This is a genomic window from Saonia flava (genome assembly GCF_011927795.1).
Lineage (GTDB): Bacteria > Bacteroidota > Bacteroidia > Flavobacteriales > Flavobacteriaceae > Saonia > Saonia flava.
On sequence record NZ_JAATJJ010000001.1, the window covers coordinates 2,704,488 to 2,762,158 of the forward strand.

A 57,671-nucleotide genomic window follows, 5' to 3' on the forward strand; every position below is an offset into this window, starting at 1 on the left:
TAGGTATTGTGCATAAGCGCAATACCTCTAAAAAGTAAATAATTAAAAAGTTAGAAATGAATTGGAAGAATGTTTTATTTATTGGAGCTGTAGCTCTGTTACCAATGTCCATGATGGCACAGGCAAATATTTTAAATGCCAAAAAGCCAACTGAGATTGGAGTAAAAACAGAAGCACAAATTGCTCAAGATAATGATGCTCCTCTAGAATATGCCTATGTGGATGAAAGGGATATTCTTTGGTCCAAGACTTTATGGGAAACTATTGATTTGGACGAGCGTGTTAATTTTCCTTTGTACTATCCTACGGATACTATTGATATAGGATCGGATAGAAGGTCGTTATATGATGTTTTTATGAAAAACATTAGAAACGGTAAGCTAACTGATATCTATGCAGATTCTTATTTTACAGAAAAGCGTACTCTTGATGATATTAGAGGTGCTTTGCAAAAAGTGGATACCACGGATTATGGATACGAACAGTATAATGCAGGTGAGCAAATTTCTCCCGAATATATTAACAAAAGAGACCTAACTGCCGCTGATATTGAAGAATATCATATAAAAGGTATTTGGTATTTTGACAAACGTTTAGGGGAATTAAAGTATAGATTGTTGGGTATTGCACCTGTGGCACCGGATGTTAATTTTATAGATGACGAGTCTATGGATTTAGAAGATGCCAAGGTAGAATTGTTCTGGGTTTGGTATCCAAGCGCAAGAGAGATTTTACATGAGGCCAAGGTATTTAACCAAAGAAATTCTGCACAACCCATATCCTATGATATGTTGTTGAACGCAAGAAGGTTCAATGCAATTATCTATAGAGAGGATAACGTTCATGGAGACCGTAAGGTGAATGACTATGTTACAGATAATGCTCTATTCCAGTTGTTGGAGGCCAAACGTATTAAGGAAACTATCAGAGATAGAGAACAAGATATGTGGGCTTATTAGTGAAAATAAATGAAATTATATTGATTCCAATTCAATTATAAAATAAAAACGCCGCACTTTAAGTGCGGCGTTTTTTATTTTTGTCCCATGTTAGATTATCTGGTAGTGGGATTGGGCTTAGCTGGAATCTCTTTTTGTGAGACGCTTGAAAAAAATGATAAGACCTTTGTGGTGGTCTCGGATGATTCCCAAAAATCATCAACTGTGGCCGGTGGCCTTTATAATCCTGTTATACTTAAAAGGTTTACTTCAGCATGGAATGCAGGCGAGCAATTGGATTTTGCTATTCCATTCTACAATGGTTTGGAAAATAGGTTGGGGGTTCAATTGGATTATAAAGTTCCCGTCCTTAGGAGGTTTGCTTCAATTGAAGAGCAAAACATGTGGTTTGAGGCATCGGACAGAATTGTTTTAAAGCCTTTTTTGTCAGCTAAGATTGTTTCAAACATAAATTCCAATATAGATGCACCTTTTGGATATGGTGAAGTGTTGGGGACGGGTAGGATAGATACCCAATTGTTGCAAGAAAAATATTGGTCTTACTTGGTTGAAAAAAAGAGTTTGGTACACGAATCTTTTCGGTTTTCTGAATTAGAACAACATGGGGATTATGTTTCTTATCAATCCCTTAAAGCTAGAAGAATTGTATTTGCCACTGGGTATGGCTTAAAAGGAAACTCTTTTTTTAATTATTTGCCACTCAATGGTACAAAAGGTGAGTTGTTAACCATTAAGGCTCCAAGTTTAAAAGAAGAAAGTGTTGTTAAATCTTCAATATTTATAATCCCTTTGGGAAATGACTTATACAGAGTGGGTGCCACATACAAATGGAAGGACAAGACCCATACTCCCACCCAAGAGGCCAAAAATGAACTTTTAGAAAAATTGAGTGTTTTTCTAAGATGTGATTATGAGGTAATAGACCACGTTGCAGGAATTAGACCAACAGTAGTGGACAGGAGACCTTTGGTAGGAAGGCATCCGCAGTACAGAAATATCTATGTGCTCAATGGTTTTGGTTCAAGGGGAGTTATGATAGGCCCTTGGGCATCGAACAATTTGTATAAGTATGTGGAAACTGGGGAATCATTACCAAAAGAAATGGACATTGACAGATTCACAAAGAAATATTTTAAAGATCAGGCTTTTTTCCCTTCTGGGTCATAACCAATAAATAGGTTGATCCAGATATTTCTAGATATTCTTATTATGAACGGCATAAAAATAATCATGGTAACAACAATTGCTATGAAAGTAGTTTTTAGTGAAGCTCCTATAAACAATTTGGAAATAATAAAGGCGGCCACGGCAAAAGCAATTCCCACCCCATAGCTTACATACATGGCTCCATAAAAAAATGAGGGCTCGATCTTGTATTTTGTACTACAATGGGAGCAACGCTCGTGCATTTTTAAAAGTTTGGAAACATTGTAAGGATTCTTGTTCAGATACATACTTTCTTCTTGACATTTTGGACAAGTTCCTGTTAAAATACTGTAGAGTTTGCTTCCTTTTTTTAACATTTGCAAAAGTTTTGACAAAACTACAGTTTCTCGTTAATTTTCATTGTAACAATAGTCACAAAATATGCTTAATATCCATAACCTTTCTGTTTCGTTTGGAGGAGAATATTTGTTTGAGGAAATTTCTTTTAGGTTAAATTCTGGGGACCGAGTAGGGCTCATCGGAAAAAATGGAGCGGGAAAGTCCACTTTGTTGAAATTGCTGTCCAAAGATTCTGCCCCAGACACTGGTGTTATAGCTTCTGATAAAGAGGTTAAGATAGGTTTTCTAAGACAGGATATAGATTTTGTGCAGGGAAGAACCGTTTTGGAAGAAGCCTACCAAGCATTTGAGGAAATAAAGAAGTTAGAATTACAATTAGATGACATTAACCATCAATTGGTAGAGCGTACCGATTATGAAAGTGAAATCTATCATCAACTTATGGTTGATCTTAACGATGTTACACATAGATATGAAATTTTAGGGGGCTATAACTACCAAGGTGATACAGAGAAAATTTTGCAGGGATTGGGTTTTTCACGCATGGATTTTGATAATAAAACCGACACTTTTTCTGGAGGCTGGCGAATGCGAATAGAACTTGCCAAGTTGTTGCTACAAAATAATGATGTTCTATTATTAGATGAACCTACTAATCATTTAGATATAGAATCCATTATTTGGCTAGAACAATTTCTAAAGAATTATGCAGGAGCAGTGGTGATTGTTTCCCATGATAAAATGTTTTTGGACAATGTAACCAATCGTACGATTGAGATTTCCTTGGGTAGAATATATGACTACAACAAACCTTATTCAAAATACCTGGTTTTGAGAAGTGAAATGAAGGAGCAGCAACTAAATGCACAAAAGAATCAGCAAAAAGAAATTCAGCAAGCTGAAAGGCTGATTGAAAAGTTTAGGGCAAAGTCTACCAAAGCTTCTATGGCACAATCACTTATCAAGAAATTGGATAAAATAGAACGTATTGAGGTTGATGAGGATGACAACAGTGTAATGAACTTACGATTTCCAATTTCCATTACCCCTGGAAAAATAATTGTTGAGATGGAGGAGCTTTCCAAAAGCTACGGAGATAAGCATGTGTTAAATGGTATTAATCTACTTATAGAAAGAGATAGTAAAACTGCTTTTGTGGGCCAGAATGGGCAAGGGAAATCTACTTTGGCAAAGATAATGGTTGGCGATTTAGATTTTGGAGGACATCTTAAATTGGGTCACAATGTTCAAATAGGATATTTTGCCCAAAACCAGGCGGAATATTTGGAAGGCAACAAAACCATATTGGATACCATGATAGATGCCGCTAACGAGAAAAATAGAAGTAAGGTCAGGGATATTTTGGGCTCATTTCTTTTTAGGGGGGATGATGTGGAGAAATATGTAAAAGTTTTATCGGGTGGAGAGCGCAATAGGTTGGCATTGGCCAAAATGCTCTTGCAACCTTTCAATGTCCTTGTCATGGATGAGCCCACCAACCATTTGGATATAAAATCTAAAAATGTTTTAAAACAGGCATTAATCAATTTTGAAGGCACACTAATATTGGTTTCACATGATAGGGATTTCTTGCAGGGTCTAACCAATAAAGTATATGAGTTTAAGGATAGAAAAATAAAAGAATATTTAGGTGATATTAACTTTTATTTGGAACAAAGAAAAGTTGAGGATTTTAGGGCCATTGAAAAAAAAGACGATGACGGCGGAAAGGCCAAACAAAAAAACAAACCAAAGGATACCAGTTACCAAGATGCTAAGGCGTTAAAGTCTTTAAAAAATAAACTAAGCACTATAGAAAGTAAGATTTCTTCCTTGGAAAAGGAAATAGGGAAAATAGACCATGAACTATTAATGGATTATGATAGCACCATAGCCAAGCCCAATTTCTTTGATGGTTATCAAAAAAAGAAGAAAACCTTGGAGGAATTAATGGAGAATTGGGAAAAAATCACATTGGATTTAGAAAATTACTCATAGACTTCTTTTTTTAACATACACCTAAAGGCTCTACACAACAGCTTTCTACATTTTCACAACAAAATTGGCCTGTTTGCTGCTGTTCAACGACTATTTTGGTATGTATAAGCTAATATTGTTAAATTTGTAGGACAAATCCTATAAATGTAAGATTTGATGTAATTTATCATTATCCCAAAATAATATAATAATGAAAAAAATTCTACCAATTCTAGCTATAATTTTAGTTGCAGGGCAGCTTGTTTTTGCCAATGTTTCCAGTAAGGAAAGAAGCGCATTATTGGATCTTTATAATGATACCAATGGTGCAGAGTGGGTTAATAAATGGGACTTAAGTGCTCCAGTGACCGAATGGTATGGGGTAAAAGTGATTGATGGTCATGTAGTGGAAATTAACTTGTTTAGAAACAACCTTAGTGGAGTCATTCCAAAAAGTATAAAAAAACTTAAAAATTTATCTCACCTTAATTTGGCATTCAATAATTTGGCAGGAGAATTTCCTAAAGAATTATCAGATTTGGAACAATTAAAAGTTTTAAAACTGGAAATGAACAGGTTAAAAGGTGTTATTCCCGATGAAATAGGAAGTTTAAAAAATTTAGAAGAGTTGTCTCTTTTTAATAATTTTTTAAATGGAAGCATTCCAGAAAGTATTGGGGATATAAAAAACTTAAAGGTACTTAATCTCTCTAGTAATAATTTAAAAGGAGAAATACCGGAATCCTTGGGTAACCTTACAATGTTAAAAAGTCTTGGCCTTTTTGAAAATACTCTAGAAGGGTCTATTCCATCAACATTGGGCAATTTGGCCCAATTAAAGGAGCTGGTTTTGGCCAACAATAATCTAGGAGGTGAAATTCCAAAAGAATTTGGCCAATTGGCAAGTTTGGAAATCCTTCAAATCCAAAACAATAAGTTTAATTCTTATAAAAGTTTGGAAATGATGAACACTAAACAATTTTTAGTTTTCGATTATGACAAAGAAGATGTCAGATTGGATTTTAAGGACATGGATTTCAGCAAAACAAGAATGGCTGACACAAAATTTGAAGAAGATAGAGATAATTAGTAATTTTTTATTAGTTAGTTTGAATTTAAAAGGATGTCCAATGGCATCCTTTTTTGTTTTAAATACTCTGTTATATTTAAGATATATTTAACAAGGCGGGCTTAAACTAATAGATAGTTTTGCAATCTAAATACCAATCTATTCTATCCTTTTATGAATCTCAGGAAAATTATTTTATCAATTTTAGGAGTCTTATTGATTATTGCTGCAATATATGCAGCTGGCCTAATTGTCAAAAGTAAAAAAGTACCGAAAGCTAGGCCAAATAAAGTAGTAAAGACAGTCTTTGTCGATACTGTGCAAAATGGTGTAGTCCCCATTATTGTGTCTGCTAATGGTAATTTGGTTGCAAAACAAAGAATGGAACTTTTTGCTGAGGTACAAGGTGTTTTTAGAAGAGGAAATAAACTCTTTAAAACGGGACAGGAGTATAGGGCAGGAGAAAGGTTAATAGGGATTGATGCTTCGGAATATTATGCCAGTGTACAATCGGCCAAAAGCAATTTATATAATTTGATTACTTCAATAATGCCAGACTTACGTTTGGACTATCCAGATGTTTTTCCAAAGTGGGAGGGGTATTTAAGAAGCTTTGATATTAACAAGAGTACCCCACCTTTACCAGAAATGACTTCGGAAAAGGAACAATTCTTTATATCAGGACGCGGTATTTTAACCAACTACTACAATGTTAAAAACTTAGAACAACGTCTTTCTAAGTATACAATAACAGCTCCATATAGCGGTGTTCTTACCGAGGCTTTAGTAACGGAAGGCACTCTGGTGCGTTCTGGTCAAAAACTTGGTGAGTTTATAAATACTGGAGTTTATGAATTAGAAGTGGCGGTTAGTAAAATACATGGAGAGCTTCTCAAAGTTGGGAAGGCCGTAGAGCTGATCAATTTGGATAGAACAAAAACTTATACGGGAAAGGTAGCTCGTATTAATGGTAGGGTGGACCAAGCTTCCCAAACAATAACTGCTTTTATTGAGGTAATAGATGATGAGTTAAAAGAAGGTATGTATATGGAAGCAAACCTTAATGCCAAAGAAGAAACCGATGCCATAGAGATTGATAGAGGGCTGCTATTGGAAAGCCAGCAGATTTTTGTGGTTAGGGATTCCATTTTGGACGTAATAGATGTAAGACCTGTTTTCTTTTCAGATAAAAAGGTTGTGCTAAAAAATGTTCCCGATGGTATTACAATTGTAGAAAAACCTGTTGTTGGTGCCTATGCGGGAATGCTAGTTAAAGTTTTTGATGAAAAAGGAACTACTGAACAAACCAAGGCTATAGAATAATGAGAAAGATCATATCCTATTTTATTAAGTACCATGTTGCGGTCAACGTTATTATTATTGCGTTTTTTATTTTTGGTATTGTTGGTGCCTACACCTTAAAATCTTCTTTTTTCCCACTTTCAGATTCCAAAAATATTTCTGTAAGTATTACATATCCTGGGGCCTCCCCTCAGGAGGTTGAAGAAGGTATAGTGCTTCAAATAGAGGATAATTTAAAAGGTTTGGTAGGTGTTGATCGTGTTACATCTACTTCTAGGGAGAATAGTGGCAATATCAATGTAGAGATAGAGAAGGGCAGGGACATAGATTTTATGCTTCTTCAAGTAAAAAATGCAGTGGATAGAGTGCCCTCATTTCCAACGGGAATGGAACCCTTGGTAGTGTCTAAATTAGAGGCTGTAAGACAGACCATAAGTTTTGCAATCAGTGGAGAAGGTATTCCCTTGGCAACCTTAAAACAGATAGGTAGACAAATAGAGAATGAACTTAGGGCAATAGAGGGTATTTCGCAGATAAGTATGTCTGGTTATCCCCAGGAAGAAATTGAAATTGCTGTTAATGAAAATAGCCTATTAGCTTATAATGTTTCTTTTTCCGAAGTGGCACAAGCAGTGAACAATGCCAATATACTGGTTACTGGAGGCAATATCAAAACTAATGAAGAAGAGTATTTAATTAGGGCCAATAATAGGAGTTATTACGGAGATGAACTATCGAATGTAATTGTCAGGTCAGATGCTTCGGGTAAAACGATTAGACTTAAGGATGTTGCCGTTGTAAGGGATAGATTTTCGGAAACACCAAATGCTTCTTATTTTAATGGAGAACTCTCTGTGAATGCCACAATCACCAGTACCAATACTGAGGATTTGATTTCTGCCGCCGATAAGGTGAAAGTGTATATCGAAGAATTTAACCAAAAGCACAATAATGTTCACCTGAGCATTGTGAACGATCTTTCCAAAGTGTTGAACCAACGAACTCAATTGTTAACAGAAAATGCGGTAGTTGGGATGATATTGGTACTTATCTTTTTATCTCTTTTCCTGAATACTAGATTGGCTTTTTGGGTGGCTTTTGGTCTCCCTGTGGCTTTTTTGGGAATGTTTGTTTTTGCTCCACTATTTAATGTTACTATTAATGTATTATCTCTTTTCGGGATGATAATTGTAATTGGGATTCTGGTTGATGATGGTATAGTAATAGCAGAAAATATCTATCAGCATTATGAAAAAGGGAAAACTCCTGTACAGGCTGCAATAGATGGTACAATGGAGGTTATTCCCCCTATTGTATCTGCCATTATAACAACGGTATTGGCATTCTCGATTTTCTTCTTTTTGGACGGAAGAATCGGAGAGTTTTTCTCTGAAGTTTCAGTAATTGTAATTCTTACCTTGGTTGTTTCTTTAGTTGAGGCACTAATAATTTTGCCTGCGCATTTGGCCCATTCAAAGGCTCTTCATTCAATGCAGCATACACCAAAGAAAGGAATCGCAAAAGTTTTCTTAAAGTTAAGGATAATCAATGCGGTGGGTGATCGTATGATGAACTGGATGAGAGATAGGTTGTACAGTCCGGCATTAAAGTTTGCTTTGCGGTATAAAATATTGACGTTTGCTTTTTTTGTAATGGCGCTAATACTCACATTTGGTTCTATTGGGGGCGGCATTGTTAGAACTGCTTTTTTTCCAAGAATTGCTAGTGATAGAATTGCCGTAGAATTGTCCATGCCCAATGGTACTAATGAGAAAATTACAGATTCCATTATAAGTTTGATTTATGATAAAGCCGAAATCGTGAATCAGGAAATGACGGATAAGTACTTGCAGGGTACAGATAAGATGTTGTTTGAAAATGTTATAAAGAATTTAGGGCCAGGTTCTTCTTCTGCAACATTGGTCATTAATATGCTTCCAGGCGAGGAAAGACCAGACGCCATTCGTTCAGATATGGTATCCAATAGATTGCAAGAATTGGTGGGGCCTGTAATTGGTGTGGAAAGTCTTATATATGGTTCAGGAGGAAATTTTGGAGGTAGTCCAGTTTCAGTTTCGCTTTTGGGAAGTAATATAGGGGAGTTAAAAGCAGCCAAAGCCGAACTTAAGTCGGTTATGGAGAATAATTCATTATTGAAAGATGTTGAGGATAATGATCCTGCCGGTATAAAGGAGATAAGACTAGAATTAAAAGAAAATGCCTATGCCCTAGGGCTTAATTTAAGAAATATCATGTCTCAGGTACGTGCCGGTTTTTTTGGAGCTCAGGCACAACGTTTTCAACGTGGACAGGATGAGATTAGGGTATGGGTGCGGTATGATAGGGAGAATAGGTCCTCCATAACGGATTTGGATGAGATGCGTATTGTTACCCCTAGTGGAAGTAGGGTTCCCTTAAATGAAATAGCCAATTATTCAATTGAAAGGGGAGATGTGGCTATCAATCATTTGGATGGGAGAAGGGAAATACAGATTTCTGCCGATATTAAAGATGTAGAGACTACAAGTTCTACGGATATTATGACTGATATTCGGACAAATGTAATGCCTGCAATACAATCAAGATATCCTACGGTCTCCGCATCTTATGAAGGACAAAACCGTGAAGCGGGCAAGCTCATGAAGTCTTTAAAGTTTGCTGGTCTTACTGTGTTGTTTTTAATTTATGTAACCATTGCCTTTACTTTTAGAAGTTTTAGTCAACCACTTATGTTGTTATTATTGGTGCCTTTTAGTTTAACAGCGGTTGCGTGGGGTCATTGGATTCATGGTTTTCCAATCAACATACTTTCTATGTTGGGCATTATTGCCCTGATTGGTATTATGGTCAATGATGGCTTGGTTTTAATAGGCAAGTTCAATAGTAATTTGCGGGAAGGAATGAAGTTTGATAATGCTATTTATGAAGCGGGTCGTGCACGTTTCAGGGCCATATTCTTAACATCAATAACTACAATTGCAGGTTTGGCCCCATTACTTTTGGAGAAAAGTAGACAAGCCCAGTTTTTAAAACCTATGGCCATTGCCATTGCCTATGGTATTGGTTTTGCAACCATATTAACATTGTTAATGTTGCCTTTGTTCCTATCCTTTAGCAATAAGGCAAAAGTTGTTGCAAAATGGTTAAAAACAGGAGATAAAGTAACAAAAGAAGAAGTAGAGAGAGCTATTAAGGAGCAAAATGAGGAACTGCATATGAAAGAGGAATTGCCACATAAATTAAACGGAGTACAGGAGTTATCCTCTAGTGTGGAGGAGAGCAATGCTGATGTGTCCCAAGTTTAAGAAGATAAAGAATAATGAGAAGAATCTATATTGTCCCCATTTTAATTTTCACTTTTTTTAGTAAAGGTAATGCACAAGAAAAATTGTTGTCCAAGGAAGAAGCCGTGGCCTTGACATTGGAAAACAATTATGGAATAAATGTCGCCAAGAATTTTGTAGAAATTGCAGAGAACAACAAAAGCGTATTGAATTCGGGTTATTTACCTAGTCTTACAGGAACAGCTGGGGCGAATTATAATAGGAGTGATTCCAACACGGAGTTTCCCGGTCAGCTTTTAGAGGATGGTAGCCTTAGGCCAGATGCCGAGGTCAATAAAGCAGAAAGTCAACGCTATAATTCTGGATTAAATCTCAATTATACGTTGTTTGATGGTTTGGGAAGATACTATAACTACAAAAGGCTAAAAGAACAATATCAGTTAAGCGAGTTGCAAGCAAGGGAAACCATTGAAAATACAATGCTTCAGCTTTTTAGTGTTTATTTTGAGGTTGCTAGGCTTACAGAAAACGAAAATGTATTGCAACAGGCCCTAGAAATATCTAAAAATAGGAACACGAGGGCAGAGTATGCCTTTGATTATGGGCAAAACACAAAATTGGATATTTTAAATGCCCAAGTGGATGTTACAAACGACAGTATAAATCTATTGAATGTTCAACAGCAATTAAGAAACACAAAAAGGGACCTCAATGTAATTGTAAACCAAAACTTGGAGGAAACTTATGTTGTGGATACTGTTGTTCGCTTTGTATCCAAATTAAGGTTGGAAGAATTTATATCCCAAGCACAGAGTAACAATGTGGCTGTCCTGCAAACAGAGAGAAATTTGAAGATAAATGAGTATGATATCAAAGTGAATAAATCTGGATATTTACCCACAATTGGTCTATCGGGCTCTTATGGTTGGAATTTAAATCAAAGTGCACCCTCCGCATTTTTTTCAGGGGTTGTTTTCCCGGGAACTAATACCACCTCGGTAAGTTTGGGACTGGGAGCTAGTTTAACTTGGAATTTATTTGATGGTGGAGGTACCACAGTTCGTGTAAAAAATTCCAAAATTGCTTATGAAAATCAAGAAATGTTGAAAAAGCAAGTTGAGTTGGAGGTAAACAGGGACATTCAAAACGCGATGGATATTTATAAGAATAGATTGAATATATATAACATTCAAGAACAAAATGTTTTGACCAATCAAAATAATTTTGAGCGTTCTAAAGAGCAGTTTCAATTGGGTAGGATTACCTCTATTGAATTTAGGCAGGCACAGATAAATCTGTTGAATGCCCAGACCAATAAAAACTTAGCAAAATATGATGCTAAATTGGCGGAGTTACAACTATTGCAATTAACAGGACAACTTTTAAATGTTGATTTGTAGCATTAACAATTATGTACGAACATTTTTTTCAGTGCCCTTATTGCTGGGAAGAAATATCTATGTTGCTTGATTCTTCAGTTCTTCTTCAGACCTATGTGGAAGATTGTGAAGTATGCTGTAATCCAATTGAGATAACGGCTCAGTTTCAAAATAACGAATTAATTCAATTTGATGTAACAGAATTAGGACAATAATGTCCTAGGTGCTGAAAACATTGCGAAAACATATTTGTTTAATCTTGTAATTTCAGTAAGTTTAACATTCACTTAAAAATTCAACCAGAACCAATCACTATGAAAATAAACGATAACTCACCATTTGGAACATACCATGCTTCTGAAAATAGATACGACGCTATGAAATACCGCCGTTGCGGTAATAGCGGAATTATGTTGCCCATGCTATCATTGGGATTATGGCATAATTTTGGCAACTCGGATGATTTCAACAAAGGACGAGATATTTTAAGAACTGCTTTTGATAATGGAATTTGCCATTTTGATTTAGCCAACAATTATGGGCCTCCATACGGGGCAGCGGAAGAAAATTTTGGACGTATGTTCAAAATGGATTTTGCTCCCTATAGAGATGAGTTAATTCTTTCTACAAAGGCAGGCTGGGATATGTGGCCTGGCCCATACGGTAATTTAGGCTCTAGAAAATATTTAATGGCCAGTTTGGACCAGAGTCTAAAACGTATGGGAGTGGATTATGTTGATATATTCTATAGTCACAGACGCGATCCAGATACACCTCTTGAGGAAACAATGGGTGCTTTGCATAGTATTGTGCAACAAGGAAAAGCTTTGTATGTGGGTATCTCCCAATACAATGCTGAGGATACAGCAAGGGCATATGCAATATTGAAAGACATGGGAACGCCATTGTTGATTCACCAACCACGATATAACATGTTTGATCGTTGGGTAGAAAATGGTCTAATGGATGTTTTAGGAGAAAAAGGAATAGGTTCTATAGCCTTTTCCCCTCTGGAACAGGGGATTCTTACCAATAAATATTTAAAAGGCTTTCCAGAAGATTCTAGAGCAGTAAAAGATGCAAGATACTTAAATACCAACCAGATAACACAAGAAGTGTTGGACAAGGTTAAAAAGCTAAATGATATTGCGGAAAGTAGAGGGCAAAGTTTAGCCCAAATGGCTGTTGCTTGGTTGTTAAAAGATGAGCGAGTATCCACAGTTCTTGTTGGAGTTAGTAGAACGGCTCAATTGCTGGACAATATAAAGGCATTGGAAAATCTAGAGTTTAGCAAAAGTGAGTTGGCCAAAATTGAAGACATTTTGAAATAGGTTTTCTCCATTTTGGAAAAGGGTTGTTCAGATTCTTAATTTTAGGTTAAGTCTTATGCTTTCTTAACCTAAATAAGCCCCTACTCGTATAGTTATCTTGTTGTATCCCATGTTTTGGTATTTTGTAAAACATGAAGGGGCAAAATATAATCACAATAATTCATGAATTTTGGGGTGTTTCACATTTCAATAGCCTTAAATTTTATATTTTGTAGCAAATATCAAAAATCAAACTATGCAAATAAAAGAATCCTCCGAAGTGTATGATGTAATCATTGTAGGCTCTGGAGCCGGTGGTGGTATGGCAACCAAACAACTGGCCGATGCCGGATTTAACGTTGCCGTTGTTGAGGCAGGACCTTTTTTTGATCCCGCAGATCCAGAAACTATGACCCAGTTAAAATGGGCCTATGAGTCACCACGTAGGGGAAAGGCAACAAAATTCAGGAATTTTGGGGCTTATGACATGGCCTATGGTGGTTTTAGTGTAGAAGGAGAGCCTTATACAGTTGAAAAAGGTACAGAATTTAGATGGTTTAGATCTCGTATGTTGGGTGGTAGAACCAATCACTGGGGGCGTATTTCTTTGAGGTTTGGCCCAATGGATTTCAAACATAAAGATGTTGATGGGCTTGGAGAGAACTGGCCAATAAGCTACGATGATGTAAAACCTTATTATGATAAAGTGGATAAGCTTATCGGTGTTTTTGGAACCAATGAGGGGCTTCCAAATGATCCAGATGGCTTTTTTCTGCCTCCTCCAAAACCTAGGTTGCATGAGCTTTTTTATATAAACGGTGCAAAGAAATCGGGTGTTCCTGTAATACCGGGAAGATTATCCATGTTGACAAAAAAAATCAACAATGATAGGGGGGTTTGTTTCTACTGTGGACAATGTAGTCGCTCTTGTTCTGTATATGCCGATTTCTCGGCAGGTAGCTGTTTAATCTTTCCAGCGCAAAAAAGTGGGGGCAAAGTGAAGTTGTTTGTCAACTGCATGGTAAGAGAAGTTACTACCGATTCAGAAGGAAAGGCAACAGGGGTTTCTTATATCAGTAAAGATGACAGAAAGGAATATAAGTTAAGGGGGAAAGTCGTGGTATTGGCAGCTTCCGCATGTAGTTCGGCAAGGATTCTTCTTAATTCAAAAAGCAAACAACACCCTAATGGTTTAGGTAATAGTAGTGACGTTGTAGGTAAATATCTTCATGATTCCACAGGTGCCAGCAGGGCTGGCTTTGTTCCGGATTTGATGAATAGAAAAGTGTCCTACAATGAAGATGGAGTGGGTGGAATGCATGTATATTCACCTTGGTGGGGCGATAATTCCAAATTGGATTTTCCCCGTGGTTACCATATTGAAGTTGGTGGCGGAATGGGCAATCCAAATTATGGTTTTGCGATGAACCCAAATGACTTCAACCAGTTTTTTGGATTAAAAGTTGGCGGTTATGGTGATTCACTTCGTGATGATGTAAAGAAATATTATGGGTCCGTAGTCGGCATGGCCGGTAGGGGAGAAAGTATTGCGCGTAAGGAGAATTATTGCGAAATAGACCCTACTACGGTAGATGAATTTGGTATTCCAGTTTTAAAATTCAACTACAAGCATTCAGAGTATGAGATAAAGCAGGCAAAGCACATGCAGGATACCTTTGAAGAAATTATACATAATATGGGTGGTCAGCCTATTGGTGATAAGCCAGGTGCTGAAAGGGATTATGGTTTACATCCCCCCGGTGATATTATTCATGAAGTAGGTACTACAAGGATGGGGGATGATCCAAGAACATCTGTAACTAACAAATTCAATCAATTACACGATGTAGATAATGTATTTATTGTAGATGCTGGTCCATTTACTTCCCAAGCAGATAAGAATTGTACCTGGACCATTTTGGCACTCTCATGGAGGGCTTCCGATTATATTATTGAACAATTGAAACAACAAAATATCTAGAAAATGGATAGGAGAAAAAGTATACAGACAATTATTTTGGGTGCAGGGGCAGGAGCCACAGGTTTAGCTTTACATGGTTGTAAAACAGAAACTACGGGAGATGTTGATGAAAATATTGCCAAGGGTGCTGAGCATTATTTTGGTAGGACGCCCGAGGAGCTGGAGGATATAGCTAGATTAAATGCAGAGAAATTATTCAGTGATCATGATATGGAGACAATCACCGCTTTAAGTTTGGTAATACTTCCACCAAAAGAACCAAATGGCGGCCCAGTAGAGGCAGAAGTTCCCGAGTTTATTGAATTTATGGCCAAGGACGAACCTGGATATCAACCTGTTTTAATCGGTGGCCTAATGTGGTTGGACCATAAAAGCAATACTGAATTTGGAACTGAGTTTAAATCCGCAACTTTGGAGCAAAAAAAGCAGATTTGTGATGAAATTTGTTATCATGATATAGAAAAGCCCATAAGTGAACAACCTTTGGAGATACAATTTTTTAAAATGATGAGGTCTCTTACCTTAACGGGATACTATACCTCAAAAGTAGGTATTGCCGATTTAGGCTATAAAGGAAATCAACCCAATGTGTGGGACGGGGTGCCACAAGATATTCTTGATCAACATGGAGTTTCTTATGATCCAGAATGGATTGCTAAATGTGTTGACCAAAGCAAGCGTGGAGATATTGCCGAGTGGGATGATGAGGGGAACCTATTGACTTAGACCTTACTCTAGTATTGGTAATGACCATAAAAACTAACAATTATATGGTCATTACTATCTTAAAGTGCCAGTGTTTTAATTAAGGAATAATTTTGTTTTAAGGTGTTGAATGCATTAGAAGGACCATATTGTGAGCAAAAAAAATATTAAAAATGGTCTTATCTTCTTTGCGCTATTACTTTTGACCTATGTATGGTATGCTATTGATTCTAGAATTGAATCAAATTATTTTCAACCTAAAGTTATAACTACCCACTACAATGGACAACAATATGTTGGTTCAGAAACTTGTAAGGAATGTCATTTAGACGTTTATAAATCTCATCTAGAGACTGCACATTATAATACTTCAGCGCCTGTCAGTACTAATAGTATATTGGGGAATTTTGAGCCAGAAGATAATACTTTGAGTCTTCAAGGTGTTGAATATCAAATGATTTATAAGAACAAAGGTTTCTATCAAGAGGCTATTTATAAATATCCAAGCAGAGATAAATCTACTTCAAAAATGGATGTTGTAATTGGTTCGGGAGTAAAAGGACAATCCTATTTAACATGGGAAGAAGATAAATTGTATCAATTACAAGTGTCTTATTATAGGCCAACTAACAGTTGGATAAATAGTCCTAGTTTCCCAGCTACCCATTATAAAAGGCCAGTGTCTGACGACTGCCTAAAATGTCATGTTACTTTTGCTAGAAATCGCGATTCTTTAGGTAAAGGCAATGAGTACTATAGAAATCAGATAATCTATGGTGTAGATTGTGAAAGATGCCACCAACCTGCAGCTAGGCATGTTATTTATCATAGAGAAAATCCTGAAGAAAAAGAGCCCAAACACATATTGAAGTTCAATGAACTTTCAAGACAGCATAGTTTGGATGCCTGTGCCCAATGTCATTCTGGGTTACGAGCACAAAGTTTAAAAGGGAGCCCTTTTTCTTATGTTGTTGGTGAAAATTTAGAAGAACATTCCAAGAATTTTTATACAAATAGACCTAATAATAAGTTAGATGTACATGCCAACCAATATGGTTTGTTAACCAGCAGTAAATGTTTTATTGAATCTGAAAATATGGATTGCGTAACATGTCATAACACACATAAAAATCAAAGGGGAAATGCGTCTTATTTTAATCAAAAATGTCTGGAATGCCATAATCAAGGTTCAATAGTATGTGGTGCTGAGTTTAACGAAAGGAAAAAAATGGGAAATAATTGTATTACATGCCATATGCCAGTTTCTCCCTCTAAATCTATGATGGTAAAATTAAACGATACTCTGGAAACCTCAGTGTATGTCAGAAGCCATTTAATAGGTATTTATGATCAAAAAGAAGCGCTTCAGGAATAGATAAGTCAGTGCGGCGTAATATAGGAAGGTTGTTGTTATATGTGGTCAAAGAAGAAAAGACCTCTAAAATTCATGAATTTTAGAGGTCTTTTCTTTTAAATATCAACTATTCCGAAAGCATTGAAATAAATTAGAATATTGAAAATATATAAGACTTTTTTTGGCTTTTAAATAAATTTCAAAATGGAATAATTCTAATTTGATATTTATAGGTGCAAATTCATGATTATATCAATACTAACTTAAACTTAAACTTTTTATGAAGATTACACTATTAAAGAGCTTTTTGCTAATGGGGGCATTTCTATGTTTCGGATTGGTAAAAGCACAGACGGTAACGGGAAGCGTTACTGATGGATTAGGGCCATTACCTGGGGCCAATGTTCTGGTAAAGGGAACAACTAATGGTACCCAAACAGATTTTGATGGTAATTACACATTAAACAATGTGGAGAGTGATGCAGTTTTAGTGTTTAGCTACATTGGATTTAAAACTATGGAAGTATCTGTAGATGGACAGTCCAATATTAGTGTGACACTAGAAGAAGATGCAAGCCAACTTGATGAGGTTGTGGTTACTGGGTACGGTACACAAGCAAAAAAGGATTTAACAGGAGCTGTTGCTGTTGTTGACACCGACGAATTATTGGCAGTTCCGGCTACCACTTTCGCACAGCAGTTGCAAGGCAGGGCAGCGGGTGTTAGTATTATTAATGATGCAAGACCAGGTGGAGAGGCAACAGTCCGTATTCGTGGTTTTGGTACAGTTGGAAACAATGACCCTCTTTATGTAATCGATGGGGTGCCTACGCAAGCGCAGGCAAACTTAAATCCCAACGATATTGAATCATTACAGATTCTTAAAGATGCCTCTGCTGCATCTATCTACGGTTCAAGGGCTGCAAACGGAGTTATTATTATAACTACCAAAAAAGGAAAATTAGGAACACCCACTATTTCTTATAATACCTTTTATGGTATTCAATCAGCGGAAAAAGACCCAGAAGCATTAAATGCGCGTGAATTGGGAGAGTATTTATATTTAGCTGATTTATATGCAGGTAAAACACCAGGTCATGGTCAGTATACTTTTGGACCTAATGGTGAGGTGTCTATTCCGGACTATGTTTTTCCAAGTGCAGGAATGGAAGGTGATGCTGGGGTAAATCCAGACTTGTATTCACTTGTTGATGGTAATATTTATGCTATTACACGATCTGCCGATACCAATTGGTGGAATGAGATAACAAGGTCTGCGCCTACACTAAGTCATAACATTTCAGCATCGGGAGCAACAGATAAAGCCAGATATGCTTTTTCAGTTGGATATGTTTCTACGGATTTCATTACCAAGTTTGCTAGTTATGATAGGGTATCACTTCGTGCAAATACAGAATTTAAAGGGTTAAGTGATAAGTTGACAATAGGAGAAAATTTCACAGCTTCTTTTGATAATTTAAAAGGTGAGTTTAATAATGATGAAGAGCAAAATGCAGTATCAGCATCATATAAACACCACCCTTTATTACCCATATATGATATAGCTGGAAATTTTGCTGGAAGTAGGGGGGCTAACCTTGGTAATAATTTTAATCCATATGCAAGCCTTAAAAGGAATGAGGATGATCGTAGGTTTCGTTTAAGACTTTTGGGGAATGTTTTTGGGGAGTATGCAATTACTCCAAATATAAGTATGCGCTCTAGTTTTGGTGTTGATATTCGTGCACAACGACAAAGGGACTTAGGTCGTCCACAACCAGAATATGTAGAGGGTAACTTTATAAATGAATCAAACGCTCGTGAGGAATATGAATATCAATGGACTTGGACCAATACGTTGAGTTATTCAAAGACCTTTAATGAGGTTCACAATTTTCAAGCCTATGTAGGGGTAGAGTCAATTCAGCAATTTGAAGAGCGTTTTGGTGCGGGTCGCCAGCGGTTTGCTTTTGAAACGGCCAACATTCTAAGTTATCTTGATTTGGGTAATGCCACAACTTCTTCTAATTATGGATATGTAGAACAAGATTACTCTCTTTGGTCCCAGTTCGGTAAATTAAACTATGATTATGATGGAAAATACTTGGCTCAATTTATACTGAGAAATGATTCATCTTCTAGGTTTCAAGCTGCTTCAAGAAGTGCTGTTTTTCCAGCCTTTAGTTTAGGTTGGAGAGTTTCTGATGAAAACTTTATGGAAGATGTAGAATGGATTAATGACTTAAAATTACGATACGGATGGGGACAAACGGGTAACCAACAAATTGGTGATTATAATGCTTTCACTACATTCCGTTCAGACATTCTAACAGGTGGGTATCCAATTGATGGTTCAACAGGGTCGCCTACAATTGGTTTTTCTACAAGAGCATTTGGTAACCCTAATGCAAAATGGGAGACCACTACATCCAATAACTTGGGTCTGGATTTGGTGATGTTCGACAGTAAGGTCAATTTCAACCTTGATGTTTGGAACCGAATTACAACTGATATGTTATTTCAGGTCCCTGTGGCCTATACGGCAGGTCAAGCAGATGAGCCAAGATTTAATGTCGGTGGTTTAACGAATAAAGGTATTGACTTAGGTTTGGGCTATAGTGACCAAAAGGGTGATTTTGGATACAGTATCAATGCCAATTTATCCGCTTACACAAATAATGTTGATTATTTGAGCGATAGTCCAGATACAAGGTTTTTTGGTAGCTCTAGGAGGGTTCCAGCTCTTACGGTTACCCAGGCAGGATCACCATTGTCTTCGTTTTATGGTTTCAAAACAGAAGGTATATTCCAATCTCAGGCAGAAGCAGATGCTTGGCCAGAATATGGAGACTATAATGCACCTGGTAAGTTAAAAGTTACCGATATTAATAATGATGGTGAAATCAATGATGATGACCGTACTGTTATTGGTAATCCTCACCCAGATTTCACATATGGTATAAACATTGACTTAACGTACAAAAATTTAGCTTTAAATATTTTTGGTAATGGATCTCAAGGAAACGAGATTTACAATTATGTACGCTATTTTGCAGATTTTAATACCTTTCAAGGTAATAGATCAACACGCGCCCTTTATGATGCGTGGCAACCTAGCAACCCTACAGCTCCAGTTGCTCAATGGACAGCGGCTAACCCAGGGGCTACTACACCAATTATGGATGCCAATGATCAAATAAGTAGTAGACCTTCTTCATACTTTATAGAAGATGGAAGCTTCTTTAGACTTAAAAATGTTCAATTAACCTATAATTTTCCTGAAAATGTACTTTCAACAATTGGGTTAGCAAGAGCAGCTATTTATGTACAAGGTCAAAACTTGGCTACGTTTACTAAGTATTCTGGTTTAAACCCTGAAATACAAACAGGTAACAATACCAATCTTGGTTATGATGGTGGATTCTTGCCAGTGTCGCGTACCTTTTTATTGGGTCTTAATGTAACTTTAAATTAATTAATGCAAAATATATATATTATGAAAAAAAGAAATTTAATCTTCACCGCCTTACTCACCATCATGGTGTTTGTTACAGGTTGTAGTGATGAATTTTTGACCCGAGAACCTCAGGGAAGTTTCAGTGAGGGCGACGTAGCAACTCCAGAAGGAGTTGAGGGGCTACTGCTTGGAGCTTATAATATGTTATCTGGAGGTGGCCTTGAGGGACAAACCTGGCATAGTGATATTCATGCTTGGGTATTTAATATCGCTTCGGATGATGCATTAAAGGGCACAGACGCAGGGGATCAACCCGAACAGTCTTTTATCGAAGCATATGATTTTCAATCTTTCAATATTCACATTAGAGATAAGTGGAGAGGACTATACAAAGGTGTTGCAGCAACCAATAATGTAATCAATACCGTAGCAGTTGTTGAAGATATTAGTGAGGCTGATAAGGCACAAATTATTGCTGAAGCACGATTCCTAAGAGGATTGTTCCATTTTGAGGCAAGAAAAATGTGGAGAATGCCAACCTACGTTAGTGATGCAGATTTTGTATTGAATGATTTGGAAAGTACCAAAGTACCCAATGACAGAGAAATCTGGCCATTAATTGAAGCGGATTTAGAAGCTGCTGCCGCTGTTCTTCCTGCTTCTCAAAGTGATGTTGGAAGACCTACCAGCTGGGCCGCGAAAGCTTTTTTGGCAAAAGCAAAAATATATCAGGGTTTCGACGCCAGTGGAACGCCAAATATTGCTAAAATGGGCGAAGCAAAAGTGATTTTGGATGATATTGTTGATAATGGACCATTTACATTAGTGGATAAGTTTGAAGATAATTTCTTGGTAGCTACACGTAATAATGCAGAATCTATTTTTGAAGTTCAATTTGCTATTAGTAGTGCCTCTGGGGATAATTCAAATAGGGGAATTGGTTTAGCACACCCTTATACGGACCCATGGGGTTGCTGTGGTTTTTATCAAGCTTCTCAGAACTTGGTGAATGCTTATAAAACGGAAAATGGATTACCTATGTTGGATACCTTTGATGATGCCGATGTCCCTGCTGATGTAGATGAGACAACTACACTTTCAACATATACCGGAACCTTAGATCCAAGATTGGATCATACAGTAGGCCGCCCAGGTATTCTATATAAAAATTTCAAAATTTATCAAACTGATTTTGTTCGTGACCTATCGTATGCAGGGCCATTCTTCTCTATGAAGCATGTTGCAGAGCCAGAGGCTTTTGGACAAGGTGGATGGGGTAACCTTTCTGCCAACAACTATAGATATATGCGTTTGGATATGATTTATCTGTGGTTGGCTGAAGCAGAAGTTGAATTAGGTGATTTAGAAAGAGCTAGAGAACTGGTTAATTTGATTCGTACTAGAGCTGCCAATGCTGATGGTTTTGTGCCAAGAGCTGTGCAAGGTGCAGAACGTAACGACTTTACAGTGGAAGCGGGAACACCTGCGGCAAATTATGATATAGCTACTTATGACACGGCATGGACAGACCCTGTAGAGGCAAGAAAAGCGGTTCGCTTTGAAACTAGATTGGAATTTGCAATGGAAGGTCACCGTTTCTTTGATCTACAGCGTTGGGGTGTATCTGCAGAGGTATTGAATGCTTACATAGCTAGTGAATCTGAGCACAGATCTTATTTAGTTGGAAAAACTTTTACAGCTGGGAAACATGAGTATTTTCCAATTCCTATTGAGGCAATCGATAGGTCAGCAGTTGAAGGGCAACCAACATTGACTCAAGATCCCGCTTATTAATTAGAATTAGCATCATTTTTAATAACGATGCAAAATAAATTAAGACCATGCGGGACATAACCCCCATGGTCTTTTTTTGTAATTTACAAGCTCAGGAGCAGTCTCTAAATACACTTTTAGGCTCATATTAACTATATTATTGAATTCTATTTCTCTGTTTTAATAGCTCATGAAGAAAATCTACAACTTAGTACTTATACCTATATTTTTGGTTTCTTGTAATAGGAATCAAGAAAAACTTTTTAAACAAATTACATCTGATGAATCGGGAATTACGTTCAATAATTCAATTGTTGAAACGGATAGTGTGAATATTTTAACAGAGGAATATATTTTTAATGGTGGTGGTGTAGCTGTTGCTGATTTTGATAATGATGGCCGACCAGATCTTTTTTTTACTGGAAATCAAGTGTCAAACAAACTTTATTTAAACAAAGGAGATTTTAAGTTTGATGAGGTTTCTTTAGAAGCAGGTGTGGAAGCAACAGATAGATGGTGTACAGGGGTGACAGTGGTGGATTTAAATTCAGATGGATTTAAGGATGTATATGTTTCTGCGGCAATGTCTCGAGATGCAGAAAAAAGGGCAAATATGCTTTTTATTAATCAGGGACTAAACAAAAGTGGAACTCCAACATTTAAAGAAATGGCCAAGGAGTATGGCATAGCTGAATCTGGCAACAGTATGGGAGCTGCTTTTTTTGACTATGACAAGGATGGTTTTTTAGACTTATATGTGGTAAATAATGAGCAGGTGCATGCGCTGCCAACAAACTTTAGACCAAAAGTAATAGATGGTTCAGCAGTTAGCAATGACCGTTTGTACCATAACAATGGGGATGGAACTTTTTCTAATGTTACTCTTGAAGCAGGTATTACTATTGAAGGGTTTGGGCTTGGTATTGCGGTTGCCGACATTAACTATGACGGCTGGCCGGATTTGCATATATCCAATGACTACTTAACAAATGATTTACTGTATATAAATAATGGGAACGGTACTTTTTCCAATAACATAAAAAAGTATATAAAACATCAAAGTAAGTTTTCTATGGGGTGTGATATATCTGATTATAACAATGATGGCTTTTTAGATATAGTTACATTAGATATGTTGGGTGAGACAAACTATAGAATGAAAACTACAATCGGTCATAATAATTATATCAATTATGTTATGAACAAAAGATATGATTATGAGCCCCAGTACATGAGAAATATGCTCCATCAAGGGAACGGTAATGATGTGCCTTTTAGTGAGGTTGGTCTTATGGCTGGTATGGCAAAAACAGATTGGAGCTGGTCTCCTTTGTTCATGGATGTGGATAATGATGGATATAGGGATTTGCTCATTACCAATGGATTTCCTAGGGATATAACTGATAAGGATTTTGGGGATTTTAGAGTGGGAATAGCACCTTTTCTTAGCCCAGACAAGATATTGGACTCCATACCTATAGTTAAAATACCTAATTATGGGTTTAAGAATAGCGGGAATGGGTTGTTTGAAGATATGAGTGAGACATGGGGCTTAAACATACCTTCATTTTCTAATGGAGCAGTCTTCGCGGATTTAGATAAGGATGGGGATTTGGACTATGTGGTCAATAATATTAATGAGGAGGCATTTGTTTTTAAGAATAACCAAATAGGTGAAAATTCCAAAAACGGCTTTCTTAATGTAATGTTGAAAGGCCCTAAGAATAATGAAATGGGCCTCGGAACCAAAATAGTGGTAAGATATGGAGAAGGGCAAGTTCAATATTATGAACATTATCTAACCAGGGGATATATGTCTTCAGTAGATGAAATTGCACATTTTGGAATTGGAACATCCAACACTATTGAATCAGTTGAGGTATTATGGCCCGATGGAAGATTTCAAAAGCTACAAAAGGTTAAGAAGAATCAAACCCTTTTATTGGATTGTCAAAACGCAAAACCAACTGAATTTTCATCACTTCCATTTCCATTTGTTCAAAAAGAAGTGAAGCAAAAAATGTTTGTTGAAGTATCAAAAGAATTAGGAGTGGATTACATTCACAAAGAGGGAGATATTGTGGACTATAGCTTGCAAAGAATATTACCTCATAAGCTCTCTCAAAATGGACCTTGTATTACAGTTGGGGATATAGATGGTAATGATTATGAAGATTTTATAGTAGGAAGTTCCTCCACTTATTCTCCCGTTATATTTTTTCAAAAAGAAGATGGCACTTTCTCTGAAAAACCCCTTTTCATGGAGGTAGAAGATAAAATGTATGAGGAGGAAAGTATGGTTTTGTTTGATTTGGATAACGATGGTGACCTAGATTTATATTTAGTTTCTGGCAGCAATGAATTCTTGGGAAGAGAGAATCTGTATGTTGATAGGCTAATGATAAATGACGGACAAGGAAATTTTACTTTTTCAACAGATAGAATGCCCAATATAAGGGCAAGTGGTTCTGTTGTTAAAGCACAGGATTTTGATAATGATGGTTTTCAAGATTTATTTATTGGCGGGAGAACGCCAGTAACCCAATATCCTATTCCAGACAAAAGTTTTATACTAAAAAACAATGGTGGAAGGTTGGAAGATGTTACCGATGTTTTTGCCAAAGAACTTGGAAATATAGGAATGGTTACCGATGCTGTATGGGTAGATATAAATAATGATGATTTGCAGGATTTGGTTGTGGTTGGGGAATTTATGGCGATTACTGTTTTTATAAATAATAAGACTTCGTTTTCCAAATTGGAGACAACAGGATTGGAAAATTATTTAGGTTGGTGGGAAAGTATTGTTTCAGGAGATTTTGATAAGGATGGAGATTTTGATTTTGTGGTTGGGAATATGGGTTCTAACAATTTTTATCAACCATCTAAAGAACGACCCGTAACTTTGTTGGCAAAGGATTATGATAATAATGGGAGTGTGGACCCGGTAATGTTTACCTATTTAAAAAACAACAATGGTGAGTATGAATCATTTCCTGTTAATTTTTGGGGTGATCTTTTTGGCCAAAGTCCTTTGTTCAGGTCAAAATTCAATCTTTATAAAGAGTATGCCAATACTCCACAAAAAGATTTATTGAATGATGAAGAGTTGAAAGGGGTTACTAAATTAATCGGCAATTATGACAGAACAAGTTATATTGAAAACTTGGGAGATGGGAAATTTAAGCTCCATACACTACCTCCAGAAGCCCAAAAAGCACCTATCAATGGAGTTGTAGTTGTTGATGTTGATAATGATGATAACTTAGATTTGTTATTGGTGGGCAATGATTTTGGAAATGAGACTTTTATTGGAAACCATGATGCTTTTAATGGCCTTTTCTTAAGAGGTGTGGGAAATGGTGGGTTTCATACGGTAAAAGAGCTAGAAAGTGGTTTTGTTGTTCCTGGAGATTCCAAGGCAATAACTCAAATTAAAAGTGCCAAAGGAGGCTCATTATATATAGCTACACAGAATAGAGGGGAGATTTTAGTGTATCAAAAAAGGTAACTTATTTATACTTTAAAACACATATGGAAATAGGTAATTCTGCATTCTCCAAAATTCATGAATTTTAAGGTGTTTGAGGGTGAAATCTTATGTGTTCGGATGTTATTGCTGTAAATTTAGTCCAACCTAATACATAATCATAATATGGGTCTTACGGCTATAGAACGGGTATATGCCATCTGAATATTTTAATATAAGGAAAGACGTCTATTTTGAAAAATTAGCGAGTTAGTTTAGTTTTTAATTTTTCTTGAAAGGTAATATCAATTTTGATATTACCTTTCATGTTTGATATAGAGACTATTCTAAAGGAGATTTACATTTTTTGCCCAAATATATTAGACCAACTTACTCTCATTTATGTTGGACTCGTTGTTAAGCTCATTGATGAAGTAAGAAGGTAAGATTCCTTGTCTCTTTTTAAATGCAGCATTAAAAGTGTTTAAATTATTGTAGCCCACCGAAACAGCAATGTAACTTAATTTACTATTTCTAAATTCCTTGTCTTTAAGTAATTTTCCTAATAAATAATTTATTCTTAGCTCATTGATATAATTATTGAAGTTGGAACCTTTTTCTTGGTTTATTACTTGGGACAGGTATTTAGAATTTGTTTTTAGTTTTTCCGATAGTTGGTGTAGATTGCAATTTGAGTCAATAAAGAAATTTTCCTCTTCAAGTTTTTCAAGTTTATCCAATATAATATCTTTTATATTGGAGTCTATTGAGGTGTTTGTTTTTTGGGACAAATTTTTTTGTAGGGCCTTCTTTTTTTGAATCTTCTTTTTTTGATTGTCATCCTCTATTTTTAATTGAATTTCAGCAAGTTCAATAGTTCTTCTATATAACAACTTATTTTTCTCTTTTACTTTTACATATGAGAAAATAACAAATGCAGTAATGATCAGTATAAATGTTAGTATTGTTGTTATGGTGTTTAGTTTGGCTTGGTGGGCTACATTTTCTAGCTCTAATATTTTTTGTTTTTGGGTAACTTCTTTAATCTTTCTTCTTGTTTCTAAAATTATTATTCTTTGCTCTTTTTCATTGGTAAACAGTGAATCTTTAATGGCTTTGTGCAATGTTTTGTATTCATAGACTTTCGAAGGCTCATTAACTTTCTCGTACAAATCAACTAAAACAAGACTGTTGGATTTTATAACATCGAATGCATCAATATTTTCAGCAGCTTCAATACTTTTCTCGTAGTTTAAGATTGCATTGGTTGTATCACCATTTTTTAAGTGGAGTTCAGCTTGCAATATTAGGGCTCTTGGAATTCTAAATCTATAATTGTTCTCAAAGTTCATGGTTAAGGCTTGGGACAAATAATCTTGAGCTTTTGTAAGCTCCCCATTGACCATATAAATATCTGCCATGTTCATATAAACAATACTTTGTATGTAACTTCCAGGCGGATATACTTTCTTTTCCATTTCTAAATAAAAGGAATATGCTTCCAATGCTCCATTGATATTGTTCAACTTTGCGGACATCCTGGCTATTTCATCTACCTTTTGGAATAGAATATGTACTTGCCTGTCTTTTATTAAGTAGTCCAAGCCTCCGAGACAATGGCTTAAAGATTTTTTATAGTTTTCAATTCTTAGGTAATAATGGGATAAAGCCGCATGGGCTTTCATAAGAATGTATTCATTATTGGTTTTTTCCGCAGTGTCCAACAAGTTTAGACCAGTCTCTAGAGCTTTATCGTATTCTCCTTTTTCTGTATGGATATCCGATTTTAATGTTTTTAAGTCTGCAAAGGTCTCAGGAAATTTTTCATAGCTAATTATTTTTTCTATTTCCTGTATTAGCCCCATGGAATTATAAAAATCCCCTTGTATAAAAGACAAATATGCTTGCTTGTACCTTGCCTTGTATTCACCTTGTTTATCCCCAATATTTTTGGATAGTTCTAGGGCCTCTCGGTTATATTTTTTGGCTAAGTCAATATTTTCGTATTCATTTAAAATGCAAAGCTTTAGTAATACATTTACTTTTTCCTTTCCTTTGGTTTTTTCCATTTTGTCCAAAAGAAATTTTGAGGTTGCAAAATCATCGCGGTACCTATCTTTATTCTCAATTAATTCCTTTATCCTGTCAAAAGAGATTTTTATAGAATCTTGTTGGTTTGTTTGTGCGTGTAGAAAAAAGCAATTTATGGATAGGGATAAGAACAATAATATTTTGGGTAGATGTTTCAAAGGAATTCTTTTAAGCTTTTAAAAGTACAAATTAAACTTAGGTTATTTTTTCTAAAAATGGATATCGCCAGTATAAAGAGGGACTATATATTATATTCCGAATTATGCTTTATTTCTTTAAGCACGAATGAGCTATTTAAAACCCCGATGTTTTCAATTTTGGAAAGCTTATGCTTTATAAAATCATGATAATCTTCAAGACTTCTTATATTGATTTTTAAAATAAAATCTATTTTACCTGCCATATGATGACATTCTTGTACCTCTTTTAAGCTTTGTATTTGGGTTTCAAATTTTTCAATAAAAGCTTCATCATGATATCTCATGGAAACTTGGCAAAAAGCTGTTACGGGAAGGTTAATGCGCTTTTTATCCAACAGTGCAACATATTTTTTAATATAACCTTGTTTTTCCAATCTTCGGATACGTTCATACACGGGAGATATAGTCAAATTAAGACTTTGCGCAATTTCCTTTGCAGTTTTTTTGGCATTTTTTTGTAAAATCCTAAGAATGGTGATATCGGTTTCATCCAGTTGTTCCATATGTAGTACAAAGTTGATGTCGTTTACAATTGAATGTAATATAAAGTAAAAAAAATGTTTAAAATATAGTTTGTCAATAAAATTAACTGTAATACTATAAATAATAACATTTAATAATTGTTTTGTTTATTTTTAGCAAGAAATAATGCTTGTAGACAGGAATGAAAAAAACAATTTTAGTAATTGGAGCCAATGGACAATTGGGAACTGTATTAACACAGTCACTTCAACTTAAATATGGAAAGGAAAATATTGTTGCTTCAGATTTAAGACCTAGGGAAAATTATGATGGAATTTTTGAGATATTGGATGCTACCGATGTACGGGCCCTGGAGAAAGTTGTCCTTAAATATCATATTGGGGAGATATATCATTTGGCTGCGATACTGTCTGCCAATGGAGAAAAAGACCCTTTGCATACATGGGGAGTGAACATGAAGGCATTATTGAATGTTTTGGAGGTTTCCAGACACAATGGCATGGACAAGGTGTTTTTTCCAAGCACAATTGCTGTTTTTGGAGAAGGGGCATCACAGGAAAACACATGTAACAATGAACCCTTACATCCACTAACCTCTTATGGTATAAGTAAAGTAGCCGGTGAAAATTGGGGACTGTATTATTTTTCCAAATATGGCCTGGATGTTAGGTCTTTAAGATATCCAGGAGTTATAGGGTACCAATCCAATGCTGGGGGAGGGACCACGGATTATGCGGTAGAGATATTTCATAGTGCTGTTTTAGAGAAACCATTTACCTGCTTTTTGGATGGGAAAACCACTTTGCCCATGATTTTTATAGATGATGCCATTAGGGCCACTTTAGAATTGATGGATGCTCCCAAAGAGAGTATTAAGGTGAGAACATCTTATAATATTTCTGGGATAAGCTTTTCACCAGAAGAAGTTGTGTCATCAATTAGAAAAATTTATCCAAATTTTGAAGTAAATTATGTTCCCGATCATAGACAGGATATTGCATCAAAATGGCCAAAAACAATAAATGATAAAGAAGCCAAACAAGATTGGGGTTGGAGACCAGAATATGATATGGAAAAAATAACTAATGTTATGGTCTATAAACTAAAAGAAAGATATAATGTTGTGTCCAAGTAAGGGGGTTAATGCCTTATTGTATTGTCAATTTCATAAATATAAAATATATGTTTTCAAATATTAAGCGAGAATTTCAAAAAGAACTTGAAGAAATAAAAAACGAAGGTCTATATAAGTCGGAAAGAGTTATTACTACTTCCCAAGGGGCTGTAATTGATACTGAAACCTCTAAACATTTATTGAATTTTTGTGCAAATAATTATTTGGGACTTTCTTCTCATCCAGAAGTTGTTAAAGCAAGTAAAGCGGCTATAGATTCGCATGGGTATGGAATGTCTTCAGTTCGTTTTATCTGTGGCACCCAAGATATACACAAAACGTTGGAAAGGAAAACAGCTGAGTTTCTTGGGATGGAAGATTGTATTCTATATGCTGCCGCTTTTGATGCCAATGGGGGTGTTTTTGAACCACTTCTTGGTGCTGAAGATGCAATTATTTCAGATGCTTTAAACCATGCCTCCATAATAGATGGTATTAGATTGTGTAAAGCAAAGCGTTTTAGATACACACACAACAATATGCAAGATTTGGAGGAACAATTAATACTGTCAAAGGACTCTAGGAGAAAATTAATAGTTACCGATGGTTCATTTTCAATGGACGGAACCATAGCGCAATTGGATAAGATATGCGACCTTGCAGAAGAATATGGAGCAATGGTTATGGTTGATGAATGCCACTCTACCGGATTTATAGGGAAAACAGGAAGGGGAACCCACGAGCATAGAAATGTTATGGGTCGTATAGATATAATAACAGGTACCTATGGGAAGGCCCTTGGAGGGGCATCAGGAGGATTCACAGCGGCGAGAAAGGAAATTGTGGAAATGCTCAGACAACGTTCCAGACCGTATTTGTTTTCCAATACTTTGGCGCCAAGTATTGTTGGTGCCTCTATTAAGGTGTTAGATATGTTGAGCTCAACTACTGAACTTAGGGATAAATTGGAAGATAACACCATTTTGTTTAGATCAGAAATGACCAAAGCTGGATTTGATATTGTAGAAGGCAGCCATCCCATTGTTCCGGTAATGATATATGAGGCAGCACTCGCACAAAAATTTGCAGACATGCTATTGGAAGAAGGAATCTATGTTATAGGTTTTTTCTATCCAGTTGTACCAAAGGGGAAAGCAAGAATACGAGTGCAATTATCGGCTGTACATGAAAAAGAACATATAGAGAAGGCAGTAAAGGCATTTGTAAAAGTAGGTAAAGAGTTGAAGGTAATATAAAGATTTAAATTCCTGTGAAAAGAAGAGACTTTGTTAAGAACAGTATAGCAGCAACATCTGGGGTGATTTTTGTGAATTCCTTTTTGGGATGTGTCAACCCAGCAATTGAGGGTAAAAATAGTGAAGAACTTTTCTTGGGTTTTAAAAACCCTCCCAACGATTCCAGGGTTTTTGTTCGCTGGTGGTGGAATGGCAATAGGCTTACAAAACAGGAAATATTACGGGAGCTAGATGTAATGAAAGCAGCTGGAATAGGTGGTGTGGAAATTAATCCAATAGCTTTTCCCCATGGTGCAGATCCCATGGAATATAAGGCGTTGACCATTTTTGAAGATGACTGGTTGGAGATGTTGCAAACAGCTTTGGTGGGAGCTAAGGAACGTGGATTGGTCTGTGATATGATAGTAGGTTCTGGCTGGCCTTTTGGCGGTGAATTCTTGAAAAAAGAAGAGCAGTCACAAATGGTAACTATAGAAACGTTGGATGTAAAAGGCGGTGCAAAGGAACATTTTATACTAAAGGATTTATTGGATAAGGTGGATCCAAATCTTCATTCAAAGAACAAGTTGGTCTATAAAGATTTGTTGATGGTTAGATTGCTTCCAAAGAGTGCCAATGCATTTATGGAAGGCAAGGATTTAATGGGTAATATTAGTAACGAAGAGTTGGTTGTTGACGTCCCAAAAGGGGACTATGTGTTATACTATGTTGTTAAACTTACAGGATATATGGCCGTAATAAATGGAGCCCCTGGGGCAGCTGGACCTGTATTGAACCATTATAGCAAAGTTGCTACAGAAGCTTATCTAAATAGAATTTCCAAATTTATTGTGGATAAGGTGGGTGATATGGGGACCCATATCCGAGCAATGTTCTGTGACAGTATGGAACTGGAAGGGGCCAACTGGAACGATGATCTCCCCGATGAATTTGAAAAGAGGAGAGGGTACTCGTTATTGCCCTATCTTCCATTTGTCCTAAAGAAAGTAGGGCATATGGGAAACCCATTAAATGAAGAATATGGAACAAAGTTTTCCGATGAGGTCGTTGAGGAAATTAAAAGGGTAGACCTGGATTTTTATAAAACTAGGATAGAACTTTTTAAAGAACGGTTCATAGATACTTTTAATAACTGGTGCCATGCCAATAATGTAAAATCCAGAATGCAGGCTTATGGTAGGGGAATGCACCCCTTGGAAGCAAGTATGGAAATAGATATTCCTGAGTGTGAAACTTGGTTGTTCAAGGATGTGGGAAGAGAATATCCAGATACAGGATTAAAAGGGCGTGCACCACGGATGTGTAATAAATATGTTTCATCTGGGGCTGTTTTGGCAGGAAAAAAAATAGTGAGCTGTGAAGAAATAACGAATACCGAAATGGCATTCATGGCGACTTTGGAAAATATTAAAGTTGCAGGAGACCAAAGCAATATATCAGGGGTGAACCATTCTATTTTACATGGGTTTAACTATTCCCCTTTAGAGGCACCGTTCCCTGGTTGGATACGCTATGGTGCTTATTTTAATGAGAAAAATACTTGGTGGCCCTACTTTAGGAAATGGACCGATTATAAAGCGCGCATTTCATATCTTTTACAAAATGCAGTACCACAGGCAAATGTTGCCATTCTTCAGCCATTGACAGATTTATGGCTTAAAAAAGGACCACAGCGTGATCCATTTCCACAGGAATGGTATCCTGAATATCAAAATAACCTATGGGAAGCCATACACCAGAATGGTGGTGCCTGTGATTATGTAAGTGAAAACATCATCAATACATCCACTTTTGAGAATGGAAGTATGCTTTATAATGAGCGCACTTATTCCACAATATTGTTACCAGAGTTTGAAACTTTGGATGTAAAAACTGCTGAATCTTTGGCCAAATTTGCCGATAACGGTGGTAGAATTGTTTTCATAGGAAAGAAACCGTTTAAATCACCAACATATAAAAATGGTGATAGTGCAGATTCTAAAGTAAAGCAAATTGTGGAGGATTTGTTTGATAAAACCAATGTTGTTTTATACCCAGCTCCAAAAGATAATCTTATTGAATGGTACGGAAAACTACAAGTTGATTTGGGACTTAAACCTTATGTTAGATTTATCAAAACCCATAAATATTTAAGTCAGTCCAATTATTTGCTGGAGGGGAATCCATTTTTTTTCATAACAAACACAAGCTTGTCGGAACACATTTCAGTGAAAGCAGAATTTAATGTAGAAAATTATCTTTCCCCTTGGTTATGGAATCCTGAAACAGGTAAAAAAATGCGTTATCCCACCAATGGTAAAAACAATGGGATTGATTTGGAAATTCCCCGCGCTACTTCAGTTTTAATTGTGTTTGATGAAAATTCCAATGGAAAAGAATTCCCAGCTATGGATTATAACAAAAAAGGCAAAGAGTTGGTAGGAGCTTGGAATTTACAGTTAAGCCATATAAGCGGAGAAAAAAAGGACATGCAAATAGAAACTTTGGTCAATCTTACGGAAGACGACCAAACCAAGGAATTTGCAGGAGAGGTTATATATGAAAAAACATTTAGTGTAGACCCAACCAAATACCAATACATAGATTTGGGAGATGTTCAGGGGATATCGGAATTGACACTAAATGGGAATCTTATTGGGGAAAAATGGTATGGAGCCCATATATATGATATTGGAAGTGCCTTAAAAACCGGAGAAAATAAGTTGTCGATTAAATTAACTACAATTATAGGCAATTATGTTAAAAGCCAAAAAGACAATCTGGTTGCCCAAAGCTGGACCAACCGCCAAGAGTATTATCCAATGGGGATTCTGGGCCCTGTTAGAATAGTTTAAAAGAGGACTTTGTTTTATGTATTAAAAATATCAGTATTTACTGTAACTTTATGGGATACTATCCTATTAAGAAATAAGGTTTTTCCAAGGAGCTAAGGATTAAAGTTGGTTAATTAACGTAACAAGCTTTCTTGCCGTATTTTCTATAAGTTTTGCATCTTCATTTTTCTTCAATGGTTGTACTAGATTACTCCCTAGGCCTACACCAACTGCCCCTGCGGAAAACCAATCCTGAATGTTTTGGATGTCAATACCTCCAACAGGAATAAACTTTGCTTTGTTAAAAGGGGCTCTAATAGCCTTAAAATAATCCAGTCCCATAGCTCCAGCTGGGAAAATTTTAATGAAATCTGCACCATTTTCAATTGCTAAGTTGATCTCAGTTGGCGTAAGCGCACCCATTAGAACAGGAATGTTATTGCGATGGGCATGCTTTATAATTTTTAAATTATAATTTGGTGTAACCAAAAATTGAGCGCCTGCGTCTATTGCTTTTTTTGCAATTTTGGAACTAACTACTGTTCCCGCTCCAATAAGTATTTCCGGATATAGACTTTTTATTTTTTTAATTTCGTTTAAATAACTTGGAGTATTTGACGTTATTTCTATCGTTTTGATTCCACCAGAAACTAGACTTTGCACAATTTCATCAATTCTAGAGACATCATTAAGACGAACAATGGCAACAATTTTTTCTTTTTCAATAATATCTATAATGTCTTTCTTTTTCATCGTAGTACGTGTCCAGATATATTACCGTTCATTATATGAATAATTTCATTCTCATTGCTAAGATGTTGGTCTCCATTTATAGTATGTTTAAGAGCAAAAGCTGCTGCGGCATACTCCAGTCTTTTTTGAGAATCCCATTTTTTTTCCGTTGCATGAAGAAAGGCCGCGGCAAAAGCATCCCCTGTTCCAAATCTGTCCAGAATATTGACTGTGTACCTCTTGGAAACCAGTACTCCGTTTCCTTCTAAATAAACACCAGAAATCTCATTTAATGAGGCAGATAGATGGTTGCGGCATGTAAATGCCAATTTTGCTATTCCAAATTGTTTTTTCGTTAGTGATATGGCTTCAATAGTTTTTTCTATGTCATCTGAACCTTTGAAATCCATATTATAGACATCCTTTAAAACACCAATGTTTCCAAATAATAAGTCCGTGTTTTCAAGAATCTGGTCAAAACAGGAACGTGCCTTTTTAGAGCTGGACCATAATGTCCTTCTATAATTCATGTCAAAACTTACTTTGACTCCTAAAGTTTTGGCTGTTTTCACAATTTTAATGGTTTCTAGAAGACATTGTTTGGATAAAGCCGGTGTTATTCCAGAGACAAAAAGCCATTTTTTTCCTTTGAGAAGGATATTCCAATCAAATTCATTTTCTTTAATCTCGCTGATGGCAGAACCGGTTCTGTCATATAGCACCTTTGAAGGCCTAATAGACGACCCAAGTTCTATAAAATAAGTGCCAATTCTATTGCCTCCAGCAATGATGGAACTAGTGTCTACTCCGTAACTTTGGAGAGAACTAATTGCAGAATCACCTAGTTGGTTGTTGGGAAGTTTGGAGACAAATTGAACCTGGTTGCCCAATAAAGCAAGGGAAGATGCAACATTGGATTCAGAACCGGCATAGTTTGCTTGAAACATATTGGATTTAAATATTTTATCATGCTTGTCGTTTGGGGTTAATCTTAGCATGATTTCTCCAAAACAAAGGAAACTCATATTGTTGTTATTTTAGTCATAAGTGCAAGTACTTTGGTCTGCCTTTACATAATAGGCTTTGTAATTATTGGCTTTTGGATCTTTACAGCCACATAAGTTAAGCAATTCTAAGTTCTTAAAGTCGATAGGATGACTTTCTGCTTGCAAAGCAATATATCCTTCATGTAGCATAGCCCCTTCCTTGGCGAGCCATTCTTCTTTATTTTCAACTCCAAAATTTTCTAGATCTTCCATCATATTACCACTTCCTATTTGTGGTTTTTGAAACACTAGGACAGTGTCTTTTTCAACTATATGCGTAATGGACTCATTGCCTAAAACTATTGCTTCTACACTAACCCATTGGTCTCCATTATAAGTTTTGGAATTGGAATCATAACAATGGTCATAGTTTAGCTTTCCATTAATTTCAAAAGCCGTTCCTGGAGTACATAAATTTGCCGTATGACGCTCTTCCCCATTACTTAATCCGCCCAAAAGTTGTAATTCTATAGAAACAGGAAAGTCTTGTCCAAAACTATTACTGGCTGCGGATTGTGAATGGAACATTACCCCACTGTTTCTTACATTCCAATCGGCACCACCTTTGGTTTGTTCTCCAGTAAATCTATAATCAAAACGTATCTTATAGTAGGAAAAAGGTTCTTTGTAATAAACGTGCCCGTAAGCATCATTAAATTCTTCATATTCATCATAAACCACCCGAAAAATACCATCTTCTATACGAATGGTATTTTTGTAATTTACGTTTAACTTTTGGTTGGAAAACTTAATATCCCAGTCTGTTAAATCTTTTCCATTGAAAAGTGAAATCCATTCCTCTTTGGCGGAATCATAGGTGCTTTTTTCAAGAACCGCCTCTTTCTTGTTCTTACACGAAAAAAGTGATAAGGTAAAAAACAAAAGGAACAGCTGATTTTTCATGGGTTAATTTTTTTAATTACTCTAATCTAACACTTGTTATTGCAATACCGTGTTTATCTTGTAGTTCATTTTCTGGAATTCCTGGCCCTATTGAGAATTGAAGACTTTCGACCTCATGAATATCAAAACTAGAATTTATGTTATGAACCAGATAATAAGGTAAAAAACTCGGATATGGTCTTGGTAAGGTAACTGTTTTTACCGGTTTTAGCTCGCTCAAAGAAATTGAATAATCATCAACATTAGGCTTAATTTCTATTGTTTTTCCATGAGCGGAACCGTCTGTCAGGACCATTGCTATTTGGAGTTTACATGCCTTATTGTTTAAAGATTTGCCATGTAATACGAGGTGTTTTTTATTATCAAGGTTTTCTTTGTTGGCTTTTAATTCATTGATTACAAAATGTTTAAAGCTATAATCGTATATAGGTTGGGCATTTAAATTTTCATTGTCGGGGATGAAAAGTTGCTCAATATTCATTTCATATTCGGCAACACCAGACCGAGTTGTGGGGACCAATTTAAATCCGCTTCTCCATGGCCGTACTAAAACATCTACATCTGTTTTTGCATTGAACAGTGTAATCGGGTGTTCTTTGGGTTTTACGGTAATTTCATATGGGTCACGGTCAAAATAATCCCAATCGAAAAGCCTTCCTTCCTTTCCTGCGGGATAAGTCATATAACTGCCTTCATCAGTTTTTACAATAATGTTATAGTTAAAATAACCAGCATTGATTTGATCTGCTGGAATAGTAGCTGAATAGGTATAGTCACCGTTGGATTCCATATCAATAGGGTCATTGCCAAACCCACCCATAAACAATTGTATTTGTATTGGTTCTTGTGGAGCAATATATTGTGCCGTTAGTGTCAACGGATTTTTTTCAACCACAGATTTTGGAGGCTCATGTTTAAACCATGGATCCGTGATGTTGGTTTTAGGAGCATAAAAATCACCAAGTTTATTGTATTTAAAAGTATCATCAGCTGACCACTTTTTATTGGTATTCCAGGGGCTTCTTAGTACATATGTTCCAGGTTGTATTGTAAAACGAGAATTTTCTATTTTTGGAAGATAAGAATTATCTTTATTTATTGGTGTTATAGAAAAATCATCTCCTAGGTCTTTTAGGGATATTTTCATGGTATGTGGAGCCCACTTTATCACCCCAACCGTTTTTTTTGGACTGTTTCTTCCAAAGGGATTATCTACCCATACTGCATCGGGCATTACTTCCAATCTCCATAGACCTTTTTCGATCTTATCTAAAAAATAAGAGCCCAATCCATCATATTTTACTACAGAAGAATTGCCATAACCTGCAATGGTTTTCAATTTCCTCTCATTGGCAGGTAAACTAATGGTTGAGTTGGTGTAAATAAATTTTTCCGGGGAATTGTATTGAGCCAAATCTTTTGAATAGCTTACACTAAAATTATCAAAAGTTAGATTAAGGGGATAGGTTCCAAAATTGGAATACATGGGTATTTCATGAAAAACCTCTGAACTTATCATTAGCGACAGGGCTTTTTGTGGTGTATATGCCAAGTTCATGTAATGTGTATTGTACTCTGTATTTACATGTCCCAAGAACGTTGGGTCATATGCGAAGTGGGTTGCAATTTGTATTCCTGCTTCCCTAAAACTTCGAGCCATTACAGGATAAATATAGGAGCGTCCAACATCAGCAGCATCAAATTCATAGACCAATTTTGCAGCCTGGTGTTTTTTAATGGTTTCATCAAAAGTGATATCATAATCATTTACGTTAGGGAGAGAGTTTCCAGGCAGCTCACGTTGATAGCCCAAACCTGTTGGGTACCATTGAAATGTACCTCCTTGAATGCCTGCATTAAAATAGGCATTGGCAAAATGCACCCCGTGGCTTATATTATAAAAAATAGGCTTTTTCAATCCTGTTTTTCGCATTGCCTGTACCATTCCAGAAACAAAGTCGGTTACTTTTTCTGCGTCGCCCCTGTGATGGGGTTCATTGCTTATTTCAAAAGCAATCATATTGGGCTCATCTTTGTAAGCCACACCGGTATATGGGTTTACATGGTTTAAAAATTGTTCCAAATAATTGTGCTGCGCTTTAATGGCGTCTGGATTATGTAAGCAGTCACCTTTACCATATTTATGAGAAAATCCAGGGGTTTCATCATCCGGTTCTGGCCATCCATTGCCCCAAAAGGCAATTGGTGTAATCATAAAATTGAACCCCTTGTCTTTAAGTTTTTTTAATAAATAATCAAACATATCAAGGTTTTGATTTTCAATGAGATTACCCAAAGTGTCACTTATTTCGGTATCCCAAACATGAATACGATAGAGGTCAAATCCCAATCTAGACAAATGATAAACATCGTTGTCCATGGCTTCTTTTGGGTCAATTCCCATCCTTTTCGCAGAACGATATACATGTGCAAAAGGGGTGGAATAATTTACACCGAAGCCTTTTACTTCTTTTTTTGTATCGCCCCAATGCATTACCCCTTTACTATCCACATATACATCTTTTTTATTGTTTTGTGCTACTAGATTGGTTATTCCTGAAAAGAAAAAAAAGGTAAAAATGAGTACAGTAACTGAAAATATGCCACTCATTGGTTTTTGAGTAATAAAAGCTATTTTTTTCATTGTAAAAGAGTATTTGATTTAGTTGATAAACTATAATGTTCTACGGGTAGTTTTTTTAAGGTTTCAACTGCCTGCTCCACGGTTATGTCGCGTTGTGGATCGGCAAACATTTCATACCCTACCATAAATTTTTTTACTTCTGCCGAACGTAATAAAGGTGGGTAAAAAGACATATGAAAATGCCACTCATCATGGTTTGTCCCATCTGTAGGGCTCTGATGGATGCCAGCTGAATATGGAAAAGAAGTTTCAAAAAGGTTGTCATATTTAGTTGTAATTACTTTTATACTTTCTGCAAATGCAATTTGTTCTTCATTATTAAGACAACCAATATGGGCATAATGTTTTTTGGGGACAATCATGGTTTCATAAGGCCATATAGCCCAATAAGGTGCCAATACCACAAAATGTTCATTAGTGTATATAATACGTTTATCCAAATCCAATTCTTGATTAATATAATCTTGTAAAAGGCTTTTGTTATGGGTATTCCAATATTTTTTTTGGTTTTGTTGTTTTTTTAGAACTTCGGTTGGAATAGATGATTGTGACCATATTTGTCCATGGGGGTGTGGATTGCTACAACCCATAGTAGCTCCTTTGTTTTCAAAAATCTGTACGTGATTAATAGTTGGGTCCATAGCTAATGAAAAATATTCTTGTATCCACAGCCTAACTACCGCGGCTATTTCTTTAATGGACATAATGGGAAGGGTTAGTGAATGGTTGGGAGAGAAACAGATAACCTTACATTTTCCGGTTTCCGTCTTAGCTATTAGAAAGCCATTTTCAACAGTAGAGCTTTCAATTTCTGGTAAAATGGCAGAAAAGTCATTTGTAAAACTGTAGGTGCTGTCATAGTTTGCATTTTTTGGGCCACTGGCCCTTGTATTACCTGGGCATAAATAACAATTTTCATCATAAACCACTTGTGGAAGTACAATGTTCTTATCCCTTTTTCCCTGCCAAGGTCTTTTTGTTCTCTGTGGCGAAACCAATATCCATTCTCCCGTTAAGATATTATAACGCCTGTGAGGTACGGTATTTATATCAGTTTTCATATTCATGCACTGTTACGCCATTTCCAATTTTGACTATCGTAGGTGTTAGTTCTATATTGAATTCTTGTTTATAGGCTTTTGAAGCGGTATTTATGAATTCTGATGCGTAATCTTTATGAACCAAATTGATGGTGCATCCACCAAAGCCTCCGCCCATCATCCGAGAGCCGATTACATTTTCAGATGTTTTTGAAAAATCGACCAAAAAGTCAAGCTCAGCACAACTTACTTCATACAATTCTTTTAGACCTTTATGGGATTCGTACATTAAATTCCCAAGGTTTCGTAAGGCTTCTTTTTTTAATGCTTTTGCAGCTTTTTTTACTCTATGGTTTTCTTCAATTACATAAGTGGCCCTTTTAAACAAATGAACGGCCATTTTAGTTTTGAATTTTAGCAACACAGACTTAGGAACATCTGCTAGAAACAAATATTCTGGATACACCTCTTGTATTTTTTTTAAGGCAAGATTGCATTCTTTCCTTCTAAGATTATATTCACTGGTAGAAAGGTTGTGCGATACATTGGTGTTGAGCAAGACAATTTTATGGGCTCCTAGGTTGGAAGGAATTATGGTATGCCTATGTTCGTTGCAATTGAGCAACAAAAAGCCGTTTTCAACACCTTTTATTACAGCATATTGGTCCATAACGCCACAGTTAGTACCCACAAAGGAGTGTTCTGCCTGTTGTGCAATCCCAATAAGCTCCTCGTCTGACAAATCAAGATTAAAAAGGGCATTTACGCCTTTGGCAATTCCACATTCCAATGCTGCTGAGGAACTTATGCCAGAGCCCATTGGAAGCTTGCTTGTTATAAAGCAATCAAAACCTTCCAACTTGTTGGGAACAACCTTATCAATTAAAAAGAGAACTCCCGCAATATAATTTTCCCATTGCTGATTACTCGGCGCAATCGATTTTAAATTCAACTTAAAACCTTTCTTATAATCTTCTGACCATACCGAAATAGTATCTGTATAGTTTTTTTTTAATGACAACCTGATTCTAAGATTAATTGCAGCGGGGAGAACTAGGCCGCCATTGTAGTCAATGTGCTCTCCTATGAGATTGATTCTTCCAGGAGAATTTACTTCGATTGTTTTGCGTAATGTTTTGCTTTTCAAGAGATTTATGATAAAAGAGAATTTTTAATAATAGGGAATACATACAATTATCAAATAATCAATCTAATAAATGGGATATGAAAAAATATTACCTACAATTATTATCAACATCGTAATTTTATGCAATTAAAACTATTACTGTAAAAACTTAGGGAGAAGGATTCATCATTGCATGGGGAGTAATTCGTTTTTCCTTAGAATGGGTGGAGTCTTAGGTTAAGGATTCGCATATTTGTCCTTATATTATATGTTCAATAAGAAAAAATAAGAGATTATATATGCCCAATAGGTTATACATTAAGAAAGTGTGGGGATTTCTGGTATCTGGAATGTTGTGCATTATAGGATATGGGCAGTCTCAACCACTTTTTACAAAAATTAATCAAATAGATGGCCTATCCAACGGACGTGTAACAAGTATTGTAAAAGAGAATGATGGTTTTGTTTGGATCGGTACTAAAAATGGACTTAATAGATATGACGGCTTTCAAATGAAAGTCTATAATAAGGAGAACAGTAATATTGGCTCCAATGACATTTCTGATATTCTAATAGATAGTAGGGGTCAGATATGGGTGACCACTCTTGGTGGCGGCTTAAATCTCTATGATCCAATAATGGATGCCTTTAAAGTGTATAAAAAAACAGAGGACTCGGAAAATAGCTTACCCTCCAATCAGGTTAATTTAGTCTTCGAAGATTCACAACAAAATTTATGGATTGGCACAGAAAATGGACTGTCCTTTTTTAATGCTAAAAAAGAAACCTTCACTTCATACTGGCACAATCCAAGAGATCCAAGTTCTCTCAGCCATAACAGTGTTACCAGTATTTTTGAGGATGCCAAAGGGGCCTTGTGGATTGGTACTTTTGGGGGTGGGATAAACAGATTTACTAAGGAAGATATCAGTTTTGAAAAAATTGATTCTGGGGAAAATTATTTTACCGATTTTATCTACGCAATTTCGTATTTAGACGATACCCACTTGTTGGTTGGTACCAGTGGAAATGGACTTCTGGAACTGAATATAAATTCTATAACATTCAATGATTTTTTTGAAGAAAAACTCAATTTAAAATCCGAGGTAAACATTGTGAGATCCATTAACCATGATAGCCATGATGATTTATGGATAGGCACAGATGGCAGTGGTATTTTTCATATTCAAGGAATTAATACTCCGGAACCTACTTCCAAACATTATGTCCATAGCTCACAACTACAATCTTCGCTTTCAGGAAACGCCATCTATGAAATTATGGAGGATAATGATTTTAATATTTGGATAGGTACTGCGTGGTCCGGTATAAATATTTTGGATAGACAAAGCAACGTTGATTTCTTGTATAGTGATATTTTAGGTAAAAACCCTTTCCCGGTACTCTCAATTTTTAAGAACAAGGATTATCTTTTTTTTGGATTGGATGGTAACGGACTAACAATTTATGATAATAACAACCAAGAAGTTGATTATTTTAATAAAGAAGATGATAATAAATATATAGAAGGAAATTATATACAGTGCATTAATGAAGCCAATAATGGATGGTATTGGCTAGGTACTTTTACAAATGGCCTCATTAAATATAACCCTACTTCTAAAGAATACATTCGTTACAAACATGATCCTGGTGATTATACTTCTATAAGTTATAATGACGTACGTTATACACTAAATGATGAAAAAGGAAATTTATGGGTGGCTACTTGGGGAGGAGGGTTAAATTATTTTAATATTGATACAGGTTCGTTTAAACGTTATCGTGAAAATACAACAGTTGCCAATTCCATTAGTAGTGATAATGTTATTTCATTATATAGTGAAGATAACCAGATATGGATAGCCACTTTTGGAGGTGGATTGGATGTTTTTGATACCCAAAAAGAATTGTTTTCTAATTATAGCTATAGTGAAACCAACTTAAACTCGCCTAGTAGTAATAATTTATTGTCTTTATATAAAGACAGTAGAAATAATTTATGGATTGGTACTTCAGGAGAGGGAATCAACAGGTTAAATCTAGCAACAAACCAATTTGACCGTTTTGAAAAGGAATCGGCAATACGATATAAAACCATTACTTCTATTATTGAGGACAATGATGGGAAAATTTGGTTTAGTACTAAACAAGGTATTTTTAATTATAATTATGCTACAAATCGGTTTAACACATTTCCTAGGCTTTCAGGTGATTTCCATATCAACTCTGTTTTTAAGGATGAGGATGGGCAATTGTATTTTGGTGAAGCAAATGGTGTGGTCCGTTTTGATCCAAAGAAAATATCCGCTAAGAATGAAAATCCCAAGGTTGCATTAATAGGTTTTAAGCTTTTCAATGAAGAAGTCACTCCAACTACGACAGGAGTATTGGATAAAAACATTGTTTCGGAAGACCAAATTACCTTAAAACATGATTTAGATGTAATTACCTTTGATTTTACTGCGCTTTTATTTCCATTTTCATCGAACTGTGAGTATATGATCAAGATGGAGAATTTTGACGAAAACTGGAGGAATATTGGTAAGGAGCATACTTCTACTTATACCAATCTTTCCCCAGGGGATTATATTTTTAAGGTGAAAAGCCGTGTTGCTGGGAGTGAATGGAGCGATGACTACAGATCCATGAATATTAGAATACTAAAACCATTATGGTTGCAATGGTGGGCATACCTAATATATGGTCTGCTTATACTTGGACTATTTTACCTATTCAGAAAATATATAGTGGCTTGGGAGCAATTAAAAAACAACTTACGATTGGAGAAATTAACTCATGAAAAAGACACAGAATTATACAATTTAAAACAGCAATTTTTCACCAATATTTCGCATGAGATTAGGACTCCGGTTACATTAATTCTTGGGGGAGTAAATAGACTCATAAAAAATGGGGTGCACCTTAAAAGTATGCACATGAGCGCAGTAGATTCAATTAAAAAAAATAGCGACCATTTATTGCAATTGGTAAATGAACTTTTGGATTATAGAAAATTAGAGCATAAAGAATTGAAACTATCAGTATCAGAGGAAGATTTTGTTAAATTTTGTGAAGAAATATACTTATCCTTTACAGAAGTATCACTGCAAAAGAACATCAATTTTACATTTCGAAGTTCGTACCCCCAAATTATGCTTTGGTTCGATAAAAATCAGTTCGAAAAAGTAGTATACAACCTACTTTCCAATGCATTTAAATTTACTGAAAACAGCGGAGCGATTACTTTGGAAATAGAAAATCATGAAAACAATGTTCAGTTAAAAATCAATGATAATGGAGTTGGAATGAAGAGAAACCAATTGGATAAAATTTTCAATCGTTTTTACCAAATAGATAATGAAGAAACAGATAATGAAACAGGTTTTGGCCTTGGTTTGTCAATTTCAAAAGAGATTGTGGATTTGCACCACGGTAAAATATCTGTATCAAGCAAGAAAGGTATAGGTACACAATTTACTATAGAACTGCAAAAAGGTAATTCACATTTTAAGTCAGAGGAATTGGTAGAAGAGAATAGTAATGATGAGGTCATTGAGAACTACTTTCAAAATGATGTTTCGGCTGACATTTCTATAACGGATTATTCGGGCTTAAAAAACCAGACAATATTAATTGTTGAGGATAATTTAGAAATTAGAAAGTACATGCTGGAACTTCTTGATGGTAAATGCAATGTTGTTGAGGCAGAAAATGGTGAGCAAGCTTATGCTTTGGCATTGGCAGATATGCCAGATTTGATCATTAGTGATGTTATGATGCCAATTATGAATGGAATTACACTTACACGCAAGTTAAAATCTGATGTTAGGACAAGCCATATACCCATTATTTTACTTACGGCACGTGCCACCGTAATGAACAAAATGGAAGGCTATGAAACTGGGGCGGATGAATATGTAACCAAGCCTTTTCATGAGGAGTTGCTATTGAGTAGAATCAATAATATATTAAAGACAAGAAGATTTTTGCGTCAAAAATTCGAGTCTGAAGGATTGGCGCTTCCTGAGGACTTAAATTTAAATCAACCAGATAAACAGTTCTTGGAACGTATTATAGAAATTATTAAGGAACATATGGATTCTGATAACTTAAATGCAAAATTTATATCACAAGAATTGGGAATGAGCCATTCTGTACTCTATAAAAAAATAAAATTCATAACTGGGATGACCTTCATCGATTTTGTAAGGGATTACAAATTAAAAACGGCAAAAAAGCTCATTCAGGAGTATAACTTAACTGTGGCAGAAGCTTCTTACAATATTGGGTATTCGGATAAAAAATATTTTAGTAAGCTATTTAAGCAACGATTTGGTAAGAACCCTTCCGAATTTTACAAAAGGCAAAAGAAGATGTGATAGGGTTGCTTTATTGGCAATAATCTTGTCATTTAAATTAATATTACCATTTTTAATTCTACTTTTTTGGTAATCTAATACATACTATAGCCTCAAAACGAATTTCTCCCCTTCTTAAAACGAATTCTTCACCCTAGCATTTTAAATCAATGGGTTTAATTGCACTTATATTACCAAATAGTTAAAAATACTTTATTTTTTTTAACAAATACACAATATGACATATAATGTTATGTGATATTGATAAATAGGAATGCTAAGTCATTTTATAAAAACTACCATATGAAAATGAAATTGACCAAAACTTATTCAAATTTTTCACCCTTTTTGTCTCTTATGGCGATGTTTGTTTTTTCTGCAGCAGCATTTGGGCAGACAGTTACAATATCTGGTGTAGTCACTGATGGTGCAACAGCGGACCCTTTGCCCGGAGTAAGTGTTGTGCTAAAAGGAACAAGTACTGGCACATCAACAGATTTTGATGGTAATTATCAAATTGAAGCTAATATGGGAGATGTGCTTATCTTTTCCTATATAGGTTTTGAGCGCATAGAGATTACGGTAACATCCACAAACCACAATGTTTCTTTGAACGAAGATTTACAAAGACTGGATGAAGTTGTTGTAATTGGTTATGGTACAACAACAGTGAAAGATGCAACAGGTTCAGTAGCCTCAATCACTGCGGAAGAATTTAACCAGGGTAATATTGTTACTCCAGAGAATCTACTCAATGGTAGGGTTGCTGGTGTAAGTATAAATACAGGAGGAGAGCCAGGTTCTGGTTCTACAATTAGAATTAGGGGAGGTTCTTCTTTGGGAGCTTCAAATGATCCACTTATTGTAATCGATGGCCTGCCAATAGATAATGTGTCCATTGGTGGTTCCCGTTCCATTTTAAGCACCATAAATCCCAATGAAATAGAATCTTTTTCCGTTCTAAAGGATGCTTCGGCAACGGCCATCTATGGTTCTAGAGCATCAAATGGAGTAATAATTATCAGTACCAAAAAAGGCAAGAGAGAATTGTCAGTGGATCTTAATATGTCCATAGGGTCAAGTGTGGTGCCTAATACATTAGATGTGTTTTCTGCAGATGAATATAGGCAATTGGTTAGCAACGAACGACCAGATCTAGTACCGCTTTTGGGCAATGCCAAGACCAGGTGGCAAGATGAAATCTATAGAAGTGCATTAACATCCAACCAGAACTTATCTATCCAAGGTTCTTTGTTGAAGAAAGTTCCCGCTAGATTATCCATTGGAAGAACTTTGCAAGATGGTCTGCGGCTTACATCAGAATTTGAAAGAAATTCTGGGTCATTATCCTTGAATCCAAACATGTTCAATGATCATTTAAAGGTAAGTTTAAATGTAAATGGTAGTTTCGAGAAAAATAGGTTTGCCCCTGGTGAGGAAGGAAATGCTATTCGTTTTGACCCAACCCAACCGGTTTATGATGAAAAATCACCTTTTGGAGGCTACTTTCAATATACCAATATAAATGACGACGGTGTATTAGATGAAAATGATTTGGTTGGTTTGGCACCATTTAATCCAGTTGCTAACCTATTGCAAAGAAATGATATTAGTGAGGTAAAGCGTTTTTATGGAAATTTAAAATTGGATTATAGTTTTCATTTTCTGCCAGAGCTTTCGGCAGTTGTGAATTTGGGTTATGATGAACAACGTGCAGAGGGAGATGTTAAAGTTTCCAATTTAAATCCATTGACCCAAAACGATGGAAGCATTGTTGGTTCAGAATCTAACTATACCAACTATCAAAAAAATGTTTTACTGGATGGTTATTTAAGATATGACAAGGATGGTGATAGGTTTGATTTTGATCTTACAACGGGATATTCCTTTCAGAAATTTGATAGCAATCAATATACTTCAGGTGAATTGTTGGATGATGGAGCAGATACTGCACCAGTACTTAACATAGATCCAGATTTAGTATTGATTGGTTTGTTTGCAAGGACCAATATTTCTTGGGCAGATAAGTATTTGTTGACCTTGTCTTATAGAAGAGATGGCACCTCTAGATTTAGTGAAGACAATCGTTGGGGCAATTTTCCGGCGGCAGCATTTGCTTGGCAAATAAGTGATGAATTCTTTCCAGAAGCCAGAGGTTTATCAACCCTAAAATTAAGGTTGGGCTGGGGTATTACGGGCCAACAAGATATTGGCCGTGCCAATTCTGCCTTATTTAGGTCTCGTTACGTGCAGGGTCTACCTGCCTCTCAGTATCAATTTGGTGGCGTAAATTACCCTGTTGGAATACCATCTTTTAGAAATGAAAATATTAAATGGGAAGAAACTGTGGCTTATAATGCCGGCATTGATTTTGGCTTTGCCGAAGATAGAATTACAGGTTCAATAGATGCATTTTACAAAGAGTCCAAAGATTTATTGGCTAACGCGGATATTTCTGATGGGTCCAATTTTAGTAATTCCGGTTTTCAAAATATTGGAAATTTCACCTCTCAAGGAATTGAATTTGCAATTGGTGGAGATGTTGTTGAAAGCGCTGAAAATGATGGTTTCAATTGGGTTTTAAATTATAATGCCACATACATTGAAACTGAAATACAAGAATTGGCGCTTGACCAAGATCAATTGGTAGGAGACATTGGCGGCGGAGTAGGTAACACCATACAGATAAATCGTGTTGGTTACACTCCTTACTCATTTTATGTATACAGACAAGTATACAATGCACAAGGTAATCCCATAGAAGGTGCCTATGCCGATTTAAATGGGGACAATATAATTAATAATGATGACCGATATATTTTTAAAAATGGCGCACCAGATATCACCATGGGACTTTTGTCCAATATGGGTTATAAAAGTTTTGATTTGACCTTTAGCCTAAGAGCTAGCCTCGGAAATTATGTATATAACAATGTAAATTCTGCAGGGGCACAGCTTAATCTTATTCAGAATAACTCGGTATTATCAAATTTACCCGTAACGGTAACGGATACAAATTTCACAAACACACCTGATGTTATTTTGTCCGATTATTATATGGAGAATGCTTCTTTCTTAAAAGTTGATAATATTTCTTTGGGATACACCTTTGATGATGTATTAAATAGTAGATCAACACTTAGATTGTTTTCTAGCGTTCAAAACGTACTGACAATCACCAATTATTCTGGTTTGGACCCAGAAGTATTTGATAATGGAATTGACAACACAATTTATCCAAGGGCACGAACAATATTATTGGGAGCTAACCTAAGATTTTAAAAAATAAAAATGAAAAGTACTATGAAATATAGATCAATGATTTTTGCATGTGGTATACTCTTTTTTATAGGGTGTACGGGTGAATTAGATGTGCTACCAGAAGATCCTGATACTTTTTTGGTGGAGGATTTTTATACCACTCCTGAGTCATATCTTCAAGGATTGGCGGGCGTATATGGTAACTTATCCTTAACAGGGGCAGAAGGACCGGACAATTCTAATATCTCTGGCTTGGATGCAGGAACTAGCCAATACGGTCGTGGTCTTTGGAATACACAGGAACTTACCACAGATGAGGTATTGTGGTCATGGGAAAATGACCCTGGAACAAGAGAATTGAATAGAAATATTTGGTCAGCAGACAATGTCATTCTTCGTGGATTGTTTGGTAGGGCAATGACTCAGGTAGCTTTTTCAAATGAGTATCTAAGACAAACATCTGATGATGTATTGGATTCTAGAGGCGTGGATGCCGGAACAAAAGATGCTATTGTGACATATAGGGCAGAAGTACGTTTTTTAAGGGCATTGGCTTATTACCACATGATGGATTTATTTGGCAAGGCTGGGTTTATCACAGAAGAAGACCCAATAGGCGCTTTTCAATCACCAGAATATAATAGGGCAGAATTGTTCGCTTTTATTGAGTCAGAATTGATGGCTATTATTCCCGATTTGATTGCTCCTATGGAAAATGATTATGGTCGTGTTGATAAATCAGGCGCTTGGATGTTGTTGGCAAAATTGTATTTGAATGCAGAGGTATTTATAGGAGAAAATAGGTATGCGGGTTGTATTCAATATTGCGAGCAAATAATAGGAGCAGGATATGAACTGGCCCCAAATTATTTACATGTCTTTATGGCCGATAATCATCAAGGCAGTGCAAGAAACGAAATAATTTTTCCAGTATTGTCAGATGGTGTTGTTACACAAAATTATGGACCTACAACATTGATGATAAATGGGCAAGTTGGTTCTGTGGAACAAAACGGAGGTGATTTCGGTGTTGGCTCTGGTGGCTGGGGTGGTGCTCTTAGGGTAACCCGTCAATTTTCAGAATTAATGTTGAATGGAACCTATGATACAGATGACCGAAACACGTTAATTATTGGAGACAGGCCAATAGATTTGATTCCTGTGAACAATAATGGAACAGGTTATGTTATTGGAAAATGGTCCAACATAAATTCTGATGGCAGTCCAGCTTCTGCAACGGAAATTGTGGATACGGATTTCCCAATGTTTAGATTGGCAGATGTATACTTAATGTATGCTGAAGCTCAATTAAGAGGGGGTGGAGGAAGTCTAGCTACAGCAGTGGGTTATTTCAATGAATTAAGAACTAGGGCAAATAATCCAAACACTATTTCTTCTTCTGACTTGACCTTGGATTTAATCTTGGAAGAAAGACTGGTAGAGTTACATTGGGAAGGACATAGAAGACAAGATTTAATCAGGTTTAATAATTATACATCAAGTTATAATTGGTCATGGAAGGGTAATGCGCCCAATGGCATTCCTATAAGTGAATCACGAAAATTGTTTCCAATACCAAATGCCAGTTTATCGGCCAACCCTAACCTTACCCAAAATGAAGGATATTAAAATGAAAAAAGAAATAAAAACCACAAAGATGAAAAAAGTAATTTATACCCTATTGTTGGCAGTTTTTTCCCTTGCAATACATAGCTGTGATGAGGAAACTGGACCAATATTCCAAACCCAATTGCCTCAAGAGGGGATAGCATTTGCCAATGCTTTTGCCAGTGAATATTTGTTATCAGAAGATACAGAGGACAATATTGCCGATCGTTTTCTTTGGAGTGCTCCAGATTTTGGGGTAGATACCAATATCACTTATGAGGTACAGGGTTCTATTGACCCCACCTTTGGTAGTTTTGATGTAGTTGGTTCTACCAATGAGACTAATTTGGCGATACAGGTAAGTCAATTACTGGATTTTGCTGAACAATTGGGGTTGGATGATGATCCCGAAACAACTACCGAAACGGGATTGCCAAATAATTCAGGGCAGGTTTATTTTAGAGTTCGTGCATTTTTGGGTACTGGTGCATCGGCTTCAGAAGAAGTAATATCAGAGGGACAACCTTTAAGTATTGTTTGGCTAGAGCAAGCACCGGTTGGTGGAGCATGTGACTCTATATTTGCTGTTGGAGAAGCACTTACAGACATTGGTTGGAATTTTGTTCCAGCTGGTGAAGTATTTTGTGATATGGATGTGCTTTCAATTAAAGTGGCTTTGTCCAATACAGGAACCTTCAGATTCTTTGAGGTTTCAGGGGATTGGGGAACAGGCTTAAACTATCCTTATTTTGCTGGAGAAGGATATACAATTGACCCTGGTTTTGAAGACTCAGGAGATGGGGACAACAACTTTGCGTTTGTTGGCACACCTGGTATTTATACAATCACAATAGATAATGTGGCCAAGACCATAGTTTTAACTCCTTCTGGTCCATTGTATGCTGTTGGCGGTGCTGTTCCAGGAGGTTGGGGCTTTAACGACGATACGGTGGTACTAGTTGAAAATACTCCCGGTATATGGTCAGCTTCGATAGCTTTGACGAATGATATTTTTAGATTTTTCCAAATGTTTGATGTTTGGGATACCAATAATAATTTTGCTTTTTATGAAGATGCAGGGTTTACTATTGATCCTGACCTGGTAAATGATGGTGGTGGTGATGCCAATTTCCAATTTATAGGGACACCGGGCACATATACTTTAACAATAAACGAAATAGATAAAACAATAACCTTAGAATAGTAGTTGAGTTAGTTAGTAGCTTTCTTTTTTAATCAAGGGAATAATAGTTTGGGTAAAATATTTATTCCCTTTTTTAATCCCAACAAAATTTTAAACGAATGAAAATCAAATTGTTATTGATGGTGTTTAGTTTGGTGGCATCTTGTTCATCAAGTAATGGAGATGATATTCCTACAGGGGAACGGGAAACTGGAAATCCAAAAGAAGAGCCAAAGGAAGAGGAGGTTCAAGAGGAAATTAGTGAATTTTATCTTGGAGCAGATTTGTCCTATGTAAATGAAATGGAAGATTGTGGAGCAGTATACTACGATGCAACCAACAATGCAAAAAACCCTTATACAATTTTTAAGGACGCAGGCGCCAATATAGTGCGCATTCGTTTATGGCATAACCCTACATGGACTTCGTATTCTGCTATAGTTGATGTTAAAGAATCAATACAAAGGGCAAAGGCAGAGGGAATGAAAGTCTTGTTGGATTTTCATTATTCTGATACATGGGCAGACCCTGGTAAACAAGAAATACCAGCCGCATGGTTGGACCAAATAGACAATACAGAGGCCTTGGGAAATTTATTATATGAATACACCTATGATACGCTTACAGATTTAATAACTGAAAATTTGGCCCCAGATATTGTTCAGGTAGGTAATGAGATTAACGCAATGATTTTGCAGGAAGGAGAATTGGAATGGCCTATAGATTGGACAAGAAATGCAGCTATATTAAATAAAGGGATAAAAGCTGTAAGAGATGCTTCCAGTATTATAGAAATAATGCTTCATATTGCCCAGCCCGAAAATGCCACATGGTGGTTTGAGCAAGCTACCGCTGCTGGGGTCACAGATTATGATTGGATTGGCCTATCCTATTATCCTGTTTGGTCAGAAGTTGAACTGGATGATGTTTCTAACGAAATCAGCATTTTGAAAAGCACCTATGATAAACGATTAATGGTGGTTGAAACAGCCTATATTTTCACAACAGAAAATGCTGATGCAGCCAATAATGTATTGGGTAATGATTCTTTGGTTCAAGGTTTTGAGGCAACACAAGAAGGGCAATTGGGTTATTTGAACAAACTAAAAGAAGAAATTGAAGTAGGTGGGGGAGAAGGGCTAATTTATTGGGAGCCTGCCTGGGTTTCCACAAGTTGTAATACACTATGGGCACAAGGATCGCATTGGGACAATGCAACGCTTTTTGACCATGACAACAAAGTGACGATGGGGATGGATTTTTACGACGCAAGCAATAATTAATTTCATGAAACAGTATCAAATATATATCTTATTCCTACTAGGTTTAAGTTTAACGGCATGCTCCTTATCTTCTGATGATGGGCTTTTAAGAGAAAAAATAAACTTTGGAGACAATTGGTTTTTTCAAAAAGGAGATTCTGTTAATGTCCAAAATTGGAAACCGATAAGATTGCCCCACACGGCCAATATAGAACCTCTTGTTGTGAATAATCAGTGGCAAGGAATATCGTGGTATAAAAAAGAGTTCAAAATTGAGAACAAAAATACCAATAGAAAACATTTTATCTATTTTGAAGGGGTCATGCAAGAGACTGATGTTTGGTTGAATGGAGAAAAACTTGCCAATCATAAAGGTGGCTATCTACCTTTTACCTTGGATATAACAGAAGCTATTCATGGACATGATTATAATGAAATTTTGATTAGGGTAGATAATCAAGATAATTCTGAAATCCCGCCTGGGAAGGCATTAAATGACCTTGATTTTAATATGTATGGGGGTATTTATAGAAATGCCTACTACATATCAACAAATGAAGTTTATATAACTGATGCTGTACATGCAAATATACCCAATAGTGGAGGCCTCTTGGTACATTTTAATGATGTTTCCGAGAAAGTTGCTTCGGGTATTTTTAAAACTCATATTCAGAATGACAGTGAAATAGAAAAGAGCATTAAAACTGTAGTCAATTTTACCAACTCGATTGGGGATAGCATAATGTTTGAATCGAGAGAAGTTATGTTAAAACCGAAGTCTAATCAAAACATTGAACAATTTATAACCATAGAAAACCCAAAATTATGGTCCCCTGAATCACCTGAATTATACAAGGTATCTGTGGAAATAGTTTCTGGCGCCAATATATTGGATGTCCAAACAATAAAAACAGGCATTCGTAAGGTTGAGATTAATAAAGATGGCTTTTTTTTAAATGGAAAACAGCGTTTTATTAATGGAACCAACCGGCATCAAGAATATCCCTATGTTGGATATGCCATTTCAGACAATGCAAACTACAGGGATGCCTATAAAATTAAACAAGCGGGCTTCGACTTTGTAAGGTTGTCACATTATCCTCATTCAGAATCATTTATGGATGCTTGTGATGAATTGGGACTCATGGTTATGGATTGTATTCCTGGCTGGCAATATTCTGAACCTGGCGAGTTTATAGAAAACTCGTATCAGAACATTCGAGATATGGTACGCAGGGACCGTAACCATCCATCTGTAATTATTTGGGAAAATTCGTTGAATGAGTCTTGGATGAAAGACCCTTATATACCAGAGGCAAATAAGATATTAGATGAAGAATTGCCCTATGGGAATATATATAGCGCAGGCTGGGCAGATCATCCTTCTTATGATTTATTTATTCCTGCGAGGCAACATAGTAAAGCACCTGATTATTGGAGCCAGTATGATAAGAATGGTAGGAAAATCTTGATTGCAGAATATGGAGATTGGGAATATTATGCACATAATGCAGGGTTTAACCAAAAAGCATTCAAAGGGTTAAAAGAAGAAGAGCGCACTAGTAGGCAATTAAGGGCCCATGGAGAAAAGAGATTGTTGCAACAAGCCTTTAATTATCAAGAAGCCTTTAATTCCAATTTAAAGGGAGAGCATACCATTGGACATGCCAATTGGTTGGTTTTTGATTATAACCGTGGATATAGTGATGATATAGAGTCTTCGGGAATTTCGGATATTTTTAGAATCCCAAAGTTTTCTTATTACTTTTACCAAAGTCAAAAACCACCTTTTCAAGATTCATTTACTGGTCCCTTGGTATTTATTGCCAATTACTGGCAAGAAAATTCTACTACCGATGTAACGGTTTTTAGTAATTGTGATGAGGTTGCCTTGTACTTGAACGGGGAAAAAATAGAGCACAAAAAACCATCAAGAGATGCTTTTTCCGATGAATTAGAATACCCTCCTTTTGTTTTTGGTATATCTAAGTTTGAAGTGGGAAAGTTGGAGGCTATTGGATTTATTAATGGAAAAGAAGTTGCAAAGCACACTCTTTCAACTCCGGCAGAAGCTACCAAAATTGAATTGAGTTATGACATTTCAGGAAAACCATTGGAACAGGGAACAAATGATATAGTCTTTGTCTATGCAAAAATAGTTGATGATGAAGGTAATTTGGTTTCTAATGCAGTTAAGAAAGTTCAGTTTAATATTGATACAGATGTTGTAGAAATTATTGGAGGTAATCCTGTTGATTCTGAAGCAGGGATTGCAACAATACTTATAAAAGTATATGCCAAATCTAAAGGGTTTAGTATTGAGGCAAAATCAGAGGGCCTAACTTCGGAACCTTTGAAACTTATGAATTAACAACAATGGTCCTTCAATATAAGTTTAAAATAGACCCTTGTTTTTTGTATGAACGTATTATTCTTTTAAATGGTCTGTACGGAATCGTGTACTGTTTGTAAAAGTAGCGAAATGTTGGACATAAAAAAACGGATGGCGAGAACGCGATCCGTTGGTTTTACTGGCCTTGGCCTTAGTAGCGGGAACTGGACTCGAACCAGTGACCTTCGGGTTATGAGTTTAATCAAACCCCTTATTTTACGCTATTTGTGGCCTATTTCTATAAAAACCGTGTACGGAATCGTGTACTCTGGTTAAACATATTTTGATATGCTAATATATGGAATTTAGCAATGCATTTACTGCAATGAAAATTCTTGTTTTTTTAACCATTTTATGGAATATATTTTGTTATTAAATGAAGTAACGCCAAAAGTCTTTATTTTGGATGTTCACTTTGCCGAATTCTACCAACTCTTAGTTAAGTGGAGGGGTAGTCGAATCCACCGAAGTTCAGCCGTTGATTTATACTTATATTTGGGTACGGCACTATACCACAATAAATTATAGTCATCTTAAGTTTGAAACTGATTAATTTACATGTATAAATCAGAAAGAACAAAAGAGAGGATTAAGGTTAGTATATACGGTGAAGCTTGAGACTTCGACAACATTGATAATCCCCTCTCTTTTCTACTTAAATTTCGTTCAGTTCTGTGAGACGTTGATCTCGATTTCAAGTTGTTGAAAGCCAAGTAGAAAGTCCTTTCATAAATACAATTCTTATGAATAAAAGTACAGAATTTTTTGGAATAGACATCAGTAAAGATGTCTTTGATGTTTTTAGTTTGGAGACAGGATATAATCAGTTTACAAACAATAAAAAGGGATTTAAACAATTCATTAAAAAACTATCAAAAGACAGTTTGGTGGTCATGGAAGCTACGGGTTACTACCACTATTGTTTAGCACAATATTTATATGAGAAAGGCTATGCTGTTTCGGTAGTAAATCCTTTATCGGTAAAGCGATTTATCCAGATGAAATTGTCGAAGGTAAAAACAGATAAAAGTGATGCAAAATCTATCTGTGAATATGCCTGTAACAATGAAGTGCCACTTTATACAGCAAAAGACAAAAACCAATCGGAATGTTTGCAGTTATTACGTTTAATGGATACTTATGTAAAGCATCGTACCGCTATGAAGAACAAATTGGACGGGGAACAGGTTTTAGGTATTCCTTCAAAAGCAGTGTATCGTTCATTGAGCAGAACCGTAAAGCAGTTGAATAAGGAGCTGGCACTTCTGGAAGCCCGATTAATAACTTTGGTAAAAGAGGAACAACAGGAACAGTTAAGGCTTTTAAAAACCATTCCAGGAATTGGAGAAAAAGCGGCGATTTTATTGGTTGTATTCACAGATGGTTTTTCCAAGTTTGAAAACTCGAGACAGCTTTGCAGCTATGCTGGTATTACACCTACCATAAGGCAATCGGGCAGTAGTGTAAGAGGACGAAGTCGGATAAGCAAAATAGGGAACAAGAAATTAAGGAATCAATTGTTTTTGAGCAGTTTTACAGCTTGTCAATACAACAAAGCATGTAGAGAACTATTTGAGCGTATTGTGGCACAGGGGAAAAGTAAAAAGCTGGCTTTGTTAGCGGTTTGCAATAAACTGTTAAAACAGGCATTTGCAATTGCTAAATCGGGAATTCCATACAACGAGAACTTTGTTTCAAAAATGGCTTAAAAAGATTTGTTTTTTAGCTCAGTTCTTTGTTGTAGGTAGTTATTCATTCAACCACTCTTTAGCTTTATAAACTTGATTATCATTTTCCAAATTTACATTATGTTGAAATTTAATATTTTCATTTACACCAACTTTGTTATCATACCTGTTTTTATTTCTATCAATAAATACATCTTGAGAGATAACTATTACTAATTCATCATCAATTTTATCGTAGCCATTTCCAGTAGTATAACCTGCTGTTTCTTCTCCTATGAAAACTGTATTATTTCTACCCTTAAAAGCAATAGCGACTAATTCTCCCGAACTTATTGTATATCTGCTTAATAAAACCGCTACTTTTTCATTAGTTTTTATTTCGGGAAGACTATCCATTTCACAAACTAATCTACCATAATTAAAAAATTGTCCATTTTCAATAGTAAAATCACGTATTTCGTTGTTTTTGTTTATTGCACCAGCAACAAAGCCTTCTCCAATTAATGGTGCTAATCCTGAAATCATTGGTTCCATATTTCCACCTCCATTAAATCTTAAATCTACAATCCATTTATCTACTCCTTTTGATTTTAAGTCAATAAGTCCCTGACGAATAAAATCGGACTGCTCTTTGACATCTCCTGGACCAATACCAACAATTCTTAAATAACCGATTCCATTGTCCAAAAGTTTGTACGAAAACTTTGCCGAAACATCATTTATCACAGTATTAACAAATTTAGAATTTCTATTGCTCTCTTCTGATATTTTACCGTTATAACTCACAATGATTGAGTTGTCCTTTGCGGAGCGAAAATGTCCGTGTTTATCTCCCAAACTATTGATTAGGTATTGCAAACCTTCCCTCAGGTCTTCTGTCTTTTCTTTATCCTTTGTTAACGCTATATATTTAGTATTTACTTCATTCCAATTTACCTTATCT

Annotated in this window: 35 protein-coding genes (1 of these 35 only partly in view); 25 read left to right on the top strand and 10 right to left on the bottom strand. The window is 36.0% G+C overall.

The features are described 5' to 3' along the window. The first annotated feature begins 56 nt into the window (after positions 1–56). Together porN and GGR42_RS11870 are read left to right on the top strand one after the other, a co-directional pair. Positions 57–959 carry a type IX secretion system ring subunit PorN/GldN gene (gene porN, locus GGR42_RS11865; RefSeq protein ID WP_167964172.1) on the top strand — a complete coding sequence of 301 codons (903 nt, stop codon included), beginning with the start codon at positions 57–59 and terminating at the stop codon, positions 957–959. Between the two features lie 87 nt (positions 960–1,046). Next, positions 1,047–2,126 carry an NAD(P)/FAD-dependent oxidoreductase gene (locus GGR42_RS11870; protein ID WP_167964174.1) on the top strand — a complete coding sequence of 360 codons (1,080 nt, stop codon included), beginning with the start codon at positions 1,047–1,049 and terminating at the stop codon, positions 2,124–2,126. On the opposite strand, the gene GGR42_RS11875 is transcribed toward GGR42_RS11870, so the two are convergent. Next, the gene (locus tag GGR42_RS11875; RefSeq protein WP_167964176.1) at positions 2,099–2,482 is read right to left on the bottom strand and encodes a DUF983 domain-containing protein; all 384 of its coding nucleotides are present in this window, start codon (positions 2,480–2,482) and stop codon (positions 2,099–2,101) included. The genes GGR42_RS11870 and GGR42_RS11875 overlap by 28 nt on opposite strands. A gap of 64 nt (positions 2,483–2,546) precedes the next feature. Here GGR42_RS11875 and GGR42_RS11880 point away from each other — a divergent pair, with 64 nt between their 5' ends. From GGR42_RS11880 to GGR42_RS11940, 13 genes are all read left to right on the top strand, one after another. Further along, positions 2,547–4,463 (top strand): ABC-F family ATP-binding cassette domain-containing protein, encoded by a 1,917-nt coding sequence (locus GGR42_RS11880; RefSeq protein WP_167964178.1) that lies wholly within the window; start codon positions 2,547–2,549, stop codon positions 4,461–4,463. A gap of 190 nt (positions 4,464–4,653) precedes the next feature. Continuing rightward, the gene (locus tag GGR42_RS11885; RefSeq protein WP_167964180.1) at positions 4,654–5,532 is read left to right on the top strand and encodes a leucine-rich repeat domain-containing protein; all 879 of its coding nucleotides are present in this window, start codon (positions 4,654–4,656) and stop codon (positions 5,530–5,532) included. Between the two features lie 153 nt (positions 5,533–5,685). Continuing rightward, positions 5,686–6,834 (top strand): efflux RND transporter periplasmic adaptor subunit, encoded by a 1,149-nt coding sequence (locus tag GGR42_RS11890; RefSeq protein WP_167964182.1) that lies wholly within the window; start codon positions 5,686–5,688, stop codon positions 6,832–6,834. Further along, complete coding sequence (locus GGR42_RS11895) at positions 6,834–10,118, top strand: efflux RND transporter permease subunit (protein ID WP_167964184.1); 3,285 nt, start codon at positions 6,834–6,836, stop codon at positions 10,116–10,118. Before GGR42_RS11890 ends, GGR42_RS11895 begins: the two co-directional genes overlap by 1 nt. 14 nt (positions 10,119–10,132) lie before the next feature. Next, complete coding sequence (locus tag GGR42_RS11900; protein ID WP_167964186.1) at positions 10,133–11,497, top strand: TolC family protein; 1,365 nt, start codon at positions 10,133–10,135, stop codon at positions 11,495–11,497. A gap of 11 nt (positions 11,498–11,508) precedes the next feature. Next, the gene (locus GGR42_RS11905; RefSeq protein ID WP_167964188.1) at positions 11,509–11,691 is read left to right on the top strand and encodes a CPXCG motif-containing cysteine-rich protein; all 183 of its coding nucleotides are present in this window, start codon (positions 11,509–11,511) and stop codon (positions 11,689–11,691) included. A gap of 99 nt (positions 11,692–11,790) precedes the next feature. Further along, positions 11,791–12,807 carry an L-glyceraldehyde 3-phosphate reductase gene (gene mgrA, locus GGR42_RS11910; protein ID WP_167964190.1) on the top strand — a complete coding sequence of 339 codons (1,017 nt, stop codon included), beginning with the start codon at positions 11,791–11,793 and terminating at the stop codon, positions 12,805–12,807. A gap of 235 nt (positions 12,808–13,042) precedes the next feature. Continuing rightward, positions 13,043–14,767 (top strand): GMC family oxidoreductase, encoded by a 1,725-nt coding sequence (locus GGR42_RS11915; RefSeq protein WP_167964192.1) that lies wholly within the window; start codon positions 13,043–13,045, stop codon positions 14,765–14,767. Between the two features lie 3 nt (positions 14,768–14,770). Next, on the top strand, positions 14,771–15,493 hold the full coding sequence (locus tag GGR42_RS11920; RefSeq protein WP_167964194.1) for a gluconate 2-dehydrogenase subunit 3 family protein: 723 nt from the start codon (positions 14,771–14,773) through the stop codon (positions 15,491–15,493). Positions 15,494–15,623: 130 nt separating this feature from the next. Then, a complete protein-coding gene (locus GGR42_RS11925) occupies positions 15,624–16,847 on the top strand; it encodes a cytochrome c3 family protein (RefSeq protein WP_167964196.1) in 1,224 nt (407 codons plus the stop codon). A 259-nt stretch (positions 16,848–17,106) separates the two neighbouring features. Then, positions 17,107–20,301: a SusC/RagA family TonB-linked outer membrane protein gene (locus GGR42_RS11930; protein WP_167964198.1), complete on the top strand. Its 3,195-nt coding sequence runs from the start codon at positions 17,107–17,109 to the stop codon at positions 20,299–20,301. Between the two features lie 21 nt (positions 20,302–20,322). Then, on the top strand, positions 20,323–22,077 hold the full coding sequence (locus GGR42_RS11935) for a RagB/SusD family nutrient uptake outer membrane protein (RefSeq protein WP_209023961.1): 1,755 nt from the start codon (positions 20,323–20,325) through the stop codon (positions 22,075–22,077). Positions 22,078–22,246: 169 nt separating this feature from the next. Next, on the top strand, positions 22,247–25,567 hold the full coding sequence (locus GGR42_RS11940; protein ID WP_167964202.1) for a VCBS repeat-containing protein: 3,321 nt from the start codon (positions 22,247–22,249) through the stop codon (positions 25,565–25,567). A gap of 338 nt (positions 25,568–25,905) precedes the next feature. Here GGR42_RS11940 and GGR42_RS11945 read toward each other — a convergent pair whose 3' ends face one another. Together GGR42_RS11945 and GGR42_RS11950 are read right to left on the bottom strand one after the other, a co-directional pair. Then, complete coding sequence (locus tag GGR42_RS11945; protein WP_167964204.1) at positions 25,906–27,774, bottom strand: helix-turn-helix domain-containing protein; 1,869 nt, start codon at positions 27,772–27,774, stop codon at positions 25,906–25,908. Between the two features lie 83 nt (positions 27,775–27,857). Beyond that, positions 27,858–28,319, bottom strand: coding sequence for an Lrp/AsnC family transcriptional regulator (locus GGR42_RS11950; protein ID WP_167964206.1), 462 nt, complete (start codon positions 28,317–28,319; stop codon positions 27,858–27,860). A 161-nt stretch (positions 28,320–28,480) separates the two neighbouring features. Here GGR42_RS11950 and GGR42_RS11955 point away from each other — a divergent pair, with 161 nt between their 5' ends. The 3 genes from GGR42_RS11955 to GGR42_RS11965 are packed head-to-tail and all read left to right on the top strand — an operon-like array spanning position 28,481 to position 33,503. After that, positions 28,481–29,434, top strand: a complete 954-nt coding sequence (locus GGR42_RS11955; protein ID WP_167964208.1) for an NAD-dependent epimerase/dehydratase family protein — start codon at positions 28,481–28,483, stop codon at positions 29,432–29,434. A gap of 47 nt (positions 29,435–29,481) precedes the next feature. Next, entirely contained in the window at positions 29,482–30,669 is a 1,188-nt protein-coding gene (kbl, locus tag GGR42_RS11960) for a glycine C-acetyltransferase (protein ID WP_167964210.1), read from the top strand. A gap of 14 nt (positions 30,670–30,683) precedes the next feature. Next, on the top strand, positions 30,684–33,503 hold the full coding sequence (locus tag GGR42_RS11965; RefSeq protein ID WP_167964212.1) for a glycosyl hydrolase: 2,820 nt from the start codon (positions 30,684–30,686) through the stop codon (positions 33,501–33,503). Positions 33,504–33,602: 99 nt separating this feature from the next. Here GGR42_RS11965 and GGR42_RS11970 read toward each other — a convergent pair whose 3' ends face one another. The 6 genes from GGR42_RS11970 to galK are packed head-to-tail and all read right to left on the bottom strand — an operon-like array spanning position 33,603 to position 40,994. Beyond that, positions 33,603–34,235 (bottom strand): bifunctional 4-hydroxy-2-oxoglutarate aldolase/2-dehydro-3-deoxy-phosphogluconate aldolase, encoded by a 633-nt coding sequence (locus tag GGR42_RS11970; RefSeq protein ID WP_167964214.1) that lies wholly within the window; start codon positions 34,233–34,235, stop codon positions 33,603–33,605. Then, a complete protein-coding gene (locus GGR42_RS11975) occupies positions 34,232–35,239 on the bottom strand; it encodes a sugar kinase (RefSeq protein WP_167964216.1) in 1,008 nt (335 codons plus the stop codon). Before GGR42_RS11975 ends, GGR42_RS11970 begins: the two co-directional genes overlap by 4 nt. Positions 35,240–35,251: 12 nt before the next feature. After that, positions 35,252–36,163 carry a 3-keto-disaccharide hydrolase gene (locus GGR42_RS11980; protein ID WP_167964218.1) on the bottom strand — a complete coding sequence of 304 codons (912 nt, stop codon included), beginning with the start codon at positions 36,161–36,163 and terminating at the stop codon, positions 35,252–35,254. A 16-nt stretch (positions 36,164–36,179) separates the two neighbouring features. Then, the gene (locus tag GGR42_RS11985) at positions 36,180–38,807 is read right to left on the bottom strand and encodes a glycoside hydrolase 5 family protein (protein WP_167964220.1); all 2,628 of its coding nucleotides are present in this window, start codon (positions 38,805–38,807) and stop codon (positions 36,180–36,182) included. Further along, positions 38,804–39,868 carry a UDP-glucose--hexose-1-phosphate uridylyltransferase gene (locus GGR42_RS11990; RefSeq protein WP_167964222.1) on the bottom strand — a complete coding sequence of 355 codons (1,065 nt, stop codon included), beginning with the start codon at positions 39,866–39,868 and terminating at the stop codon, positions 38,804–38,806. The genes GGR42_RS11985 and GGR42_RS11990 overlap by 4 nt, the downstream gene beginning before the upstream one ends. Next, a complete protein-coding gene (gene galK / locus GGR42_RS11995; RefSeq protein ID WP_167964224.1) occupies positions 39,858–40,994 on the bottom strand; it encodes a galactokinase in 1,137 nt (378 codons plus the stop codon). The genes GGR42_RS11990 and galK overlap by 11 nt, the downstream gene beginning before the upstream one ends. Positions 40,995–41,272: 278 nt before the next feature. Here galK and GGR42_RS12000 point away from each other — a divergent pair, with 278 nt between their 5' ends. From GGR42_RS12000 to GGR42_RS12030, 7 genes are all read left to right on the top strand, one after another. Continuing rightward, positions 41,273–45,355, top strand: coding sequence for a two-component regulator propeller domain-containing protein (locus tag GGR42_RS12000; protein WP_167964226.1), 4,083 nt, complete (start codon positions 41,273–41,275; stop codon positions 45,353–45,355). 282 nt (positions 45,356–45,637) lie between these two features. After that, positions 45,638–48,616, top strand: a complete 2,979-nt coding sequence (locus tag GGR42_RS12005) for a SusC/RagA family TonB-linked outer membrane protein (protein ID WP_167964228.1) — start codon at positions 45,638–45,640, stop codon at positions 48,614–48,616. Positions 48,617–48,637: 21 nt separating this feature from the next. After that, the gene (locus GGR42_RS12010) at positions 48,638–50,224 is read left to right on the top strand and encodes a RagB/SusD family nutrient uptake outer membrane protein (RefSeq protein WP_245201443.1); all 1,587 of its coding nucleotides are present in this window, start codon (positions 48,638–48,640) and stop codon (positions 50,222–50,224) included. A gap of 28 nt (positions 50,225–50,252) precedes the next feature. Further along, entirely contained in the window at positions 50,253–51,407 is a 1,155-nt protein-coding gene (locus GGR42_RS12015) for a SusE domain-containing protein (protein WP_167964233.1), read from the top strand. A gap of 98 nt (positions 51,408–51,505) precedes the next feature. Beyond that, the gene (locus tag GGR42_RS12020) at positions 51,506–52,669 is read left to right on the top strand and encodes a glycoside hydrolase family 53 protein (protein ID WP_167964235.1); all 1,164 of its coding nucleotides are present in this window, start codon (positions 51,506–51,508) and stop codon (positions 52,667–52,669) included. A gap of 4 nt (positions 52,670–52,673) precedes the next feature. Then, entirely contained in the window at positions 52,674–55,019 is a 2,346-nt protein-coding gene (locus tag GGR42_RS12025; RefSeq protein ID WP_167964237.1) for a glycoside hydrolase family 2 protein, read from the top strand. Between the two features lie 764 nt (positions 55,020–55,783). Beyond that, positions 55,784–56,749, top strand: a complete 966-nt coding sequence (locus GGR42_RS12030; RefSeq protein WP_167964239.1) for an IS110 family RNA-guided transposase — start codon at positions 55,784–55,786, stop codon at positions 56,747–56,749. 39 nt (positions 56,750–56,788) lie between these two features. On the opposite strand, the gene GGR42_RS12035 is transcribed toward GGR42_RS12030, so the two are convergent. Then, a protein-coding gene (locus GGR42_RS12035; protein WP_167964241.1) for a S41 family peptidase crosses the window boundary here: on the bottom strand, positions 56,789–57,671 show its final stretch. Its footprint extends 1,559 nt past the window's final position; only the last 883 of its 2,442 coding nucleotides appear in the window; the start codon falls outside the window, past its right edge; its stop codon occupies positions 56,789–56,791.

Excerpts from the sequence above, each read along its gene's own strand:
- porN (WP_167964172.1), top strand. The coding sequence starts at position 57 with ATGAATTGGAAGAATGTTTTATTTATTGGAGCTGTAGCTCTGTTACCA.
- GGR42_RS11870 (WP_167964174.1), top strand. The coding sequence starts at position 1,047 with ATGTTAGATTATCTGGTAGTGGGATTGGGCTTAGCTGGAATCTCTTTT.
- GGR42_RS11875 (WP_167964176.1), bottom strand. The coding sequence starts at position 2,482 with ATGTTAAAAAAAGGAAGCAAACTCTACAGTATTTTAACAGGAACTTGT.
- GGR42_RS11880 (WP_167964178.1), top strand. The coding sequence starts at position 2,547 with ATGCTTAATATCCATAACCTTTCTGTTTCGTTTGGAGGAGAATATTTG.
- GGR42_RS11885 (WP_167964180.1), top strand. The coding sequence starts at position 4,654 with ATGAAAAAAATTCTACCAATTCTAGCTATAATTTTAGTTGCAGGGCAG.
- GGR42_RS11890 (WP_167964182.1), top strand. The coding sequence starts at position 5,686 with ATGAATCTCAGGAAAATTATTTTATCAATTTTAGGAGTCTTATTGATT.
- GGR42_RS11895 (WP_167964184.1), top strand. The coding sequence starts at position 6,834 with ATGAGAAAGATCATATCCTATTTTATTAAGTACCATGTTGCGGTCAAC.
- GGR42_RS11900 (WP_167964186.1), top strand. The coding sequence starts at position 10,133 with ATGAGAAGAATCTATATTGTCCCCATTTTAATTTTCACTTTTTTTAGT.
- GGR42_RS11905 (WP_167964188.1), top strand. The coding sequence starts at position 11,509 with ATGTACGAACATTTTTTTCAGTGCCCTTATTGCTGGGAAGAAATATCT.
- mgrA (WP_167964190.1), top strand. The coding sequence starts at position 11,791 with ATGAAAATAAACGATAACTCACCATTTGGAACATACCATGCTTCTGAA.
- GGR42_RS11915 (WP_167964192.1), top strand. The coding sequence starts at position 13,043 with ATGCAAATAAAAGAATCCTCCGAAGTGTATGATGTAATCATTGTAGGC.
- GGR42_RS11920 (WP_167964194.1), top strand. The coding sequence starts at position 14,771 with ATGGATAGGAGAAAAAGTATACAGACAATTATTTTGGGTGCAGGGGCA.
- GGR42_RS11930 (WP_167964198.1), top strand. The coding sequence starts at position 17,107 with ATGAAGATTACACTATTAAAGAGCTTTTTGCTAATGGGGGCATTTCTA.
- GGR42_RS11935 (WP_209023961.1), top strand. The coding sequence starts at position 20,323 with ATGAAAAAAAGAAATTTAATCTTCACCGCCTTACTCACCATCATGGTG.
- GGR42_RS11940 (WP_167964202.1), top strand. The coding sequence starts at position 22,247 with ATGAAGAAAATCTACAACTTAGTACTTATACCTATATTTTTGGTTTCT.
- GGR42_RS11950 (WP_167964206.1), bottom strand. The coding sequence starts at position 28,319 with ATGGAACAACTGGATGAAACCGATATCACCATTCTTAGGATTTTACAA.
- GGR42_RS11955 (WP_167964208.1), top strand. The coding sequence starts at position 28,481 with ATGAAAAAAACAATTTTAGTAATTGGAGCCAATGGACAATTGGGAACT.
- kbl (WP_167964210.1), top strand. The coding sequence starts at position 29,482 with ATGTTTTCAAATATTAAGCGAGAATTTCAAAAAGAACTTGAAGAAATA.
- GGR42_RS11970 (WP_167964214.1), bottom strand. The coding sequence starts at position 34,235 with ATGAAAAAGAAAGACATTATAGATATTATTGAAAAAGAAAAAATTGTT.
- GGR42_RS11975 (WP_167964216.1), bottom strand. The coding sequence starts at position 35,239 with ATGAGTTTCCTTTGTTTTGGAGAAATCATGCTAAGATTAACCCCAAAC.
- GGR42_RS11980 (WP_167964218.1), bottom strand. The coding sequence starts at position 36,163 with ATGAAAAATCAGCTGTTCCTTTTGTTTTTTACCTTATCACTTTTTTCG.
- GGR42_RS11985 (WP_167964220.1), bottom strand. The coding sequence starts at position 38,807 with ATGAAAAAAATAGCTTTTATTACTCAAAAACCAATGAGTGGCATATTT.
- GGR42_RS11990 (WP_167964222.1), bottom strand. The coding sequence starts at position 39,868 with ATGAAAACTGATATAAATACCGTACCTCACAGGCGTTATAATATCTTA.
- GGR42_RS12000 (WP_167964226.1), top strand. The coding sequence starts at position 41,273 with ATGCCCAATAGGTTATACATTAAGAAAGTGTGGGGATTTCTGGTATCT.
- GGR42_RS12005 (WP_167964228.1), top strand. The coding sequence starts at position 45,638 with ATGAAAATGAAATTGACCAAAACTTATTCAAATTTTTCACCCTTTTTG.
- GGR42_RS12010 (WP_245201443.1), top strand. The coding sequence starts at position 48,638 with ATGAAATATAGATCAATGATTTTTGCATGTGGTATACTCTTTTTTATA.
- GGR42_RS12015 (WP_167964233.1), top strand. The coding sequence starts at position 50,253 with ATGAAAAAAGTAATTTATACCCTATTGTTGGCAGTTTTTTCCCTTGCA.
- GGR42_RS12020 (WP_167964235.1), top strand. The coding sequence starts at position 51,506 with ATGAAAATCAAATTGTTATTGATGGTGTTTAGTTTGGTGGCATCTTGT.
- GGR42_RS12025 (WP_167964237.1), top strand. The coding sequence starts at position 52,674 with ATGAAACAGTATCAAATATATATCTTATTCCTACTAGGTTTAAGTTTA.
- GGR42_RS12030 (WP_167964239.1), top strand. The coding sequence starts at position 55,784 with ATGAATAAAAGTACAGAATTTTTTGGAATAGACATCAGTAAAGATGTC.